Annotated in this window: 70 protein-coding genes (1 of these 70 cut by a window edge); 56 read left to right on the forward strand and 14 right to left on the reverse strand. The window is 47.4% G+C overall.

Annotation, left to right across the window (positions count from 1 at the left end; all coding sequences use genetic code 11):
• A partial coding sequence (rfaD, locus tag KDD36_01705) for an ADP-glyceromanno-heptose 6-epimerase (protein MCB0395336.1) occupies positions 1-768 on the forward strand: 768 nt, incomplete at its 5' end.
• An 18-nt stretch (positions 769-786) separates the two neighbouring features.
• Here rfaD and KDD36_01710 read toward each other — a convergent pair.
• Together KDD36_01710 and KDD36_01715 are read right to left on the reverse strand one after the other, a co-directional pair.
• On the reverse strand, positions 787-1,122 hold the full coding sequence (locus KDD36_01710) for a MerR family transcriptional regulator (protein ID MCB0395337.1): 336 nt from the start codon (positions 1,120-1,122) through the stop codon (positions 787-789).
• A 17-nt stretch (positions 1,123-1,139) separates the two neighbouring features.
• A complete protein-coding gene (locus KDD36_01715; GenBank protein MCB0395338.1) occupies positions 1,140-2,108 on the reverse strand; it encodes a M23 family metallopeptidase in 969 nt (322 codons plus the stop codon).
• A 153-nt stretch (positions 2,109-2,261) separates the two neighbouring features.
• Between KDD36_01715 and alaS the strand changes: the two genes are divergently transcribed.
• The gene (gene alaS, locus KDD36_01720) at positions 2,262-4,991 is read left to right on the forward strand and encodes an alanine--tRNA ligase (protein ID MCB0395339.1); all 2,730 of its coding nucleotides are present in this window, start codon (positions 2,262-2,264) and stop codon (positions 4,989-4,991) included.
• A 35-nt stretch (positions 4,992-5,026) separates the two neighbouring features.
• Here the strand turns inward: alaS and KDD36_01725 are convergent, their stop codons facing one another.
• The 10 genes from KDD36_01725 to KDD36_01770 form a co-directional block, all read right to left on the reverse strand.
• The gene (locus KDD36_01725) at positions 5,027-5,641 is read right to left on the reverse strand and encodes a hypothetical protein (GenBank protein MCB0395340.1); all 615 of its coding nucleotides are present in this window, start codon (positions 5,639-5,641) and stop codon (positions 5,027-5,029) included.
• A 125-nt stretch (positions 5,642-5,766) separates the two neighbouring features.
• On the reverse strand, positions 5,767-6,939 hold the full coding sequence (locus KDD36_01730) for a sigma-54-dependent Fis family transcriptional regulator (GenBank protein MCB0395341.1): 1,173 nt from the start codon (positions 6,937-6,939) through the stop codon (positions 5,767-5,769).
• A 92-nt stretch (positions 6,940-7,031) separates the two neighbouring features.
• A complete protein-coding gene (locus KDD36_01735) occupies positions 7,032-8,363 on the reverse strand; it encodes an ABC transporter permease (GenBank protein MCB0395342.1) in 1,332 nt (443 codons plus the stop codon).
• Positions 8,356-9,324 carry an ATP-binding cassette domain-containing protein gene (locus tag KDD36_01740; protein ID MCB0395343.1) on the reverse strand — a complete coding sequence of 323 codons (969 nt, stop codon included), beginning with the start codon at positions 9,322-9,324 and terminating at the stop codon, positions 8,356-8,358. Before KDD36_01740 ends, KDD36_01735 begins: the two co-directional genes overlap by 8 nt.
• A 50-nt stretch (positions 9,325-9,374) precedes the next feature.
• Positions 9,375-10,529 carry a molecular chaperone DnaJ gene (gene dnaJ / locus KDD36_01745; protein MCB0395344.1) on the reverse strand — a complete coding sequence of 385 codons (1,155 nt, stop codon included), beginning with the start codon at positions 10,527-10,529 and terminating at the stop codon, positions 9,375-9,377.
• Positions 10,530-10,537: 8 nt separating this feature from the next.
• On the reverse strand, positions 10,538-11,122 hold the full coding sequence (locus KDD36_01750; GenBank protein MCB0395345.1) for a nucleotide exchange factor GrpE: 585 nt from the start codon (positions 11,120-11,122) through the stop codon (positions 10,538-10,540).
• 159 nt (positions 11,123-11,281) lie between these two features.
• Entirely contained in the window at positions 11,282-11,860 is a 579-nt protein-coding gene (locus tag KDD36_01755; protein ID MCB0395346.1) for a redoxin domain-containing protein, read from the reverse strand.
• A 33-nt stretch (positions 11,861-11,893) separates the two neighbouring features.
• Positions 11,894-13,204: a UDP-N-acetylglucosamine 1-carboxyvinyltransferase gene (murA, locus tag KDD36_01760; GenBank protein ID MCB0395347.1), complete on the reverse strand. Its 1,311-nt coding sequence runs from the start codon at positions 13,202-13,204 to the stop codon at positions 11,894-11,896.
• A 9-nt stretch (positions 13,205-13,213) separates the two neighbouring features.
• A complete protein-coding gene (locus KDD36_01765) occupies positions 13,214-13,861 on the reverse strand; it encodes a DUF4290 domain-containing protein (protein MCB0395348.1) in 648 nt (215 codons plus the stop codon).
• 119 nt (positions 13,862-13,980) lie between these two features.
• A complete protein-coding gene (locus KDD36_01770) occupies positions 13,981-16,272 on the reverse strand; it encodes a UvrD-helicase domain-containing protein (GenBank protein ID MCB0395349.1) in 2,292 nt (763 codons plus the stop codon).
• A gap of 264 nt (positions 16,273-16,536) precedes the next feature.
• Here KDD36_01770 and rpsL point away from each other — a divergent pair, with 264 nt between their 5' ends.
• The 33 genes from rpsL to rplQ are packed head-to-tail and all read left to right on the forward strand — an operon-like array spanning position 16,537 to position 34,645.
• Entirely contained in the window at positions 16,537-16,917 is a 381-nt protein-coding gene (rpsL, locus tag KDD36_01775) for a 30S ribosomal protein S12 (protein MCB0395350.1), read from the forward strand.
• A gap of 20 nt (positions 16,918-16,937) precedes the next feature.
• The gene (gene rpsG, locus KDD36_01780) at positions 16,938-17,405 is read left to right on the forward strand and encodes a 30S ribosomal protein S7 (GenBank protein ID MCB0395351.1); all 468 of its coding nucleotides are present in this window, start codon (positions 16,938-16,940) and stop codon (positions 17,403-17,405) included.
• Positions 17,406-17,426: 21 nt separating this feature from the next.
• Positions 17,427-19,541, forward strand: coding sequence for an elongation factor G (fusA, locus tag KDD36_01785; GenBank protein ID MCB0395352.1), 2,115 nt, complete (start codon positions 17,427-17,429; stop codon positions 19,539-19,541).
• An 8-nt stretch (positions 19,542-19,549) separates the two neighbouring features.
• The gene (gene rpsJ, locus KDD36_01790) at positions 19,550-19,855 is read left to right on the forward strand and encodes a 30S ribosomal protein S10 (GenBank protein ID MCB0395353.1); all 306 of its coding nucleotides are present in this window, start codon (positions 19,550-19,552) and stop codon (positions 19,853-19,855) included.
• Between the two features lie 22 nt (positions 19,856-19,877).
• Positions 19,878-20,495 carry a 50S ribosomal protein L3 gene (gene rplC / locus KDD36_01795; GenBank protein MCB0395354.1) on the forward strand — a complete coding sequence of 206 codons (618 nt, stop codon included), beginning with the start codon at positions 19,878-19,880 and terminating at the stop codon, positions 20,493-20,495.
• 16 nt (positions 20,496-20,511) lie between these two features.
• Positions 20,512-21,141 (forward strand): 50S ribosomal protein L4, encoded by a 630-nt coding sequence (gene rplD, locus KDD36_01800; protein ID MCB0395355.1) that lies wholly within the window; start codon positions 20,512-20,514, stop codon positions 21,139-21,141.
• A 2-nt stretch (positions 21,142-21,143) separates the two neighbouring features.
• Entirely contained in the window at positions 21,144-21,434 is a 291-nt protein-coding gene (gene rplW, locus KDD36_01805) for a 50S ribosomal protein L23 (GenBank protein MCB0395356.1), read from the forward strand.
• Between the two features lie 17 nt (positions 21,435-21,451).
• Entirely contained in the window at positions 21,452-22,276 is an 825-nt protein-coding gene (gene rplB, locus KDD36_01810) for a 50S ribosomal protein L2 (GenBank protein ID MCB0395357.1), read from the forward strand.
• A gap of 3 nt (positions 22,277-22,279) precedes the next feature.
• On the forward strand, positions 22,280-22,555 hold the full coding sequence (gene rpsS, locus KDD36_01815) for a 30S ribosomal protein S19 (GenBank protein MCB0395358.1): 276 nt from the start codon (positions 22,280-22,282) through the stop codon (positions 22,553-22,555).
• Between the two features lie 13 nt (positions 22,556-22,568).
• Positions 22,569-22,988, forward strand: a complete 420-nt coding sequence (gene rplV / locus KDD36_01820) for a 50S ribosomal protein L22 (GenBank protein MCB0395359.1) — start codon at positions 22,569-22,571, stop codon at positions 22,986-22,988.
• Positions 22,989-22,991: 3 nt separating this feature from the next.
• Positions 22,992-23,696: a 30S ribosomal protein S3 gene (gene rpsC, locus KDD36_01825; GenBank protein ID MCB0395360.1), complete on the forward strand. Its 705-nt coding sequence runs from the start codon at positions 22,992-22,994 to the stop codon at positions 23,694-23,696.
• 30 nt (positions 23,697-23,726) lie between these two features.
• Positions 23,727-24,152 (forward strand): 50S ribosomal protein L16, encoded by a 426-nt coding sequence (gene rplP, locus KDD36_01830; protein ID MCB0395361.1) that lies wholly within the window; start codon positions 23,727-23,729, stop codon positions 24,150-24,152.
• 30 nt (positions 24,153-24,182) lie between these two features.
• A complete protein-coding gene (gene rpmC / locus KDD36_01835; protein MCB0395362.1) occupies positions 24,183-24,401 on the forward strand; it encodes a 50S ribosomal protein L29 in 219 nt (72 codons plus the stop codon).
• Between the two features lie 26 nt (positions 24,402-24,427).
• Positions 24,428-24,685 (forward strand): 30S ribosomal protein S17, encoded by a 258-nt coding sequence (gene rpsQ / locus KDD36_01840; GenBank protein ID MCB0395363.1) that lies wholly within the window; start codon positions 24,428-24,430, stop codon positions 24,683-24,685.
• 26 nt (positions 24,686-24,711) lie between these two features.
• The gene (gene rplN, locus KDD36_01845; protein ID MCB0395364.1) at positions 24,712-25,080 is read left to right on the forward strand and encodes a 50S ribosomal protein L14; all 369 of its coding nucleotides are present in this window, start codon (positions 24,712-24,714) and stop codon (positions 25,078-25,080) included.
• 12 nt (positions 25,081-25,092) lie between these two features.
• Entirely contained in the window at positions 25,093-25,413 is a 321-nt protein-coding gene (gene rplX / locus KDD36_01850; protein MCB0395365.1) for a 50S ribosomal protein L24, read from the forward strand.
• Entirely contained in the window at positions 25,410-25,961 is a 552-nt protein-coding gene (rplE, locus tag KDD36_01855; GenBank protein ID MCB0395366.1) for a 50S ribosomal protein L5, read from the forward strand. Before rplX ends, rplE begins: the two co-directional genes overlap by 4 nt.
• Before the next feature lies 1 nt (position 25,962).
• Positions 25,963-26,232, forward strand: a complete 270-nt coding sequence (gene rpsN / locus KDD36_01860) for a 30S ribosomal protein S14 (protein MCB0395367.1) — start codon at positions 25,963-25,965, stop codon at positions 26,230-26,232.
• A gap of 22 nt (positions 26,233-26,254) precedes the next feature.
• Positions 26,255-26,653, forward strand: a complete 399-nt coding sequence (gene rpsH / locus KDD36_01865) for a 30S ribosomal protein S8 (protein MCB0395368.1) — start codon at positions 26,255-26,257, stop codon at positions 26,651-26,653.
• Positions 26,654-26,682: 29 nt separating this feature from the next.
• Positions 26,683-27,237, forward strand: coding sequence for a 50S ribosomal protein L6 (gene rplF, locus KDD36_01870; GenBank protein MCB0395369.1), 555 nt, complete (start codon positions 26,683-26,685; stop codon positions 27,235-27,237).
• A gap of 14 nt (positions 27,238-27,251) precedes the next feature.
• Positions 27,252-27,605, forward strand: a complete 354-nt coding sequence (locus tag KDD36_01875; protein MCB0395370.1) for a 50S ribosomal protein L18 — start codon at positions 27,252-27,254, stop codon at positions 27,603-27,605.
• Positions 27,606-27,611: 6 nt separating this feature from the next.
• Positions 27,612-28,130 carry a 30S ribosomal protein S5 gene (rpsE, locus tag KDD36_01880; protein MCB0395371.1) on the forward strand — a complete coding sequence of 173 codons (519 nt, stop codon included), beginning with the start codon at positions 27,612-27,614 and terminating at the stop codon, positions 28,128-28,130.
• A gap of 4 nt (positions 28,131-28,134) precedes the next feature.
• Positions 28,135-28,314 carry a 50S ribosomal protein L30 gene (gene rpmD / locus KDD36_01885; GenBank protein MCB0395372.1) on the forward strand — a complete coding sequence of 60 codons (180 nt, stop codon included), beginning with the start codon at positions 28,135-28,137 and terminating at the stop codon, positions 28,312-28,314.
• 17 nt (positions 28,315-28,331) lie between these two features.
• Positions 28,332-28,925: a 50S ribosomal protein L15 gene (gene rplO / locus KDD36_01890; protein ID MCB0395373.1), complete on the forward strand. Its 594-nt coding sequence runs from the start codon at positions 28,332-28,334 to the stop codon at positions 28,923-28,925.
• Complete coding sequence (secY, locus tag KDD36_01895; protein MCB0395374.1) at positions 28,922-30,268, forward strand: preprotein translocase subunit SecY; 1,347 nt, start codon at positions 28,922-28,924, stop codon at positions 30,266-30,268. The genes rplO and secY overlap by 4 nt, the downstream gene beginning before the upstream one ends.
• Before the next feature lie 16 nt (positions 30,269-30,284).
• Positions 30,285-31,073: a type I methionyl aminopeptidase gene (gene map, locus KDD36_01900; GenBank protein MCB0395375.1), complete on the forward strand. Its 789-nt coding sequence runs from the start codon at positions 30,285-30,287 to the stop codon at positions 31,071-31,073.
• 1 nt (position 31,074) lies between these two features.
• The gene (infA, locus tag KDD36_01905) at positions 31,075-31,290 is read left to right on the forward strand and encodes a translation initiation factor IF-1 (protein MCB0395376.1); all 216 of its coding nucleotides are present in this window, start codon (positions 31,075-31,077) and stop codon (positions 31,288-31,290) included.
• A 12-nt stretch (positions 31,291-31,302) separates the two neighbouring features.
• On the forward strand, positions 31,303-31,419 hold the full coding sequence (gene ykgO, locus KDD36_01910; protein MCB0395377.1) for a type B 50S ribosomal protein L36: 117 nt from the start codon (positions 31,303-31,305) through the stop codon (positions 31,417-31,419).
• A 57-nt stretch (positions 31,420-31,476) separates the two neighbouring features.
• On the forward strand, positions 31,477-31,854 hold the full coding sequence (gene rpsM, locus KDD36_01915) for a 30S ribosomal protein S13 (GenBank protein MCB0395378.1): 378 nt from the start codon (positions 31,477-31,479) through the stop codon (positions 31,852-31,854).
• Positions 31,855-31,875: 21 nt separating this feature from the next.
• The gene (gene rpsK, locus KDD36_01920; protein ID MCB0395379.1) at positions 31,876-32,265 is read left to right on the forward strand and encodes a 30S ribosomal protein S11; all 390 of its coding nucleotides are present in this window, start codon (positions 31,876-31,878) and stop codon (positions 32,263-32,265) included.
• Between the two features lie 39 nt (positions 32,266-32,304).
• The gene (gene rpsD, locus KDD36_01925) at positions 32,305-32,910 is read left to right on the forward strand and encodes a 30S ribosomal protein S4 (GenBank protein ID MCB0395380.1); all 606 of its coding nucleotides are present in this window, start codon (positions 32,305-32,307) and stop codon (positions 32,908-32,910) included.
• A 48-nt stretch (positions 32,911-32,958) separates the two neighbouring features.
• The gene (locus KDD36_01930; protein ID MCB0395381.1) at positions 32,959-33,951 is read left to right on the forward strand and encodes a DNA-directed RNA polymerase subunit alpha; all 993 of its coding nucleotides are present in this window, start codon (positions 32,959-32,961) and stop codon (positions 33,949-33,951) included.
• Between the two features lie 37 nt (positions 33,952-33,988).
• Positions 33,989-34,645 carry a 50S ribosomal protein L17 gene (rplQ, locus tag KDD36_01935; GenBank protein ID MCB0395382.1) on the forward strand — a complete coding sequence of 219 codons (657 nt, stop codon included), beginning with the start codon at positions 33,989-33,991 and terminating at the stop codon, positions 34,643-34,645.
• A 48-nt stretch (positions 34,646-34,693) separates the two neighbouring features.
• Here rplQ and KDD36_01940 read toward each other — a convergent pair whose 3' ends face one another.
• Complete coding sequence (locus KDD36_01940; protein ID MCB0395383.1) at positions 34,694-35,290, reverse strand: DinB family protein; 597 nt, start codon at positions 35,288-35,290, stop codon at positions 34,694-34,696.
• 118 nt (positions 35,291-35,408) lie between these two features.
• Here KDD36_01940 and carA point away from each other — a divergent pair, with 118 nt between their 5' ends.
• From carA to KDD36_02040, 20 genes are all read left to right on the forward strand, one after another.
• Positions 35,409-36,527 carry a glutamine-hydrolyzing carbamoyl-phosphate synthase small subunit gene (carA, locus tag KDD36_01945; protein ID MCB0395384.1) on the forward strand — a complete coding sequence of 373 codons (1,119 nt, stop codon included), beginning with the start codon at positions 35,409-35,411 and terminating at the stop codon, positions 36,525-36,527.
• 6 nt (positions 36,528-36,533) lie between these two features.
• The gene (gene eno, locus KDD36_01950) at positions 36,534-37,823 is read left to right on the forward strand and encodes a phosphopyruvate hydratase (GenBank protein MCB0395385.1); all 1,290 of its coding nucleotides are present in this window, start codon (positions 36,534-36,536) and stop codon (positions 37,821-37,823) included.
• A gap of 266 nt (positions 37,824-38,089) precedes the next feature.
• On the forward strand, positions 38,090-39,901 hold the full coding sequence (locus KDD36_01955; protein MCB0395386.1) for a UbiD family decarboxylase: 1,812 nt from the start codon (positions 38,090-38,092) through the stop codon (positions 39,899-39,901).
• A gap of 128 nt (positions 39,902-40,029) precedes the next feature.
• On the forward strand, positions 40,030-40,560 hold the full coding sequence (locus tag KDD36_01960) for an ORF6N domain-containing protein (protein ID MCB0395387.1): 531 nt from the start codon (positions 40,030-40,032) through the stop codon (positions 40,558-40,560).
• 187 nt (positions 40,561-40,747) lie between these two features.
• Positions 40,748-41,023, forward strand: coding sequence for an ORF6N domain-containing protein (locus tag KDD36_01965; GenBank protein ID MCB0395388.1), 276 nt, complete (start codon positions 40,748-40,750; stop codon positions 41,021-41,023).
• A 40-nt stretch (positions 41,024-41,063) separates the two neighbouring features.
• On the forward strand, positions 41,064-41,549 hold the full coding sequence (locus KDD36_01970; GenBank protein ID MCB0395389.1) for an ORF6N domain-containing protein: 486 nt from the start codon (positions 41,064-41,066) through the stop codon (positions 41,547-41,549).
• 108 nt (positions 41,550-41,657) lie between these two features.
• Complete coding sequence (locus KDD36_01975) at positions 41,658-42,389, forward strand: membrane metalloprotease (protein MCB0395390.1); 732 nt, start codon at positions 41,658-41,660, stop codon at positions 42,387-42,389.
• 61 nt (positions 42,390-42,450) lie between these two features.
• On the forward strand, positions 42,451-42,951 hold the full coding sequence (locus tag KDD36_01980; GenBank protein ID MCB0395391.1) for a VOC family protein: 501 nt from the start codon (positions 42,451-42,453) through the stop codon (positions 42,949-42,951).
• Positions 42,952-43,049: 98 nt separating this feature from the next.
• A complete protein-coding gene (locus KDD36_01985) occupies positions 43,050-43,598 on the forward strand; it encodes a hypothetical protein (protein MCB0395392.1) in 549 nt (182 codons plus the stop codon).
• 425 nt (positions 43,599-44,023) lie between these two features.
• The gene (locus KDD36_01990; GenBank protein MCB0395393.1) at positions 44,024-44,737 is read left to right on the forward strand and encodes a tetratricopeptide repeat protein; all 714 of its coding nucleotides are present in this window, start codon (positions 44,024-44,026) and stop codon (positions 44,735-44,737) included.
• Between the two features lie 234 nt (positions 44,738-44,971).
• Complete coding sequence (locus KDD36_01995; GenBank protein ID MCB0395394.1) at positions 44,972-45,625, forward strand: YdcF family protein; 654 nt, start codon at positions 44,972-44,974, stop codon at positions 45,623-45,625.
• Between the two features lie 630 nt (positions 45,626-46,255).
• Positions 46,256-46,711: a VOC family protein gene (locus KDD36_02000; GenBank protein MCB0395395.1), complete on the forward strand. Its 456-nt coding sequence runs from the start codon at positions 46,256-46,258 to the stop codon at positions 46,709-46,711.
• A 12-nt stretch (positions 46,712-46,723) separates the two neighbouring features.
• Positions 46,724-47,065 (forward strand): hypothetical protein, encoded by a 342-nt coding sequence (locus KDD36_02005; GenBank protein MCB0395396.1) that lies wholly within the window; start codon positions 46,724-46,726, stop codon positions 47,063-47,065.
• 110 nt (positions 47,066-47,175) lie between these two features.
• Positions 47,176-47,850 carry a hypothetical protein gene (locus KDD36_02010; protein MCB0395397.1) on the forward strand — a complete coding sequence of 225 codons (675 nt, stop codon included), beginning with the start codon at positions 47,176-47,178 and terminating at the stop codon, positions 47,848-47,850.
• Between the two features lie 35 nt (positions 47,851-47,885).
• Entirely contained in the window at positions 47,886-48,179 is a 294-nt protein-coding gene (locus KDD36_02015) for a DUF1272 domain-containing protein (protein ID MCB0395398.1), read from the forward strand.
• A 51-nt stretch (positions 48,180-48,230) separates the two neighbouring features.
• Complete coding sequence (locus tag KDD36_02020) at positions 48,231-48,500, forward strand: zinc ribbon domain-containing protein (protein MCB0395399.1); 270 nt, start codon at positions 48,231-48,233, stop codon at positions 48,498-48,500.
• Between the two features lie 80 nt (positions 48,501-48,580).
• The gene (locus tag KDD36_02025) at positions 48,581-49,282 is read left to right on the forward strand and encodes a sulfite exporter TauE/SafE family protein (protein MCB0395400.1); all 702 of its coding nucleotides are present in this window, start codon (positions 48,581-48,583) and stop codon (positions 49,280-49,282) included.
• A 165-nt stretch (positions 49,283-49,447) separates the two neighbouring features.
• Entirely contained in the window at positions 49,448-50,722 is a 1,275-nt protein-coding gene (locus tag KDD36_02030; GenBank protein MCB0395401.1) for a deoxyribodipyrimidine photo-lyase, read from the forward strand.
• 376 nt (positions 50,723-51,098) lie between these two features.
• Positions 51,099-51,461, forward strand: coding sequence for a DUF1801 domain-containing protein (locus KDD36_02035; GenBank protein ID MCB0395402.1), 363 nt, complete (start codon positions 51,099-51,101; stop codon positions 51,459-51,461).
• Position 51,462: 1 nt separating this feature from the next.
• On the forward strand, positions 51,463-52,002 hold the full coding sequence (locus KDD36_02040; GenBank protein ID MCB0395403.1) for a GNAT family N-acetyltransferase: 540 nt from the start codon (positions 51,463-51,465) through the stop codon (positions 52,000-52,002).
• Positions 52,003-52,021: 19 nt separating this feature from the next.
• Here KDD36_02040 and KDD36_02045 read toward each other — a convergent pair whose 3' ends face one another.
• Positions 52,022-53,932, reverse strand: coding sequence for a CocE/NonD family hydrolase (locus tag KDD36_02045; protein MCB0395404.1), 1,911 nt, complete (start codon positions 53,930-53,932; stop codon positions 52,022-52,024).
• 55 nt (positions 53,933-53,987) lie between these two features.
• Between KDD36_02045 and ggt the strand changes: the two genes are divergently transcribed.
• On the forward strand, positions 53,988-54,823 hold the 5' portion of the coding sequence (gene ggt / locus KDD36_02050) for a gamma-glutamyltransferase (GenBank protein MCB0395405.1). It continues 859 nt past the right edge of the window; 836 of the gene's 1,695 nt are visible here — the first part of the coding sequence; it begins with the start codon at positions 53,988-53,990; its stop codon lies off the right edge, out of view.

Genomic DNA, 54,823 nt, shown 5'->3' on the forward strand with positions numbered 1-54,823 from the left:
GTACAGTTTATTTTTCACATCGGTGCACGTACGGATACCACGGAGTTTGATAAGGCTATCTTCGATCGCCTGAATGTAGATTATTCCAAAATGGTCTGGGAGAAGTGTGTAGCATATGGTCTTCCTTTGGTGTATGCATCCTCCGCAGCAACCTACGGCCTTGGCGAGCATGGCTACCGTGATGATCACGAAATTGTCAACAAGCTTGCTCCGTTGAATCCATACGGGGTCTCTAAAAATGAGTTTGACAAATGGGCGTTGGCTTCTGAAAAGCAACCTTATTTCTGGGCAGGCCTGAAATTTTTTAATGTCTACGGACCCAATGAATATCATAAAGGCAGAATGGCTTCAGTCATTTATCATGCATTTTATCAAATCCGGGATACCGGAAGCATGAGGCTGTTCAGAAGCCATAATCCGGATTACAGGGATGGCATGCAGCTTAGGGACTTTGTATACGTGAAGGATGTCGTGAAGGTGTGTCTCTTTCTGATGGAATTGCGTAAGCATTCCGGCTTGTACAATCTGGGTACCGGCAAGGCCCGCACCTTTATGGACCTGGTAAAATCGACTTTTACTGCAATGAATGCACCGGAGCAGATCGCTTTCATAGATACGCCTGAAGATATCCGTGACAAGTACCAGTATTTCACCGAAGCGGATATGAGCAAACTTCGCTCCATTGGGTATGACCAGCCATTTGTATCACTGGAAGATGGGGTGACTGACTACGTGAAGAATTACCTGATGCAGGGAAATTACATGTGATCCGGAACGCTTGTCAGGCTACAAGGACTCGCGCAGATCAACCAGAAAATCCCGGATGTTTTTTAAGGCCTTGACGATCTCACCCTGGTCGATGGTGTCTGATTTATTCTCCTTCAGTTTCTGCTTGGCACCGCTCAGGGTATAACCGCGTTCCTTCACCAGATGAAAGATGAGCCGGAAATGATCCACATCTTCCTGGGTGAATAAACGATTTCCCTTCTTGTTCTTTTTGGGTTTGATGATATCAAACTCCTTTTCCCAGAACCGGATCAGTGAGGTGTTTACATCAAACATCTGAGCTACCTCACCGATGGAGTAATAAAGCTTAACAGTGTCGGTCTCCTTGTAAGGCATGATGTGAAAGGGAAATCTTAGTCGAACGACTGATTTGAACGGGATGCCAGTTCAATCATCTTGTCGTATTCCTCAGGCGAAAGGTCGTTGTAGTAATAGTTGATCGGGTTCACCTTTGTGCCGTTCTTGATGATCTCATAGTGGCAGTGCGGGCCGATGGACACACCGGTGCTTCCCACATAACCGATCACCTGACCGCGCTTGACTTTCTCACCGACCTTCACCAGCATGCGTGACATGTGGCCGTAGAGGGATTGATAGTCATAGCCATGATTGATCACAACATGAATTCCATAACCTCTTCCGTTCTCAGCCACCTCAACGGTTCCGTCACCGGTTGCGTAAATCTCAGTTCCCTGGGTTGCGGTGAAGTCCATGCCGGTATGCATTTTTGTCGTCTTGTAAATAGGGTGGATTCTGTATCCGAAACCCGAGGCCATCCTTTCAAGGTCTTTGTTGGCGATGGGCTGAATGGCAGGAATGGAAGCCAGCATTTCGGCTTTGTTCTTGGCCATGTGAAATACGTCATCAAAGGAACGTGATTGCACATACAGTTGCTTGCTTAGCTTGTCTACCTTCTTGGTCGTTTCTATGATGAGTTGGGAATTGGCATACCCCTCAAGGTCTTTGTATCTGTTCACACCACCAAATCCCGCTTTCCGAACACTTTCCGGAACAGGCTCTGCTTCAAAGATGATGCGGTAGATATCGTCATCGCGACGTTGAAGATCCCCAAGTACCTCAGACAGGTTACCCAGGCGCTTGTTGATGATCTCCATCTGAAGAACAAGGTTCTCGTTCTCACGCTCCAGCAAACGTTCCGTCGGTGAAGGGAACCATTGGTGAACAACAAATACAAGTGCAGCGGCAATCACAAAAACAATGGAAGCAAGGGAAAGCACACGAAGCACATATTGCTTCCATGTGCGTTTCACGATATCGTAATCGAGTGTCTTAGGGTTGTATTTGAACTGTACCTTTGCCATGTTTCGTATTACGGATTTGGCTAACTTTGACCTTTTTTCAGGCCGGCTTACATTTGCAGCCGGGCAAATATAGCAATCTTACATCAAGTATTCAAACAGCAATCCTGTTGACTGTCAGAGAATTATTAACATATGAGTGATAAGGCCCCTCTTGTGAATGTGAATAAAATCCGTAGCCGGTTCCTGGAATTCTTTCAATCCAAAGGCCACAATATTGTTCCCTCCGCGCCCATGGTGGTTACCAACGACCCCACCCTGATGTTTACCAATGCTGGGATGAACCAGTTTAAGGACTATTTCCTCGGCAATAAAACCCCTGATGTAAAACGTGTAGCCGATACCCAAAAATGCCTGCGTGTTTCCGGCAAACACAATGACCTGGAAGAGGTGGGTGTCGACACCTATCATCACACCATGTTTGAGATGTTGGGCAACTGGTCTTTCGGAGACTATTTCAAGGAGGAAGCCATCCGGTGGGCGTGGGAGTTGCTGATGGACTATGGGCTGGAAAAAGAGCGGATTTACGTGACCGTGTTTGGGGGTGATGAGAATGATGGTCTGCCCGTCGATGATGACGCCCGCGGTTTTTGGTCGGCTTTTGTTCCTGAAGACCGGATTCTGCCGTTTGGAAAAAAAGATAACTTCTGGGAGATGGGAGATACCGGGCCTTGTGGTCCCTGCTCGGAAATTCATGTGGATATCCGGACAGATGAGGAACGGTCCAAAGTAGAAGGCCGGTCATTGGTTAATGCAGGACACCCCCAGGTCATTGAGATCTGGAACCTTGTTTTTATGGAATTCAACCGGAAGAAAGATGGTAGCCTTGAAAAACTTCCCCAACAACATGTGGATACCGGCATGGGTCTGGAAAGGTTGTGCATGGTCCTTCAAGGTAAACGTTCCAACTATGATACGGATGTGTTCACGCCTCTGATTGGCGTACTTGAACGCATGACAGGGAAACCTTACGGTAAAGAAGAACAAATAGATATTGCCATGAGGGTGATCTCAGATCATGTTCGTGCCGTTGCTTTTTCCATTGCCGATGGACAGTTGCCTACGAACAATGGTGCAGGATATGTGATCAAACGTATTCTGAGAAGAGCGATTCGTTATGGGTATAGCTTTCTTGACATCCGTGAATCCTTTATACACCAATTGGTGCCTGTTCTGGTGGAGCAGATGGGGACCTCCTTTCCGGAACTGAAATCACAACAAGGCCTCATAACAGAAGTGATCAGGGAAGAAGAGAACAACTTTTTACACACGCTGGAAAAAGGGATTGTACGGTTTGAAAAAGCCTGTGAACAATTAGATTCTAAGGGTGGAAAAGGGTTTCCCGGAGAAATTGCTTTCGAGCTTTTTGATACCTACGGATTCCCGGTGGATTTGACCTCCCTGATGGCCCGTGAGAAAGGATTTCCCGGAATAGATGAACAAGTATATGAGCGTTGTCTACAAGAACAAAAGGATAGATCAAGGAAGGCCGGTAAGCTGGAAACGGGCGACTGGATTAGTGTCGTGGAAAACGGAGAAACAACATTCCTCGGTTACGATAGTCTGAAAGAGGAAGTTCACATCCTGCGTTATCGTACATATGCTGCCAAAGGTAAAAGTGGTTTTCAATTGGTGCTCGACAAGACACCGTTTTATCCGGAAGGTGGCGGGCAGGTTGGTGACACCGGATGGTTGGAGAATGGCTCGGAAAAGATTGAAGTCATTACTACCCGCAAGGAGAACGATCTGATCCTGCATTTCACGGAGAAACTACCTGCGGACCCGTCTGTTGCTTTCCAGGCTGAAGTCAATGTGGAAAACAGAAAAGCAACGGCAAAGAACCACTCTGCCACACATCTGTTGCACGCGGCACTCCGGCATCACCTGGGTAAGCACGTGGAACAGAAAGGTTCGCTGGTTGATGCGGAACACCTGCGATTTGATTTTTCTCATTTTCAAAAAGTATCCCCGGATGAATTGAAGGTGATCGAGCAATCGGTTCTGCATGAAATAAAAGCGGCGCATAAGCTGGATGAGCGAAGGGCCGTGCCTATGCAGGAAGCAAAGAATATGGGCGCCATGGCGCTGTTTGGAGAAAAGTATGGGGATAAGGTCCGTGTGATCCGGTTCGGTGACTCCGTTGAATTGTGTGGAGGAATACACGTAAGCAACACAGAAGATATTCAGGCTTTCCATATCGTGAAAGAGGCATCTGTGGCAGCTGGTATACGAAGAATCGAGGCGCTGACCGGAGAGGCAGCCTTAACGTTTCTGGCAGAACAGAGCCGAATCCAGAACCAACGTTTAATGGAATTGGAAACGCTGGTGAATCAATTGAAGACGGCAGATCCTGAAAAGGGTGATCTGGTACATGCCCATGAGCTTGTTACCGCAGTGCAGCAAAAAATCGCTGCTGCTGAAAAGGACGGCCTGGCAGTGGTTGAGCCGGAGAAATTCAGTTCCTGGAAAGAGGTTGCGAAATCGGTCATGGCATCGATCGAGATCGCCAGAAGGAAAGAAGCACAACAAGCCGGTGCGGATCTGGAAAACCAGATCCGTGAGCATGGAGATATCAGGGTGCTCATCACCCGCTATGATGCGGATAATGCCAGCATCAAGGATATTGCTTTTACCATGCGTGAGAAATACAATAACCTGGCACTGGTCATAGGAAGTGTATTCAATGATAAACCATCGCTAAATGTAATGATCAGTGATGATCTGGTCAAAGACAAATCCTGGGATGCCGGCACGTGGGTCCGTGAACTGGCAAAAGAAATTCAAGGCGGCGGCGGCGGACAACCATTTTTTGCCACAGCGGGTGGTAAAAACGCTGAAGGCCTTACCGCTGCACTTGCGAAAGCAGAAACGCTGGTAAGTCAATAACCAGGCTTCACCAGGAAATTACTTGCAATTAACTTTTACTTACGGGTCTTGCGTGGCCTGCCAACCTTTGCAACGGTTTTCCTTGTTGTGGCCTTTGTGGCTTTTGCCTTCGTTACAGGTGCACTGGCTTTTGCTTTTCTGGTTTTTTTGCCCGGTACGTTTATCTTTTCAGCGTACTCCGGATTGATCTTACCGATCCCGTTGAACCAGCTTTTGAGCGCAATGTATTTCTGTCTGCGGCCCATTGAGAAGGTGTCGATCTTATGATCCCGGTTGCGAAGCCTGAAAGTGACGCTAATCACTGCCTGTCTGGTGCTTCTTAATTTTTCTTTAGGGATTTTGTGGTAGACCATCAGCTCGTCGGTCAGCTCGTCATATGTCAAAGGCCTATCGACCTGACGGAGGCGTTTCAGGATCATTTGTTCCCATACGGATTTGCGACCCGGGCGCTGACGCACCTTTTTTTCACCAACATTCGGCGTGCGGATGCCTGTTGTTGAAGAAAGGGTTTCCAGTGCAGGGACGTTTGCGCCCAATCTGCCCAACACATTTTGAATGTGCTGAACCCTTCTGATGGCGCGATCCAATTCCTCCTCGTAAAAGGTTCTCATTTCAAAAACCTCTGTATCATCTAAGTTTAATTTGCTCATTTCAATTGGTTTTGGATTAGGATTTATATAATAGGCAATGTCAAAGGTAAATATTACAATACCGGAAGTCAAGTCCACGGCGCAGCCTGCCGTAGCCGGGTTATTCCGGATATTCTCAGTGTAAACTATCCCTGGGCGCTCAAGGGCTGTGCAAAGTTTTTCACATCCTTATCGGTGATCTTGTCGCCGCAAAGTATAATGAGTCTTTCGATCACATTCCTGAATTCACGAATATTACCTGTCCACCTGATGCCTTGTAATTCTTTAATGGCCTCTTTGGTGAAGACTTTTTCTTTGGTTCCGCTTTCAGCGCAGATGATTTTACTGAAATGTTCGGCCAGCAGCGGAATGTCATCAAGACGTTCATTCAGGGAAGGTACCTTGATCACAATGACACCGAGGCGGTGATAAAGATCCTCACGAAAACGTCCGGCCTCTATCTCTTTCAGGAGATCTTTGTTTGTGGCGGCAATCACGCGAACATCCACCTTGATCTCCTTTTCACCACCTACCCGTGTAATCTTGTTCTCCTGAAGGGCGCGAAGCACTTTGGCCTGAGCGGATAAACTCATGTCACCTATCTCGTCAAGAAAAAGGGTGCCTCCCGTCGCCTGTTCAAATTTTCCGATGCGCTGTTTCACCGCAGAAGTGAAGGAACCTTTTTCATGACCGAACAATTCACTTTCGATCAGTTCCGATGGTATGGCTGCGCAGTTCACTTCGATCAATGTGGCATCGGAGCGGTTGCTTTTGGCGTGGATCCAACGGGCAACCAATTCCTTTCCGGTTCCGTTCTCCCCATTGATCAGTACCCGGGCATCGGTTTCTGCTACTTTATCGATCATCTGTTTTACCTGCTCCATGCTTTTGGACTCGCCGATCATGTCATGAGTTTTCGCAATCTTCTTTTTAAGAACACGCGTTTCCTGGATCAGACTTTTTCGGTCAAGGGCATTTCTTACCGTCACCAGGAGCCGGTTCAGGTCAAGGGGTTTTGATATATAATCGTAAGCCCCCTTTTTTAATGCATCAACCGCCGTTTCCACATTGCCATGGCCGGAGATCATGACTACCGGAGATTCGGGTGCCAGATCATTCAGCTTCTCCAGCACCTCGATGCCGTCCATTTTTGGCATCTTTATATCACAAAGAATTACATCAAACTTGGTCTTGGCGGCCAGGTCAAGCGCCTCTTTTCCATCTGCAGCTTCCGTGACTTCGAATTTTTCATATTCGAGAATATCTCTCAGCGTGTTCCGGATACTCTTTTCATCATCAATTACAAGGATCTTGGCCATGTTCAATGTTGTTAATTGGAGTATTAAGCATAAAGCTAAGTGACGTCGAATCTACAAAAACGTTGCCACATGTTTATGCAGCCCACCGGCCATCATTGTTTCATCCGGATCCATTTGAAGATCTGCCCCCACGATACTTTGCTGCCATACCGGAGTATGCCGATGCGATAGATGCGCCCCGACAACCATACACCTCCCAGGAAGGTGGCGATCAGCAAAACGGCGGAAATGACAATCTGGCTCCAGTGTACACCGAAAGGAATGCGCACCATCATGACTACCGGAGAGGTGAGAGGGAACAGGGAGAACCAATAGGCCACACTGCCATGGGGATCCTGAAGACCGGATATCATTGCAACCATGATCCCTATGATCAATGGTATGGATACGGGAAGCATGAATTGTTGGGTGTCGGTGTCATTGTCCACCGCGGAACCGATGGCTGCAAAAAAGGAACCATAAAGGAGATAGCCTCCGATGAAGTAAAATATAAAGAGGCCGATCATCAAAGGCCAGTTGATCATGTTAAACCGCTCTATGACCTCATTCATTTTCTCAGGAATCTCCACCTGATCCTGTTCTTGCTGACCATCCATGCTTTCCTGCTCTGCGAAATTCTGAACAACGGTCCCGGCTGAATAATCCTTGGCAAAGGCTATCTGCAGACCGCCCACCACGGTGAATGATAATACGATCCAGAGCAGGAATTGCGTCAGGCCAACCAGGGAAACACCGATGATCTTTCCCATCATCAGGTGGAATGGTTTAACAGAAGCTATGATCACTTCCACAATACGGTTGCTCTTTTCTTCCATCACACCGCGCATGATCTGGGCGCCATACAGGAATATGAACATATATATGATAAAAGATGCGACAAATCCGACCTGTATCTGAACGCCCACAATCGATTCTTCATCGCCGATATTGCTGACCACCTGTATCTTTCTTCGCAAACGCCTGATCACATCTTCGCTCACATCGTTCTTGATCATCCAGTATTCTTCAATGACTTTCTGGACATCCTTTTGAACATAGGTGACCGTATTCAGCCCCGGTTCTTTGTTTGAATTAAGGGTTACTACGCCCCCTTTCAGGATGTTTTCCGGAATGAAAAGGACCGATACGTCATCCGAATCTTTAAATAATCGTTGTACTTCCACGAACTGTTTATCGATGTATTTCCAGTTATAGATCACATTCTCATTGCTGGGCATGGATCTTACCGGAAAAAGAAAGGAATTGTCCACCACCACCACGCGCCTTTGCTCTTTGGTGATGTTACTCAGCCACAACGGCACCAGCACCATGCCCGCAGTAAGTAACGGACCCAGGATGGTCATGATGATAAACGACTTCTTGCGCACCCTGGTGAGGTACTCCCGACGAATGATCAGTGGAATTTTATGTCTGCCTTCACTCATCGTTATTGGCTGTATTCATGAGGTCAGGATTTGCATCCGGGCCATGTATTTCTTCAACCTTTGATATGAATATCTCGTTCATGCGAGGAATCTCCTCGCGGAACCCGATCACCTCCACATAAGGGATCACTGCTTGCAGCAGATCATTTGGTTTATGTTCGTTTCTGAGACGAACCGAGACCTCATTGCGGCCATCCTTTTCCATGGTCTTCAAAACTTCCGCACCACCCCAAAGACTGTTGGTGAAGGCCAGAAGGTTTCCGGTAAATGTGACCGTGTAAGTGTTTTTATGATAGGATCGCCGCACTTCATCAACGGAGCCATCCAGAATTTTCCTGGAATGATTAATCAGCGCGATGTGATCGCATAACTCCTCTACGGATTCCATGCGGTGGGTAGAGAAAAGTATGGTGCTGCCTTCGTCTCTCAGTTGAAGAATCTCTTTTTTGATCAGGTTGGCATTGATGGGATCAAAGCCGCTGAACGGCTCATCGAATATGAGAAGCTCTGGTTTATGCAGCACGGTGGTGATGAACTGGATCTTTTGCTGCATGCCTTTGGATAGTTCTTCTACTTTCTTCCGCCACCATCCTTCGATGCCGAATTTCTCAAACCAATACCTCAGTCGCTTGATCGCTTCTTTTCTATCCATCCCCTTCAGCCTTGCCAGGTAAAGCGCCTGTTCGCCCACTTCCATTTTCCGGTACAATCCACGTTCTTCGGGAAGGTAACCGATGTTTTCCACGTGATGGGGGCGTAGCGGTTCGCCGTTGATATAAACCTGTCCGTTATCGGGGATAATGATCTGGTTGATGATTCGGATCAACGTTGTTTTACCCGCGCCATTGGGTCCGAGCAAACCGAAAATGCTTCCGGGCGGAACCTCCAGACTAACGTCGTTGAGGGCTTGGTGTCCGGTGAACGATTTGCTTACATTCCGAACACTTAACAATGAATCCATCATTGGATAAAGGTAAACAATCGTCTGAAAACAAAGAGGCGCTCAGGATTTCAGAATTTCTCCTTCATGCGATCAAAAAAACTCTTGTGATCGGATCCCTTGCCGGGTTTGAAATTTTTCGAATCTCTGAGCTTTTCCAGAATGCTCTTTTCTTCTGAAGACAGGCTTTCCGGTGTGTAGATATTTATTTCCACGAGCTGATCGCCTTTGCCATAACCATTCAATGACGGGATGCCTTTTCCTTTCAAGCGAAGTATTTTACCACTTTGGGTGCCGGCAGCAACTTTGATCTTGGCTTTTCCGGTAATGGTTGGAACTTCAATGGATGTTCCGAGGGCAGCGTCTATAAAACTTATAAAAGCATGGTGAATCACATTTTCTCCATCCCGTATCAGTTGCGGATCCTCTTTTTCTTCAATCAGGACGATAAGATCACCCGGAACACCATTCCTTGGGCCGGCATTTCCTTTGCCACCCAGATTCAGTTGCATACCTTGTTCTACACCTGCTGGTATTTTGATGGTGATGACCTCCTCGCCTTTGACGATGCCATCGCCGAAGCAGGTATTGCATTTGTTGGCAATCGTACGTCCTTCTCCTCCGCAATTGGGGCAGGTAGAACTGGTCTGCATCTGCCCAAGGATGGTATTGGCAATGCGGGTAACCTGGCCACTACCTCTGCATGTTGAACAGGTTTCGAAACCACTGTTGCCATCTGCTCCTGATCCGTTGCAGGATATGCAGGACACATACTTACCCACTTTGATCTTTTTCTCCACACCTTCAGCCACCTCCTGAAGCGTAAGGGTGACCTTGATGCGCAGATTGCTGCCGCGATTGACCCTTGTACGTCCGCGTCCGCCACCGCCACCACCGAAAAATGACTCAAACGGATTATGGCCGCCAAAGATGTCACCGAACTGACTGAATATATCATCCATGGACATGCCTCCGCCAAAGCCTCCGCCACCAGCTGCACCTCCCATGCCGGCATGTCCGAACTGATCATATCGCTGCCGCTTTTCTTTGTTACTTAGTACTTCATATGCTTCGGCCGCTTCTTTGAACATTTCTTCCGCTTCCTTGTCTCCCGGATTCTTATCCGGGTGGTATTTCAAGGCCAACTTGCGGTAGGCTTTCTTGATGTCAGCTTCCGATGCACTGCGTTCCACCCCCAGTATGTCGTAATAATCGCGTTTTGACATGTCTATTTTTATTGACCTATAATGACTTTGGCGTAACGAATTACCTTGTCATGCAAGGTGTATCCCTTTTCTACCTCCTCAATCACCTTTCCTTTCAGTTTCTTTTCGGGTGCCGGAAGTTGTGAAATAGCTTCATGTTTCTCCACATCAAAAGATTCACCTTTTGATTCCAGCGCTCGCAATCCACGGCTTTCAAGGGTGTTCTTAAGTTTGTGGTGTATCAATTCCACGCCTTCCTTCAAAGACTTTACGTCTTCTGCATTCATCATAGATTGGAGTGCGCGTTCAAAATCATCCAGTACAGGAAGAAGTGCTGTAAAGATGTCTTCCCCTGCGGTGCGAATCAGATCGGCGCGTTCCTTCTGGGTGCGTTTGCGGAAATTCTCAAATTCCGAATACAACCTGAGGTATTTATCATTCAATGCCTGGATCTCATCTGCATGTTTGGATACTAGGTTGTCCGTATCCTCCCGGCCTTCTGCAATCCCTGCATCTCCCTTTTCTTGTTGATCAACAGCATCGGTGCCGGTTGATTCACCGGATTGTCCGTCCATATCGTTCATAGGTTCTTTTTCTTCCATAATACCTCTCATTGATAATTAATGCTTGACTCCTGAGAGTCAAAAATATTGCCACACCCGCTTCTCAGTCAAATTGGCAGACAGGTTGTGGCATTCGCTGACATCCTGATGATTTCAATCAGGATGCAATGATAACACAAACAAAGCGCAATTGGAAAGGACTCGGGGGGCTTATCGTTTTACAAGTTTATCTAATTCTACGTGCAGGTCAATTCCACGCACGTTTTTAGAGATCACGACACCGTTCTGGTCGATCAGGAAACCGGCTGGTATTGAGTTTACATTATAGATATTTGCCGCTTCCGATTTCCATCCGCCCAGGTCACTCACGTGGTAATCCCACAAAAGGTTATCCTGTTTTATGGCGTTTACCCATCGATTGCGATCTGTGTCAAGAGAAACGCTGAAGACTTCAAAGCCTTTGGCATTCTTGAATTTCAAGAGACTATATTTTCTGTATGCTTCCACAAGATTTGGATTCTCCCTGCGGCAGGGCAGGCACCATGAAGCCCAGAAATCGATCAGGACGATCCTGCCTTTCAGGGAAGAAAGGGCAATCTTTTTACCCTCCGGATTTTCAAATTCCAGCTCCGGTGCTTTGTCTCCAACGTTAACTGCTGTTGCAGTAATCCTGGTAACAGATTCGGCAGGATATTTATTAACGGAAGATTTGTGAGCGATACCAAATGCAACGAATACAACAGCCATAACGCCGATGACAATGAGCAATGGATGTTTTTGCTTGGACATGCTACGAAATTAAGGAATTTTTGAAAAAGAATGTCAGGAAGGGATGCGTTTGATTTCAGCACCAAGAGCGTTCAGTCTTTCATCAATGCGTTGGTAACCGCGGTCAATCTGTTCAATGTTGTGGATGATGCTCTTGCCTTCAGCGGACATTGCAGCGATCAGAAGGGCGACCCCGGCACGGATGTCGGGTGAGGTCATCTCGATTCCGCGTAGCGGGTGCATCCGGTTCAGTCCGATGACAGTAGCCCTGTGTGGGTCACAAAGGATGATCTGAGCCCGCATGTCAATCAGTTTGTCAACAAAGAATAAGCGGCTCTCAAACATCTTCTGATGGATAAGTACGCTGCCTTTTGCCTGGGTAGCTACCACCAGAACAATACTTAACAAGTCCGGCGTGAATCCCGGCCACGGTGCATCAGCGATGGTCATGATGGAGCCATCCATGAATGCCTGAATTTCATAATGATCCTGTGCAGGAATATGAATATCATCACCCTTTTGATCCAATTGGATGCCCAGGTTCCGGAATACATTGGGGATCAACCCGAGGTGTTCCATGCCGCATCCTTTGATGGTAATTTCGGATTGGGTCATGGCGGCAAGACCTATGAAGCTGCCAACCTCGATCATATCGGGTAAGAGGGTATGCGTGGTGCCACCCAGGCTATCCACTCCTTCAATGGACAGCAGGTTTGAGCCCACGCCACGGATTTTGGCGCCCATGGCGTTCAGCATGGCGCAAAGTTGTTGGATATAGGGCTCGCATGCGGCATTGTAAATGGTGGTGATTCCTTTGGCTAATACAGCAGCCATAACAATGTTGGCGGTACCGGTCACCGATGCTTCATCAAGCAACATGTGGCAACCGGTAAGGCGATCGGCACTTACGGTGTAGAAGTTGGAGCCTGAGTGGTAGTCGAAGTTGGCACCCAGTTGTTGAAAGCCCAGGAAATGGGTATCCAGACGCCGTCTGCCAATTTTATCTCCTCCGGGTTTTGGGATGTATGCTTTTCCGAAACGCGCCAGGAGCGGCCCGAGAATCATAACCGAACCCCTGATGCGGCTGCTTTTTTTGCGAAACTCATCCGTACTCAGGTAGTCAAGGTCTATATTATTTGCTTCGAATGTGCAGGTAGAACGGTCGCTCCGGTCGATGCCCACACCCATATCTCCCAAAAGATCGATCAGGATGTTGATATCTATAATGTCGGGAAGATTTCTCAGCGTTACCTTATCAGAGGTAAGCAGGGTGGCACTGATCACTTGCAATGCCTCGTTCTTGGCACCCTGAGGATGCAGGTCGCCGCTTAACTTCTTTCCTCCTGTAATTTCAAAAGTCGCCATGGAAGCGGATCAAAATCGTTTCCTTGAACGGTTCTTCTGATGGGAAGATTTCTTCTTGCCCTTTTTACCGTGATTATCATTGCGGCTGCTGGGAGGATTTACCTGTGCAAGTAAATCATTGGTGTTGGCCAAACGGCTTGGGTCCTTCATTTTAAGCTTGCCATGTGACAATTGGTCCAGGTGATCCAGGATGTCCTGATCGTTTACGGAATCTTTGTTCCAACTCAGGTAAGCCTTCTTCATCATGTTGGCCACAATCGTTACTAGGGCATCTTTTTTCTCCCCATCTTCCATCTCACACGCTTTACGGATCATTTCTTCGATGGTGAAGCCGTAATGTTTGTAACGCATATGATGGTGGGGATATACCATCGCATCGGGTTTGGAGACCAGGATATCGGGCTTTGGCATTTCATATGGACTATCCACATCCAGATTGAATTCGGAAATGATGAACAGGTGATCCCATAGTTTATGTTTGAAGTCGTTGATATCCCTCAGATGCGGATTCAATTGCCCCATGACATTAATAATGGACTTGGCCACCTTGTTCCGTTCTTCACGATTACTAACAGCGCAGGCATAGTTCACCATCTTCTGGATGTTTCTGCCGTATTCCGGAATGACCAGACGTCCTCTTTCGGTATTGTATTCCATGAATAATTATTAAAGTTTGTTGGATGATCAGGCCGGATCGGCCTTATATAACATCGCGGTTATCTTGTAACGCACAAATATAGGAAAATAATACTTCGCAGAGGTGGACCAGGCAGGACTCAGGATAAAATCTTCAACCTTGCATATTTCAGCAATAACTGTTTTTGTCCGGCATCTTTGAAGAGAACGGTAGCTTTCAGGTTATCACCGGGTCCTTCAATTTTAAGAATCTTTCCTGTTCCGAAACGTTGATGTTCCACCTCCATGCCTGGTTGCAGATTTGCCACATCATCCGCTTCGAATGGCTTATCAGTCTTGTTTTTATTGATGCGAACCAGTTTTCGGTTCAGGGTGTTGATGGCTTCCTTTTTTCTGGCCTGATATTGCCGGTCCGGTTGAACCGTTATCTGCTTTTTCGGTTCCTGTCGGCTTAAATCAGGCATCAGCAGGTATCTTGGATCTATTTCTTCCAGAAAGCGACTCGGTTCACAATACATCAGGTTGCCCCATCTGAAGCGTGTGGTTGCGAACGAAAGGCAGGCAGCTTGTTTCGCGCGGGTGAGGGCCACGTAAAACAGACGTCGTTCTTCCTCGAGATCCGCCCGTGACTGCATGGACATTTGAGATGGGAAAAGGTTTTCCTCCATACCAACTATGAATACATATGGAAACTCCAGACCCTTGGCCGCATGAATGGTCATCAGGGAAACCCGGTCATCATCATCCGCTTCCTGGTTACGGTCTGCATCAGTAAGCAATGCCACGTCCTGAATGAATTCTGCCAGGGTTTTTGTGCGTATCTCCCCGGTGACCGGATCTGCTTCTTCCTGTTCACAAAATGCTTTGATACCACTCAGAAGCTCCTGAATATTCTCATAACGACTGATTCCTTCCGGGGTTTTGTCGTCGTAGAGGTTTCTGAGCAATCCTGAATGTGTGGCGATCTCGGTGGCCAGTTCAAAGGCATCCTTGGTCGACTGTTGTGCAGCAAAGCCTTTGATCATGATGGCGAACGCTTCGATCTTGGAGCGTGTTCCGGCATTCAAGGCAGCGCCTGCTTTCCCCGGGTTTTCAACAACCTGCCATAGGCCCGATGTGCCGGCGTTTGCGGCGACGACCAGTTTATCAACGGTGGTTTGACCGATTCCTCTCGCCGGGTAATTGATGATCCGTTTAATAGCTTCTTCGTCGTTAGGGTTCACGGTTACCCGGAAATATGCCAGAAGATCTTTGATCTCCTTTCGCTGATAGAAGGAAGTTCCGCCATAGATGCGGTATGGGATATTCATTCGGCGAAGCGCTTCCTCCATGGCCCTGGATTGTGCGTTTGTGCGGTATAAAATCGCAAAATCGCTGTTCGGAAGCCGCCACTCCATTTTCGTCTGAAACATCATTTGCGCAATAAGCTTGCCTTCTTCGTTGTCCGAAGCGGCTTTCATAACGCGTATCTTTTCACCTTCCTCATTTTCGGTCCAGACTTCTTTGCGCAACCGCTCGGTGTTGTGCTCGATCAGGCTGTTGGCTGCGTTGACAATGGTTTGGGTGGAACGGTAATTCTGTTCAAGACGGAAGATCTGTACGCCCGGGTAGTCCCGTTCAAAGTTGAGGATGTTTTGAATGTTGGCTCCCCGGAATGCATAAATGCTTTGTGCGTCATCCCCCACCACACAAACATTTTCGTGAACGCTCGCCAACTTCTTTATAATGGTATACTGAGCGTGATTGGTATCCTGATACTCATCCACCATCACATATTTGAATTTGTGCTGATAGCGGTGCAACACCTCAGGAAAATGGTGCAGGAGTTTATAAGTGTTTACGAGGATATCATCAAAATCCATGGCACCTGCCTTGAAGCACCGTTCATTATATATCTGGAAGATGGTGGCCAGTTCGCTTCGTCCGGAAGCCTGGTCGTCAGACTGGATGTTGGCATCTTTCTTATAAGCTTCAGCGCTGATCAGGCTGTTTTTTGCTGATGAGATCCGATGGAGCACATAACCCGGCTGATATACCTTGTCGTCCAGGTTTCTTTCCTTAATAATACCCCTTAAAAGACTTTTGGCATCATCTGTATCGTAAATGGTGAAGTTGGGCGGATAGCCGAGTTTCTCACCTTCAATCCTGAGAATACGTGCAAAAACGGAGTGGAATGTCCCCATCCACAGATTTCGGGCTTCCTGGTCCCCGACAATCTCGATTACCCGGTTTTTCATCTCCCTGGCCGCCTTATTGGTGAATGTGAGCGCAAGGATGTGAAAAGCATCCACCCCTTTCCTCAGCAGATGGGCAATTCGGTAGGTAAGCACACGGGTCTTTCCTGAACCGGCACCTGCAATAATCATGACCGGCCCTTCCGTGCATTCGATTGCCCTTCGCTGGGCCTCGTTCATTTTTTCCAGATACGACATGGCTGGCAAAATTACGACCCTTGAAATCGATACCCAATAAAACTTATCAACGCTGGCTGTGCTGATTGGCCTTAGATACATCGTTTATAGAATCCGGTGCCTGAAACGCTCAAATACCCGAAAAAAAGGGGGCATCAAAAACCATGAGAAAATCTTGAATGTTCATGTTGGATTATTAAAATAATCTTGTACCTTTGCAGCCCCTAAATTGGGAGAAAACTTGACAAAGAGGCACTGAAATATTGACAATCAAATAATAAGAGAATGCCCACAATTCAGCAATTGGTAAGGAAAGGACGGAAAAGCTTGGTTTCCAAAAGTAAGTCTCCGGCCTTGGATTCATGTCCGCAAAGACGAGGTGTTTGCGTGCGGGTTTACACAACAACCCCTAAAAAACCTAACTCTGCTATGAGAAAAGTAGCAAGGGTACGTCTGACCAATGCCAAGGAAGTGAATGCATATATCCCGGGAGAAGGCCATAACTTGCAGGAACACAGTATTGTATTGGTGCGTGGCGGCAGGGTGAAGGATTTACCGGGGGTGCGTTACCATATTGTGAGGGGTACATTGGATACCTCTGGTGTAGATGGCCGGAAGCAAAGAAGGTCAAAATACGGAGCCAAGAAACCTAAAGCTGCCAAATAGTCCTTAGACTTATATAGATCATGAGAAAAGGAAGAGCAAAAAAGAATTATCTGTTACCGGATCCCAGATTCAAGGATACCTTGGTAACCCGCTTTGTTAACGACCTGATGCAGGACGGTAAAAAAAGTATTGCATACGATATTTTCTATGGTGCCATTGATCGTGTAAGCGAGCGTACCAAGGAAGATGGCCTGGAAGTTTGGAAGAAAGCATTGAACAATGTGATTCCACAGGTCGAAGTGAGAAGCCGCCGTGTAGGAGGATCCACCTTTCAGATTCCACAGGAGGTCAGACCTAGCCGGAAGACATCCCTCGGAATCAAATGGTTAATTAAGTACTCCCGCGAAAGAAAGGGAAAAACAATGAGTGAAAAACTGGCGGAGGAGATTATTTCCGCGTCGAAGGAAGAAGGTGCTGCATTTAAAAAGAAAGAGGATACACACCGCATGGCTGAAGCTAACAAGGCGTTTTCACATTTTAGATTCTAAGCATAACAGGGAACCGAAACAATGAGTAATTTAAAAAATACGCGGAACATTGGTATCATGGCCCACATTGATGCCGGTAAGACAACAACGTCTGAGCGTATATTGTTCTACACGGGTGTGAATTATAAGATCGGTGAGGTGCATGACGGTGCCGCAACGATGGACTGGATGGTGCAGGAGCAGGAGCGTGGTATCACCATCACTTCTGCTGCAACAACCTGCTTCTGGACTTACCGTGACCAAAAATTTAAGATCAACCTGATCGATACTCCCGGACACGTTGACTTCACCGTTGAGGTTGAACGCTCCCTCCGGGTATTGGATGGTGCTGTTGCCCTCTTTTGTGCCGTTGGCGGTGTGGAGCCTCAATCCGAAACCGTATGGCGTCAGGCTAATAAATATCATGTCCCCAGGATCGGTTTTGTGAATAAGATGGACCGCTCAGGTGCTGACTTCTTTTCAGTGGTTGATCAAGTGAAAAATCGCCTGAAAGCCAAGCCGGTGCCCCTTCAGGTTCCAATCGGTGCTGAAGAGACCTTCAAAGGTGTGGTGGATTTGATCCGTAACCAGGCCATCGTATGGGATGATTCAAGCCTTGGTGCAAAGTATGATGTTATCGACATTCCCGAAGATCTGAAAGATACCGTTACACAGTGGAGGGAATACCTGATCGAATCAGTGGCTGAATACGACGACACACTGATGGAGAAATTCTTCGACAATCCTGATTCCATCTCTGAAGAAGAGATCATGGCTGCCATCCGCAAAGCCACCATCGACATGACTATCGTGCCGATGATGTGTGGTTCAGCGTTTAAGAACAAGGGTGTTCAAACCATGCTGGATGCAGTCACTACCTTCCTGCCAAGCCCTGTGGATGTACCCAATATCAAAGGTACCAATCCCGATACAGGAGCGGAAGAAGAAAGAAAATCAGACCCTTCTGAAAAAATGGCGGCCCTCGCGTTTAAGATCGCAACCGATCCTTACGTAGGCCGTCTTGCTTTTTTCCGGATGTACTCCGGAACACTCGCTGCCGGTTCATATGTTTTGAATACCCGGACTGGTAACAAGGAACGTATTTCCCGCATTTTCCAAATGCACTCCAACAAACAGAATGCGATTGAAAAGATCGAAGCTGGTGATATTGGTGCAGCTGTTGGGTTTAAAGACATCCGTACAGGCGATACACTTTGTGAAGAGAAGAACCCCATCGTGCTGGAAAGCATGTCCTTCCCCGAGCCGGTGATCGGTTTGGCCATTGAGCCGAAAACCCAGGCAGATGTCGATAAGCTGGGTGTAGCCCTTAATAAACTTTCTGAAGAAGATCCTACTTTCCGTGTTCATACAGATGAAGATACCGGTCAAACGGTTATCAGCGGAATGGGAGAGCTTCACCTTGAGATCATCGTGGATCGTCTGAAGCGTGAGTTTAAGGTTGAATGTAACCAGGGCGCTCCTCAGGTAGCATACAAAGAAACCATTACCAAAGCCGTTGATCACCGTGAGGTGTATAAGAAACAAACGGGTGGCCGTGGTAAGTTTGCCGATATGGTGGTGAACGTTGGTCCTCGTGAATTGAAGGAAGAAGATACGCCCGGCCTTGAATTCGTTAACAATATCAAGGGCGGTAATATCCCCAGTGAATATATTCCAGCCATAGAGAAAGGTTTCAAAACCGCCATGGACAATGGTGTATTGGCCGGATATCCGGTGGAAAACCTTCGGGTGGTGCTGAGCGATGGTTCATATCACGATGTGGATTCCGATTCACTGTCATTTGAAATTTGTGCCCGCTCTGCATTCAGGGAAGCTTGCAGGAAAGCGAGTCCGGTGCTGCTGGAGCCCATCATGAAAGTGGAAGTTGTGACCCCTGATGAATACATGGGGGATGTGGTTGGCGACCTGAACAGACGCCGAGGCATGATGGAAGGGATGGATTCAAGAGGTGGAGACCAGATCGTGCGCGCAAAAGTCCCTCTTTCTGAAATGTTCGGTTATGTGACCACCCTGCGTACCCTGTCTTCAGGCCGTGCAGCATCTACCATGGAGTTCTCACATTATGCTGAGGTTCCTAGGAATATCGCAGATGAGGTGGTAGCCAAAGTCAAAGGAAAAAAAGCTGAAGAAGTTTAATTCATATCATGAGCCAGAGAATCAGAATAAAACTAAAATCGTACGATCATAACCTGGTTGACAAGTCGGCCGAAAAGATCGTCAAGACCGTAAAGTCCACCGGTGCGGTGGTGAGTGGTCCCATCCCACTGCCTACACACAAAAGGATCTTCACCGTGTTGAAGTCTCCTCACGTGAACAAGAAGGCAAGGAACCAGTTCCAGTTGTGTGCATACAAGCGCCTGATGGATATTTACAGCACCACATCCAAAACGGTTGATGCACTTATGAAACTGGAATTGCCCAGCGGTGTGGAAGTAGAAATTAAAGTTTGATCAGTACGAATAACAGATAGCCATGGCAGGTATCATTGGAAAGAAGCTGGGAATGACCAGCACGTTTTTAGAAAACGGTAAGAATATCGCGTGTACGGTGATCCAGGCAGGACCATGCGTGATCACGCAACTCAAGACCGTTGAAAAGGATGGCTACGAAGCTGTTCAGCTCGCCTTTGGTGAGCGTAAAGAGAAGAATACGCCTAAATCATTGGCGGGACATTTCGGGAAAACGAAAACCACTCCGAAACAAGAAGTGGTTGAATTTCGGGACTTCCCAAATCCCGGCAAAGAAGGAGATGCCGTGACCGTGGAAATTTTCAGCGAAGGGGATTGGATCGATGTTGTGGGAACTTCAAAAGGTAAAGGTTTTCAAGGCGTTGTAAAGAGACATGGTTTTAGCGGAGTAGGTGATCGCACACACGGTCAGCATGACCGTCAGCGTGCACCCGGTTCCGTTGGTGCTTCTTCCTTCCCTTCAAGGGTATTCAAAGGAATGCGCATGGCCGGACAAACCGGTAACAAGCGTGTGAAGGTGCAAAACCTGCAGGTGATCAAGGTGATCCCCGAAGACAATGTATTGATTGTAAACGGCGCAGTTCCGGGTCCCAAAGGATCTTTTGTGCTGGTTGAGAAATAATTAATTGAACGGTCACATGGAATTGACGGTAACAAATATTCAAGGCAAGAAGACGAGCAAGAAGGTAAAGCTCAATGATGCCATCTTTGGTATAGAGCCAAGCGATCATGCGATCTACCTGGATGTAAAGTACATCCTTGCCAACCGCAGACAGGGCACAAGCAAGGCCAAGGAAAGAGCGGAAATCAAAGGAAGTACCCGCAAGCTGAGGAAGCAAAAAGGTGGTGGTGGAGCCCGTGTCGGTAGCATCAACAACCCGTTGTTCAAAGGAGGTGGCCGCGTTTTCGGACCTCGCCCCAGAACATACGACAGCAAGTTGAACAAGAAGGTTCGTAAGCTTGCCCGTAAATCAGCCCTGGCCTATAAGGCGAAGGAGAACGGACTGACCGTGCTTGAGGATTTTACCTTTGATAAGATCAAGACCAAACAGTATTTGGAAATACTGAAAAATCTGAATGCGGAAAACAGCAAATCACTTTTGGTATTGGCCGGTGCCGATGAGAAAGTACTGCTCTCCGCACGGAATATCAAAAATGCAAAGGTGATCCAGGCGAAGGACATCAATACTTACGACATCCTGAATGCAAAAGGATTGATGGTCACCGAAAGTTCACTGAAAGAGATCGATAACCTGTTAAGCGAATAAAAATGAGCGTGATTTATAAACCGTTGATCACCGAAAAGCAAACCGCCGCGACGGAGAAGCTGAACCAATACGGGTTCCTGGTGGATACCAAAGCGAATAAGGTGGAGATCAAGAAAGCCGTTGAAACGCTTTACAATGTTAAGGTGGAATCGGTCAACACAATGAAGTTCAACGGAAAATTAAAGACCCGCTATACGAAGAAAGGTTTCTTCTCAGGCCGGACCAATGCGGTGAAAAAAGCCGTCGTTTCTCTGGCACAAGGTGAAACCATCGACTTCTACAGTAGCATTTAAGTGAATACGATAGAACCATGGCATTAAGAAAACTAAAACCGGTTACACCAGGACAGCGCTTTAAGATCATCAGCGCCTTCGATAGCCTTACGGCCGATCGCCCGGAGAAATCACTGCTGGCCAAGAAGAAAAGGACAGGCGGTAGAAATCAGACGGGTAAGATGACCGTACGCAATGTGGGTGGTGGACACAAGCAGAGATACCGTATCATCGATTTCAAAAGAGATAAGTTCGGGATACCTGCAAAGGTGAAAACAGTGGAGTATGATCCAAACCGCAGTGCGCGCATCGCCCTGTTGTTTTATGCCGATGGTGAAAAGAGATATATCATTGCACCTACCGGACTGGAAGTAGGACAGGAAATTGTCTCCGGAAAAGGAGCAGCACCGAAAACCGGGAACGCCCTTTTTCTTAGTGAGATTCCGATGGGTACAACCATCAGTTGTATTGAATTGAAGCCAGGTGGTGGTGCAACCCTCGCCAGAAGTGCTGGTACCAGTGCACAACTTGTTGCACGCGAAGGCAAATATGCAACCGTGAAACTTCCTTCGGGAGAAACAAGAATGGTTCTGACAAGTTGCCTCGCTACGATAGGTGCTGCATCCAACTCGGATAAGTCCCTTGAGATCTCCGGTAAGGCCGGAAGACGCAGATGGTTGGGCAGAAGACCACGTACACGCGGTGTAGCGATGAACCCTGTAGATCACCCAATGGGTGGTGGTGAAGGTAAATCTTCAGGTGGTCACCCAAGATCCAGAAATGGTATCCCGGCGAAAGGTTATAAGACCCGCAAAAAGAATAAGGCTTCGAATCGTTTTATTGTAGAAAAAAGGAAAAAGTAAGACATGGCACGTTCTCTTAAAAAAGGACCTTTCGTAGAATATAAACTGGAAAAGCGGGCAATGGACCAGCAATCCAGTGGAAATAAGAAGGTCATCAAAACCTGGTCAAGGAGATCCATGATCATTCCTGAGTTCGTAGGGTTGACCTTTGCCGTGCACAACGGAAATAAATTCATACCTGTGTATGTAACGGAGAATATGGTGGGACATAAATTCGGTGAGTTTGCACCCACCCGCACTTTCCGCGGTCATGCCGGTCACAAGAAAGATAAATCATAGAAGACACCTGGTCATGGGAGTTAGAAAAAGAAATAAAGCGGAAGAAGTAAAGGAGCAAAAGAAAAGCCTTTACTACGCAAAACTCAATAACTGTCCGACATCGCCCAGAAAAATGAGGTTGGTGGCAGACATGGTGAGAGGAAAAGATGTTTATCAGGCACTGAGCCTTTTGGAATTCAGTTCAAAGGATGCAGCCGTTAGGGTTGAAAAACTGCTGAAATCCGCAATCGCCAATTATGAATCCAAAACGGACCAAAGGGCGGACGAAAATCTGTTCGTAAAGGAAATTTGGGTAGACGGTGGCCGTGTCCTGAAACGGATCAGCCCCGCGCCTCAAGGCCGTGCACATAGGATCAGAAAGCGTTCTAACCACGTTACCCTGGTTCTTGATATCCGAAAGACAGAAGAAAAAACCGAAGAAAAACCGAATTAATACATGGGACAGAAGTCACATCCTATCAGTCTTAGACTTGGCATTATCCGCGGTTGGGATTCCAACTGGTACGGTGGCAGAAACTACACCGAGAAGTTGGTGGAAGACTACAAAATCAGACAGTACCTGAACGCCCGTCTGTCTAAAGCCAGCATTGCAAAGATCGTCATCGAACGTACCCTGAAACTGGTTACCGTTACCATCCATACAGCCCGCCCCGGAATCATCATCGGAAAAGGTGGTAAGGAAGTGGATAAGTTGAAGGAAGAGCTCAAGAAGATCACACGTAAGGAAATCCAGATCAACATCTTTGAGGTGAAACGCCCTGAACTGGATGCCAGACTCGTGGCTGAAAGTATTGCCAAGCAGATCGAAGGTCGTATCTCATTCCGTCGTGCCATGAAAATGGCAGTCGCTTCTACCATGCGCATGGGTGCCGAAGGTATCCGCGTGGCAGCGGCAGGTCGTCTCGGTGGTGCTGAGATCGCCCGGACTGAAAAGTACAGAGAAGGTCGTGTACCTTTGCATACTTTCCGTGCAGACGTAGATTATGCGCTGTGTGAAGCACATACCACCTACGGAAGAATCGGTATTAAAGTCTGGATTTGCAAAGGTGAGGTTTATGGAAAAAGAGACCTCTCTCCCAATACAGCAACACAACAGAAGAGCGGTCCTGGTGGAAAATCCAGACCTCCCCGCTCTAAGTAATTGAATGGATAGAATTAACGATCAATAGTCATGTTACAGCCTAAGAGGACAAAATACAGGAGACAGCAGAAGCTGAAGGGATCACTGGACGGCAATGCCGGACGCGGACACCAGATCGCTTTTGGTTCCTTTGCCATCAAAGCCCTTGAGCCAGGGTGGATCACCGGTCGCCAGATCGAAGCAGCGCGGATCGCCGTGACCCGTTATATGAAACGGGAAGGCCAGTTGTGGATCAGGATTTTTCCGGATAAGCCGATCACCAAAAAACCGGCTGAGGTACGTATGGGTAAAGGAAAAGGAAGCCCGGAGTATTTCGTGGCTGTTGTGAAACCAGGAAGGATCATGTTCGAGGCGGAAGGTGTTTCAATGGAAACAGCAAAAGAAGCGATGAGATTGGCCGCTCAGAAGCTGCCAATCAAAACGAAATTCATGATCAGAAGAGATTATCAGGAATAATAACAGGCAGGTCCTGTAACCAGAATAACGATGAAACAAGCCGTCATAAAAGAACTTGCAACTCCGGAACTGATCGAAAAGATCGATGAGCAGGAGGATTTGCTTACCAAAATGGTGATGAATCACGCCGTTGCGGATGTTGAGAATCCAATGAAGATCCGATACACAAGAAGGACCGTTGCCAGGCTCAAAACAGAATTGAACAAGCGCAACAGGGAAACGAATCAAACCGCTGAAGCTGCCAAATAATAATGACCATGACAGAGCAAGTACAAGTGCAAAAGCGCAACCTGAGAAAGGAACGTACCGGTGTGGTAACCAGCAACAAGATGAATAAAACCATCGTGGTGTCGGTTGAGAGAAAAATGAAACACCCGATTTACGGTAAGTTCATCAAGAAGACCAACAAGTTCATGGCCCATGACGAAAAAGAGGAATGCGCCATCGGTGATACCGTGCGGATCATGGAAACCAGACCCCTGAGTAAAAGCAAGCGTTGGAGACTGGTGGAAGTTTTGGAAAAAGCCAAGTAAGGACAATTTTATATAGCGATTAAGCAATGATACAACAGGAAAGCAGAATGGCCGTAGCCGATAACAGTGGAGCGAAAGAAGTGCTCTGCATACGTGTACTCGGCGGCACCGGAAGACGCTATGCCTCTATCGGTGATAAGGTGGTCGTATCGGTAAAGCATGCGATCCCCTCCGGAAATATTAAGAAAGGCACCGTGTCTCAGGCCGTTGTCGTACGCACACGCAAAGAGGTGCGCAGAGAAGACGGATCTTATATCCGCTTTGATGACAATGCCGTGGTGTTGCTTAATAATGCAGGTGAGATGCGTGGTACACGTATCTTCGGCCCTGTAGCCCGCGAGTTGCGCGAAAAGAAGTTTATGAAGATTGTTTCTCTGGCACCTGAGGTGCTTTAAAGATAACCAATGATGGGAGCCAAGATCAAAATAAAAAAGGGTGATACCGTAAAGGTGATTTCCGGTACGGCCCGCGGACAGCAAGGAAGGGTACTTTCCGTGCTGATCGAAAAGAACAGGGTACTGGTTGAAGGAGTCAACATGATCTCCAAACATACCAAACCCAATGCTGCCAACCCTCAGGGTGGTATTGTAAAACAAGAAGCAGCCGTGCACATTTCGAATGTGATGCTGGTGGAAGGTAGCAAGGAACCCACACGTGTGGGACGGCGTCTTGAAAAGGACAAATTAGTTAGGTATTCGAAAAAAACAGGAGAGACCATTAAGTCATGAATTATTCACCAAGATTAAAAGATCAGTACCGCAACGAGATTGCCCCTGCGCTCATGCAGCAGTTTGGCTACAAGTCGGTGATGCAGGTTCCTCAGCTGAAAAAGATCAACCTCAACCAGGGGGTCGGTGCAGCCGTGGCCGATAAGAAAATGATTGAGGCCGCCCTTCAGGAAATGACCATGATCGCTGGCCAAAAGGCGGTGGCGACCAAATCCAGAAAGGATATCTCCAACTTTAAGTTGAGAAAAGGTATGCCTATCGGTGCAAGGGTGACCCTTCGTGGTGATAAGATGTATGAATTCCTGGACAGGCTCATCGCTGTGGCCCTGCCCCGGATCCGTGACTTCAGAGGGATCAGCCGGAAAGGTTTTGATGGAAATGGGAATTATACCATGGGCATCACTGAACAAATCATCTTCCCGGAGATTGATATCGACAAAGTTCCCAAGATCACCGGTATGGACATTACCTTTGTAACTTCCTCCGGTAATGATGAAGAAGCATTCGCCCTGTTAAAAGAATTTGGTTTACCCTTTAGAAACGCATAAGATGGCCAAAGAATCGATCAAAGCAAGAGAAAGAAAACGCCAACGCATGGTGGAGAAGTATGCCGATAAAAGAGCGGCGCTCAAAGAAGCCGGTGATTATATCGGTCTGAGCCGCCTCCCAAGGAACTCTTCCAGTGTAAGGCTGCACAATAGATGTAATATTTCAGGTCGCCCGAAAGGATACATGAGACAGTTCGGTATCTCCAGGGTCCTGTTCAGGGAGTTGGCCGCCGAAGGCAAGATCCCGGGGATCACAAAATCCAGTTGGTAATAACAGTATAGCAAAGAAAGCCATGACCGATACAATATCAGACTACCTGACCCGGATCAGAAACGCCATGAAGGCCCGCAAGAGGGTGGTGGATATCCCTGCTTCGAACATTAAGAAGGAAATGACCAAGATTCTTAAGGATAAAGGTTATATCCTCGATTATAAATTCGAAGAAGGCCCGACAGCACAAGGTACCATCAGGATCGCCCTGAAGTACAACGCTGTGAACAAGCAACCTGCGATCAAGAAATTGCAGCGTATCAGCAAGCCCGGCTTGAGAAAATATACCGGTACAGATACACTTCCAAGGGTATTGAACGGTTTGGGCATCGCCATACTATCTACCTCCAGAGGTGTGATGACCGATAAGGAGGCCAGAAAGGAAAATGTGGGCGGAGAAGTGCTTTGTTACATTTATTAATGACAAGAGGAATTTAAGAATTTAGTGTTATGTCACGAATAGGAAATGCGCCGATCAGTTTGCCCAAGGGTGTGGAACTTCAGGTTTCCGATAAAAACCTGGTGACGGCCAAAGGACCCAAAGGGGAACTACATCAGGAAATTAACCCGGCCATAAAAGTGGCCGTCCAGGAGGGACAGGTGCTGCTGACCCGCAGCACAGAGCAGAAACAACACCGTGCGCTACACGGACTTTACCGTGCACTGATTAACAATATGGTGAAGGGTGTTTCCGAAGGATATAACATCGAACTCGAGTTGGTGGGTGTCGGTTATCGTGCTACCGCCAAAGGCCAGTTGCTGGAACTCTCCCTGGGGTATTCACACAACGTGGCATTTGAATTGCCGAAGGAAGTGAAGTTTGAGACGAAGGCAGAAAGAGGACAAACTCCGAGGATTCTTTTGGCAAGCCACGATAAACAGTTGCTCGGACAGGTGGTGGCCAAGATCACCTCACTGAGAAAACCAGAGCCTTACAAAGGAAAAGGTATCAAGGTAATAGGAAGACAATATCGCAGAAAGGCCGGTAAAACCGCCAGTAAATAAGTAAGACCAAGGCAATGAAAACCAAGGATAGCAGAAGACTAAAAATCAAGAAGAGGATCCGCAGGGTTGTGGAAGGCACAGCCACCCGCCCTCGTCTGTCCGTTTTTCGCAGCAACAACGAGATATATGCTCAGTTGGTGGATGACAACAGCGGAAAAACACTCATGGCAGCATCTTCACGCCAAAAGAGCATTGCAGATCAAAAGACAACCAAATCCGAGCAGGCTCGCCTGGTAGGTCAGGCCATCGCAGCCGCTGCGGGTACTGCCGGTATCGAATCTGTAGTGTTTGACAGGAATGGTTATTTGTATCATGGAAGGGTGAAATCCCTTGCCGAAGGTGCACGCGAAGGCGGCCTTAAATTTTAACAGCGAATGGCACAAGCAAACGTAAAAAGAGTTAAATCAAGCGAGATCGAGCTGAAAGACAAGCTCGTGAGTATTCAACGGGTGACCAAAGTGACCAAGGGCGGACGTACCTTCACCTTCTCTGCCATCGTAGTTGTTGGTAATGAAAGGGGAGTCGTAGGTTACGGTCTGGGCAAAGCCAAAGAGGTGACCGAGGCCATCGCGAAAGGAATTGACGATGCCAAGAAGAACCTGATTCAGGTTCCGATCATCAAAGGATCTGTTCCGCACGAACAACTTGGTAAATATGGTGGTGCCTTCGTTTTGCTGAAACCCGCTTCCAATGGTACGGGTGTTATCGCCGGAGGTGCTATGCGCGCCGTGCTTGAAAGCGTAGGTGTGAAGAACGTACTGGCAAAGTCTAAAGGCTCATCCAATCCGCATAACGTGGTAAAAGCCACCATTGATGCGTTGCTGAACCTGCGCGATGCGTATGCAGTTGCACAGCAAAGGGGCCTTGAACTCGAACAGGTATTTAATGGATAATCAGATGGCAAAGGTTAAAATAACACAGGTTAAGAGCGTGATCGATCGCACAGAAAGACAAAAGCGCACCATGCGTGCCCTGGGTCTTAAGAAAGTGAATCAATCCGTGGAAGTGGAAGTGACCCCGCAAACCCAGGGAATGATCGATGCCGTGAAGCATTTGTTGGAAGTCGTAGAACTATAATATAGAAGGAAAGCATCATGAATTTACATAATCTAAAACCAGCTAAAGGTTCTCTTAAGACCAAAAAGAGACTGGGCAGAGGACAGGGTTCCGGAAAAGGTGGTACGTCTGCACGTGGCCATAAAGGAGCAAAATCCCGTTCCGGCTATAGCACCAAAATTGGTTTTGAAGGCGGTCAGATGCCTCTCCAACGTCGCGTGCCAAAGTACGGCTTCAAGAACGTGAACCGTATTGAATATCGCAGCATTAACCTGGACGTTCTCCAGAAGCTGGCCGATGAGCACAAGACGACCAAAGTGGACAAAGCCGTTTTGATTGAGCACGGTCTTGCCTCTCGTAACGATATCATCAAGGTTCTCGGACGCGGTGAGTTGAGTGCGAAACTTGAAGTTAGCGCTGAGGCATTCTCTAAGTCTGCAACCGCAGCCATTGAGAAAGCCGGTGGTAAAGCCATTGTGGTAAACCAAAAGGCAACAAAGCGTATCGTTCTGGTGAAAGGCCAAAAGGCAGGAGCCGGTGATGCAGCTGTTTCTAATGGTAAGGCACCTGCGAAGGCAACCAAGAAAGAAAATAAGAAAGTAGAAAAAGAATTAGTTGAAAAATCAGAATGAAAGATCTGATCAATACCCTGCGTAATATTTTCAAGATTGAAGATCTCAGGATCAGGATTTTGAACACCTTGTTCTTTATTCTGATCTACCGGATCGGTTCTTTTGTGGTATTGCCCGGGATCGATCCTGCCGGATTGGGTGCACTTAAGAACCAAACCAAAGACGGTATCCTAGGTCTGTTGAATATGTTCTCCGGAGGTGCGTTCTCCAATGCATCCATTTTTGCATTGGGAATTATGCCCTATATCTCTGCATCCATTGTGATCCAGTTGCTCACAATTGCCATTCCGGCATTCCAGCGGATGCAGAAAGAAGGGGAGAGCGGACGTCGCAGGATGAATCAGATTACCCGTTACCTGACGGTGGCCATTACCATGGGACAGGCTCCCGGTTATCTGGCCAATGTGGTGAGCCAAATGGACCCGCGTTACATTTTGTTTGATTCAATGACATTCTTCTACATTTCCAGCACCATCATTCTGATTGCAGGTACCATGTTCGTGATGTGGCTCGGTGAGAAGATCACGGATAAAGGAATCGGAAACGGAATATCATTGCTGATCATGATCGGTATCATCGCAAGATTGCCCTTTGCCTTCATTGCGGAATTCAGCGCCCGGATGGATAAAGGAGGTCTCGTGATTCTCCTGGTGGAGTTGGTGGTTTTGCTGCTTGTGATCGTATTTTCCATCCTGCTCGTTCAAGGTACCCGTAAGATACCGGTGCAGGTGGCACGAAAGATCGTTGGCAACAGACAATACGGTGGCGCACGACAGTACATTCCGCTGAAGGTAAATGCTGCCGGTGTGATGCCTATAATCTTTGCACAAGCGATTATGTTCGTACCTATCACCTTTGCCGGTTTCTCGGAAAGTCTCAGTGGATTCGGTCGTGTTTTTGCAGATACATCCGGATTCTGGTACAATTTCGTTTTCGCTTTGCTGATCATCGTCTTTACATATTTCTACACCGCTATCATTGTCAACCCGACCCAAATGGCGGATGATCTGAAAAAGAACGGAGGCTTTATCCCAGGGGTGAAGCCAGGCAGGAAAACATCGGAATACCTCGATACGGTCCTTTCCAGGATCACTCTTCCGGGGTCCATTTTCCTTGCTGTTATTGCCATTTTGCCGGCATTTGCCATCATAGCCGGTATTAATAGTCAGTTTGCCAATTTCTACGGTGGAACCTCCCTGCTGATTATGGTAGGGGTGGTGCTGGATACCCTTCAGCAGATTGAAAGCCACCTGCTGATGAGGCATTATGATGGTCTGATGAAAAGTGGTAGAATCAAAGGAAGAGGTACGCCAACATCCATGACAACGGCTGTTCAGGCTTAAACCGAAAGGTCCTGATATGATTTATCACAAGACGAAAGAAGAGATAGAGTTCATCAGAAGCAGTTCTTTGCTTGTTTCAGGCGCCCTGGCCGAAGTAGCCAAGGTGATCCGACCGGGAGTTACATCCCTGGAGCTGGACCGGATAGCAGAAGCGTTTATCCGTGATCATGGTGGCGAGCCTGCTTTTAAAGGCTATCGGGGGTTTCCCAATACGCTGTGTGTTTCACCTAATGCACAGGTTGTACACGGAATACCCAATGATCAGCCACTTCAGGAGGGAGATATTGTTTCGGTGGATTGTGGCGTACTGAAAGACGGTTTTTATGGAGATTCCGCATTCACCTTTGCCATCGGAGAGATCGGTGAAGATGTGAAGAAACTCCTGAAGGTAACCAGGGAATGCCTGGATCTTGGTATCAAAATGGCTGTTGCAGGCCGCAGACTGGGAGATGTCAGTTTTGCCATCCAGTCGCATGCCGAAAAGCACGGTTACGGTGTTGTGAGAGAATTGGTCGGTCACGGTATCGGAAAGAACCTTCACGAGGAACCTGAAGTGCCAAATTTTGGCCGAAGGGGAAGTGGACCGATTCTGGCCGAAGGTATGGTGATCGCGATTGAACCGATGATCAACCTGGGAAAAAAGGGAATCAGGGAATTGAGTGATGGATGGACCATCACCACAGCTGATGGACTCCCCTCCGCACACTATGAACATACAGTTGCGGTGAGCAAGGAAGCAGCACAGGTGCTGTCGTCCTTTGAACCGATTGATGAAGTATTGAAAGAAAAAATAGGAATAGAATAGTATGGCGAAACAGCCCTCCATAGAACAAGACGGGGTGGTTAAGGAATCACTTTCCAACGCCATCTTTCGTGTAGAACTGGAAAATGGTCACATGATTACGGCCCATATTTCAGGGAAGATGAGAATGCATTACATTAAAATATTACCCGGAGATCGGGTCAAAGTGGAGATGTCTCCATACGATCTGACCAAAGGCAGAATTACATACAGGTACTAAACTGATGAAGTTATGAAGGTAAGAGCTTCTATAAAGAAACGCAGTGCAGACTGCAAGATCGTTAAGCGGAAAGGCCGCTTGTACGTTATCAACAAGAAGAACCCAAAGTTCAAACAAAGACAAGGATAAATAGTTGGGTTGCCCGGTTGCATGACCTGGCGTAACAACAGAATCTAAAGATCGCGTATGGCACGTATCGCAGGTATTGATTTACCGAAAGAAAAAAGAGGAGAGATTGGTCTCACCTACATTTTTGGCATTGGAAAACGCACTGCCCAGAACATTCTTGATGAAGCCGGTATTGACCGGAATCTTCGGGTGAAAGACTGGACAGATGAGCAATCCACCAATATCCGGAAGATCGTTCAGGATAGATTTAAGGTGGAAGGTGCGTTGCGCTCAGAAGTGCAGTTGAACATTAAGCGCCTGATGGATATCGGATGCTACAGAGGTATCCGTCATCGTAACGGACTGCCCGTTCGCGGACAAACAACCAAGAACAACGCACGTACCCGTAAAGGAAAAAGAAAGACCGTGGCGAATAAGAAAATGGCCACCAAGTAAACGGTTATAGCTGATTAAGACATGGCAAAATCATCCAAAACGACAAAAAAGAGATCGGTTCAGGTTGAGTCGACAGGAAAGGCAACCATTCATGCCACCTTTAACAATATCATTGTTTCCCTGAACAATAGTCAGGGTCAGGTGATCGCATGGTCTTCCGCAGGAAAGATGGGTTTCCGGGGTTCTAAAAAGAACACCCCGTACGCAGCCCAGCAAGCTGCTGCGGATGCATCCAAAGTCGCCTACGATCAGGGACTGAGAAAGGTGAAGGTATACGTGAAAGGTCCCGGATCCGGACGTGAGTCGGCCATCCGTACCATTCACAATTCCGGTATAGAAGTGACCGAAATCGTGGATGTAACACCTATGCCGCACAACGGTTGCCGCCCTCCAAAGAAGAGAAGGGTATAATAAAGATATTACGTAAACAACTGATAAAAGCAATAAGGAATGGCACGTTACAGAGGACCCAAGTCCAAAATAGCCAGAAAATTCGGAGAGCCCATATTCGGACCCGATAAGGTGCTGGATAAGAAAAACTATCCGCCGGGGATGCACGGACAGATGAAGAAGCGGATGAAACAATCCGAATATGCTGTCCAGCTGAAGGAGAAGCAAAAGGCGAAATACACCTATGGTATCCTGGAGAGACAATTCGAAAACCTTTTCAACAAGGCTTCCCGGAAAAAAGGGATTACCGGTGAAAACCTTCTGCAATTGTGCGAAACCAGATTGGATAACACTGTTTTCAGACTCGGTATGGCCAGAACCCGCAGAGCTGCACGTCAGTTTGTGAACCATGGTCATATTACCGTTAACGGCGGTGTGGTGTCCATCCCTTCGTATACCGTGAAGGTGGGAGACACCATCGGTATCCGTGAAAAATCAAAGACCATGCAGCCCATCAGAGAGTCTATCGCTGCAGGTAAAGCAGGTTTTCCTTGGCTTGAGTGGAACCCCGATACCCTCATCGGTACGGTGATCGCTATGCCGGAAAGAGAACAAATCCCCGAGAACATCAATGAACAGTTGATCGTGGAATTGTACTCCAAGTAATTCTTTGACCTTATACAATATCGTTTATCCTTTAACGCAACAGATAATATGGCCATTTTAGCATTTCAAAAGCCCGATAAGATCATCATGCTGAATTCCAATGAGCAGATGGGACAATTTGAATTCCGTCCGCTGGAGCCGGGTTACGGCATCACCATTGGAAACGCACTCAGGAGAATTCTCCTGTCATCCCTCGAAGGATTTGCTATTACTTCCGTTCACATCGACGGCGTGGATCACGAATTTTCCACGATCAAAGGTGTGGTGGAAGATATGACCGAGATCATCCTGAACATGAAGCAAGTTCGTTTCAAAAGGCAGATCGAGCAGACTGACGCTGAAAAGGTGAACGTTTCTGTGAGCGGCAAAAAGCAACTGACAGCAGGTGATATCGGCAAATTCACATCGGCATTTCAGGTGTTGAACCCGGATCTTGTGATCTGTAACATGGATCCTTCTGTGAAACTTAACTTCGAAGTGACCATTAATAAAGGACGTGGTTATGTTCCTGCCGAAGAAAACAAAGTTGAAAACCAACCCGTAGGTGTGGTTTCTCTGGATGCCATCTTCACACCCATTAAGAACGTGAAATACAGCATCGAGAACTTTCGTGTGGAGCAAAAGACCGACTATGAAAAATTGGTGATGGATATCACAACCGATGGTTCTATCCACCCAAAAAATGCATTGAAGGAAGCAGCCAAAATCCTCATCCATCACTTCATGCTTTTCTCTGATGAAAAGATCACCATTGATACAGAAGAGAAGGCTGAAACAGAAGAGTTCGATGAGTCTTCATTGCACATGCGCCAGCTTTTGAAAACCAAACTGGTGGATATGGACCTGTCCGTACGTGCACTGAATTGCCTCAAAGCTGCAGACGTAGAAACCCTGGGAGATCTTGTTTCTTTCAACAAGAACGACCTTTTGAAATTCAGGAATTTTGGTAAAAAATCCCTGACAGAACTGGAAGACCTCGTGCATTCCAAAGGACTGACCTTCGGAATGAACCTGGCCAAGTATAAATTGGACAAAGACTAAGTACCCGCTTTATTTATATTAAGAAGAGGACATCAAGATGAGACACGGAGATAAAATCAACAACCTTGGCCGCAAAAGTCAGCATAGGAAGGCTATGCTCGCCAACATGGCCAGCTCGCTGATCCTTCATAAAAGGATCAATACGACCCTGGCCAAGGCCAAAGCGCTGCGCACATACGTGGAGCCGCTGATCACCAAATCAAAAAGTGATAATACGCACTCCAGACGGGTGGTATTCAGCTACCTCGGTGATAAGAACGCGGTTGCGGAATTGTTCCGTGAGGTTGCTGCAAAGGTGGGCGAAAGACCAGGTGGCTATACCCGTATCCTTCGTACCGGTTTCCGCAAAGGTGATAATGCCGAAATGTGTTTCATCGAATTGGTAGACTTCAACGAAGCAATGCTTTCCGCATCTGACGACAAGAAAGCCAAGACCACCCGTCGTAGCAGAAGAAGTGGTGGTGCCAAGAAGAAGGCGGATGGTGAAGTTGCTGAAGCATCTGCTGAGACAACTGAAGCTCCTGCAAAAGAAGCCAAGATGAAGAAGCAGGAATCACCTGCACCGGCAGAGGCAAAGGAAGAAGCAGCACCTGAGGCCAAGGCCGCAGAGGCAGCTCCGGAAGCCAAAGCGGAAGAGACTGCCAAGGAAGAGAAGAAGGAAGAAGGTGGTGAGGAAGAAAAGAAGGCGGAATAATATCTTACTGACAGATATCTCAAGGCGGTTCAAACGGACCGCCTTTTTTTATTGCACTTCCTGGGTATGCTTGTTCAGAATGGTCATGTCCAGCACGGCCTTGGCCTGGTTGATATGACGCTGTTCGTGACCCAGTATGATTTCAAGGGCATCACCCAAAGTATAAGTAACAAGATTTGAAGCAGGTGATGTTACAATGGTTTGCAAAGGTGGGTTCATCCGCATCCTATCCGTCAGCTCCACCAGTTGTTCGTTCTCTTTTGCAAAAAGAGATACAATGTCATCAGGGACCGAGCTTCGTGTTGACCTGAACGCCGGAGGTGACTTGTATTTCTTTGTGACCGTTGGTCCTGTGGTCTCTATCAGCAACTTTCCGAAATAATGACTGAACGGACTGAATCGCTCCCAAAAGGACGGCCTTCGGTTGGCTTTGGATAGTGCCTGAAATGCGGGATAGTAGCTCCTGTTGGTGGTGATGAGGTGATCCAGGCATTCCCCGATGCTCCATCTTCCTGGCTCCGGTTTGGTATTCAGTTGCTCTCCCGTTAAATGCGAAAACAATAATTGTACCTGGTCGGTCAGGGAACCGATACGATCTCTGACCTCATCGTAGTAATTGTCATTGGGATATTGAATGACCTCCATTCTGAACGGATTTAGTCCAAAGGTAGCGGTTCGCCAATTGAGTTGCAATTGATTATGGGAAGGTCGGCATTAATGCTTATATTTGCTGCGCAAAAAGCAAAGCCAGCATCATATCAGAATGAAATATTTCGAAAAATCACCGGCGGTACTGCTCCTTGAGGACGGTACCGTTTTTTATGGCCGTTCGGCAGGGAAGATAGGAACCGCAACCGGAGAAATATGTTTCAATACGGGCATGACCGGATATCAGGAGGTATTTACCGATCCGTCTTACTTCGGACAGATCATGGTTACCACCAACGTGCATATTGGAAACTATGGCATTCACGCCGATGAAAGTGAATCTGACCGCATGAAGATTGCCGGTCTGGTCTGCCGCAATTTTACCAGTATGTTCTCGCGTATAGGCGCCCAGGGAGATATCCAGGAATACTTTCTGGAACAGAACATGGTCGCGATCACCGATGTGGATACGCGTGCACTCGTTCGCCACATCCGCAGCAAGGGTGCAATGAATGCCGTGATATCATCCGCCGAGCTGGACCTGGATAAACTGAAGGCCATTCTTTCAGAAACCCCATCCATGGAAGGCCTGGAACTGGCATCAAAAGTATCTGTCAAAGAACCATATGATCTTGGTGACAAAGATGCACAGGTGAAAGTAGCAGTGCTGGACCTCGGTGTAAAGCAGAATATCTTAAGATGTCTCCTGGATCAGGGATGCCAGCTACGGGTATTCCCATACAATACCTCCATTGAAGAAATGATGGAGTGGAATCCGGATGGATTCATGATCTCCAATGGCCCTGGTGATCCGGCTCCACTGACTGGTGTCGTGGAAACCATGAAGAAGATCATCGCCACGGATCTGCCGGTTTTCGGAATATGCCTGGGACATCAGATCATCGCACTCGCCAATGGTATTTCTACTTTTAAGATGCACCATGGTCACCGTGGCATCAACCATCCGGTAAAGAATCTTGATACCGGTAAATGTGAGATCACTTCGCAAAATCACGGGTTTGGTGTGACTGCCGAGGATGTGAAGAACAATGCGAATATCGAAGTGACCCACATCAATCTGAATGATGATACCATCGAAGGTTTTAAGTTGAAAGACCGCAAAGTATTCTCCGTACAATATCATCCGGAAGCAGCGCCCGGACCCAATGACGCAAGATATTTATTCGAACAGTTCATGGTCTTTATCCGTGAAACACAAAACGTAAACGCATAAAACATTATGGGACACATCTCAGTCATTCATGCCCGCCAGATACTCGATTCAAGAGGTAATCCCACTATTGAAGTGGAGGTGTACACCGATGCAGGAGGCCAGGGCCGTGCTGCGGTTCCGTCAGGAGCTTCCACCGGAAAACATGAAGCGGTAGAACTAAGAGATGGTGATAAGGGAAAGTACCTGGGTAAAGGTGTGACAAAAGCAGTGCAGAATGTTAATACCGTACTCGCTGAAGAATTACGTGGTGTTTACATCTTTGACCAGGATGGAATTGACCGTACCATGGTGGCTCTTGATGGAAGCGATAACAAAGGCAACCTCGGTGCCAACGCAATTCTTGGCGTTTCACTTGCCTGCGCAAGAGCAGCTGCAGACGAACTCGGTCAACCCCTGTATCGTTATGTAGGTGGTGTCAATGCCAACCTGTTGCCCGTTCCCATGATGAACATCCTTAACGGTGGCGCACATGCGGATAACAAAATTGATTTCCAGGAATTCATGATCATGCCTACTGGAGCGGAAACGTTTTCCGAATCCCTGCGCATGGGCACCGAAGTCTTTCATCAGCTGAAGCAGGTGTTGAAAGACAAGGGACATTCTACCAACGTTGGAGATGAGGGTGGTTTCGCACCCAACCTGAAGTCCAATGAAGAAGCCATCAAAGTGGTTATTCAGGCTATTGAAAAGGCAGGATACCGTCCGGGCGAGGATATCTTCATCGCCATGGATGCTGCGGCTTCAGAGATGTATGATGCCAAAAAGAAGAAATACCATTTCAAATGGTCAAGTGGTGAATACCTGACCTCTTCGGAGATGGTTACCTTCTGGGCAGACTGGGCAAATAAATATCCGATCATTTCCATTGAAGACGGCCTGGATGAGGATGACTGGAAAGGCTGGGTCGAACTCACCGAAGAGTTAGGCGATGAAGTGCAACTGGTGGGTGATGACCTGTTCGTAACCAATTCGGAGCGCCTGGCTGAAGGTATCTCTAAAAGAGCTGCGAACTCCATCCTGGTAAAGGTGAATCAGATCGGTACACTTACCGAAACGATCAATGCAGTGGAGATGGCACAACGCAACGGTTACTTCTCCGTGATGAGTCACCGTTCGGGTGAAACGGAAGATACCACCATTGCCGATCTGGCGATTGCGCTGAAGACCGGGCAGATCAAAACAGGATCTGCATCCCGTTCTGACAGGATCGCGAAGTACAACCAGCTCCTGCGAATCGAGGAAGCCATGGGCAACAGCGCCAGGTTCCTGGGCAAGAACTTCTTCTTCGCGAGATAGAGTCAAGGTTTAAAGGCCTGGTCGGTTCAGATTTCTGATTTTCGGAAGAAGGGGATAGGTGAATCCCCTCCCCGGTCTCAAGTTACAGCCGGGATCGCATTGCATGGCACGAATGTGCTGTGTTAACTTACCCATGTAAGAAGGTGTAGCGATTTTGCAGATGTACCTGTTTCTTAAAAAAAACGGTCCGTTATTTTATCTTAGTCACCGGAACCAGATAGGGTTCATGACAACAGAATAATTACGACAAAGCAGATTGGATCACCATGGCTTATTCTTCCCTTCGCGAATGTATCCTGGACCTGGAAAAACACGGACACCTTTTGCGTATCCGGGATGAGGTGGACCCTCATCTGGAAATGGCGGCCATTCACCGCCGGGTGTTTGCCGAAGACGGACCGGCCGTGTTTTTTGAGAAGGTAAAGGGCAGTCCGTTTCCAGCTGTTTCCAACCTGTTCGGTAATCTCGATCGGAGTCGGTTCATGTTTCGCGATACGCTCCCCAGGGTGAAGGAGTTGATTGCCGCCAAAGCCGATCCGGCATCTGTTCTCAAAAGACCTTTTGCTCATGCGGGCCTCGGTCTTTTTGCACGCTTTGCCCTCCCCAAGAAAGTAAGCAATGGTCCGGTCACTTTTAAGGAAACCACCCTCAGCGCCCTTCCCCAGATCAAGGCATGGCCCATGGACGGAGGGGCTTATATTTTTCTTCCGCAGGTATACACGGAGGACCCTGACCATCCCGGCGTGATGCAGTCCAACCTGGGTTGCTACCGGGTGCAGATGAGCGGGAATGATTTTGTTCCGGACAGGGAGATGGGGTTGCATTATCAGATTCACCGGGGCATTGGTGTGCATCAGTCAAAGGCGAACAAACTTGGGCAGCCACTCAAGGTGAGTATTTTCGTGGGTGGTCCGCCATCGCATAGTTTTGCCGCGGTGATGCCGCTGCCGGAGGGGATCTCCGAACTTACATTTGCGGGAGCGCTGGGAGGTCGGCGGTTCCGTTATATGATCAAAGAAGGACATGTGCTTTCTGCGGATGCCGATTTTGTGATCACCGGAGAGATACATCCTCATGAAACCAAACCGGAAGGCCCTTTTGGGGATCATTTGGGTTACTACAGCCTCACCCATCCGTTTCCCGTGATGCGGGTTCATAAGGTATACCACAGAGAGGATGCGATCTGGCCGTTTACCATCGTGGGCAGACCTCCCCAGGAAGATACAAGTTTCGGTGCATTGATTCACGAGTTGGTCGGGCCTGTGGTATCCAGTGAGATTCCCGGACTGAAAAGGGTGCATGCGATTGACGAGGCAGGGGTTCATCCGTTGCTGCTGGCCATCGGCAGTGAACGGTACACGCCGTATCTGAAGGAACGCAGACCACAGGAGATATTGACCCAGGCGCATGCCATCCTCGGCTTCGGACAGATGTCACTCACAAAATATCTGTGGATTGCCGCACATGAGGATGCCCCAGGTCTGGATGTGGAGAATGTCCCAGCGTTTTTTACGCATATGCTGGAAAGGGTAGACTGGACCCGCGATATACACTTTGATACCAAAACCACCATCGATACCCTGGACTATAGTGGTGACGGGTTGAATAGCGGTTCTAAAGCGGTTATTGCCGCGGCAGGAGAAAAGATTCGTTCCCTGTCTGCGGAGGTACCCCCGGAGTTACTTTTGCCTGATGGTTTTTCCGATCCGCGGATTGTTTTTCCAGGGGTCATGAGTATAACCGCCCGATCTTATAAGGACCGAAAAGAAGCGCTTTCCGATATCGCCCGACTGGAAGATCATCTTGCAGGGCCGATCATGAACGGAATACCATTGGTGGTCGTTTGCGACGACAGTGCATTCACGTCTGATACCCTCGGGAATTTTCTGTGGGTCACCTTTACACGGTCCAATCCTTCGCACGATATCGGAGGTGCCGGTGCATTCACCGAAAACAAGCACTGGGGATGCACCGGAAGCCTGATCATCGATGCACGCATCAAGCCGCATCATGCTCCGGTGATGGAAGGTGACGAGAAGATAGAGGAGAAGGTGAATGGTTTAAAGTTTGAGGTTTAAGGTTTCTGGTTTGTCGTTTCTGGTTTGTGGTTGTTCCACGGGACTTCAGATGCTCTGTGTTCCGGAAAATGTGTTGTAAAATCTTACGGATGTCCTGATTTTACAGATCGTGTGTGGATATTTGCGGTATGACAGAGTCCTCCCAAAATTCATTACAGGTTCCCGATGAAGTGTTGATGAACAAGATCTACCTGATCCGTGGAGAGAAGGTCATGCTGGACCGGGACCTTGCAGTATTGTTTGGCGTTAAACCTATCCGGCTCAGGGAGCAGGTAAAACGAAACAAGGGAAAGTTTCCCGGGCACTTCATGTTCAGGTTGAACGATGATGAAGTCGGTAAGCTGGTATCGCAAAATGCGATACCTTCCGTCAAACACCTGGGTGGTACTTTACCTTATGTATTTACAGAGTACGGCTTGTTGCAATTGGCAAACATCCTAAGAAGCGAACGCGCCACACTAATGAGTATACGGATTATTGAAGTATTTGTAGCGATGCGCAAAATGCTGCATACTCATCAGAACCTCCTTCTGAAAATGGAACAACTTGAAAAGCGCCTAACCGACCAGGATGGAAAGGTGAAACTGCTGTTTGACTATCTGCGGCAGTTTATCAAAGAGCGGGAAGAACCCCGGACGAGGGTGGGGTTTAAAGTTTAAGGTTTCTGGTTTGCTTAGCCCGCCGTAGCTTCAGCGTAGGAGGGTTGCCCGCATCGCCTTCGCGTAGTCGCTATGGCGGAGCAAGGCGGTATCCCGTACTTACGGGAGGAGGAGGGTGTTCCGGAAAATGTGCTGCACAAACTTACGGATGCCCTGATTTTACAGATCGTGTGCGGATATTTGCCACATGACTGATCCCATCCAAAGTTCGTTACAGGTTCCCGATGAAGTGCTGATGAATAAGATCTACCTGATCCGTGGTGAGAAGGTGATGCTGGATCGTGACCTTGCGGAATTATATGGTGTGGAAACCAAAGTCCTGAAGCGTCAGGTAAGAAGAAATGCAATCCGTTTCCCGGCGGATTTTATGTTCCAACTCAGTGTTGAAGAGGATGTGGCTTTAAGGAGCCATTTTGGCACCTTAACAAGAGGTAAGCATAGCAAGTATTTGCCATTTGACTGATCCGATCCAAAGTTCTTTACAGGTCCCCGATGAGGTGCTGATGAACAAGATCTACCTGATCCGTGGTGAGAAGGTGATGCTGGACCGGGACCTCGCGGCACTGTATGGTGTGGAAACCAAAGTGCTCAAACAGGCAGTCAGGCGGAATATCAAACGATTTCCGCAGGATTTTATGTTTGAGATGACCAAAGCTGAATTGGAAAATTGGAGGTCACAAATTGTGACCTCCAATTCTACCCGGATGGGGCTGAGGTATCTGCCGTTTTGTTTTACTGAACAAGGTGTAACCATGTTGTCCTGTGTTTTGAATAGCGATAGGGCTGTTGAGGTAAACATTCGGATCGTTAGGATATTTGTGGGCATGCGTAAAATGCTGCTTACCCATCAGGACCTCCTTCTGAAAATGGAACAATTCGAAAAACGCCTAACCGACCAGGATGCAAAGGTGAAACTGTTATTCGATTACCTGAGGCAGTTTATCAAGGAACAGGAAGAACCGAGAACGAGGGTGGGGTTTAAGGTTTAATGTTTAAGGTTGCCGAATTGGCATATCTTACTGCCTACTGCCTACTGCCAACTGTCTACTCCCCAACTCCTCAGGAATACCTATCTTTATTTAACACGAGACGATATTATGAAGAAAGGATTGATATTTACCCTCATGCTGGCTTTGCTGGCGACATTTGGTTGCAGGAAGGACAAGAACATCGAAAAGAACGTTTCGGCACAAAGCTTCTTATCGGGAGATGATTTTACAAAATTGAATGTGGAGGTGCAGTATGTTACCGGGTTTGCCCCGACTGCCGCAACAATTGCAAATCTGAAAAGTTTTCTGGAGAAGTACCTGAATAAACCGGGAGGGATCGCTATTGTGCAAACGGAGGTGTCTTCATCAGGAAAGTCGGTTTATACTATTGATGATGTGAAAGCCATTGAAACCGCACATCGCAGTCAGAAGACAGATGGCAGCACCCTCACCGCATATTTCTTATTCGCAGATGGAGACTATGCCGGAAATGCAGGAAGCTCTAAAGTATTGGGCATTGCCTATGGAAACAGCTCCATGGTGATCTTTGAAAAAACCATCCGTGATTTCTCCGGAGGTCTTACACAGCCCTCGGTTACAACCCTGGAGTCTGCGGTGGTTCATCATGAGTTCGGGCATATCCTGGGACTGGTGAATAATGGTACACCTATGCAGACGGCGCATCAGGATGCGGCCAATGGCAAACACTGTGACGATAAAAATTGTCTGATGTATTATGCCACGGAAACATCCGACGTCGTGGCAAACCTTGTCGGCGGTACCATTCCGGAACTGGATAGCCGCTGTGCGGCGGATTTGAAGGCTAATGGTGGGAAGTGATCGTCAATTTATTGATACGGATAACATGTGTTGCTATCTTTGGGACATATGAACAAGCGAAGTGACAGAAAATAACAACTACAAAATCCCCGCAGCTACCCGCATCGGCCACGTACACTTAAAGGTGTCGGATATCCAACGGTCTCTTGATTTTTACTGCGGACTACTAGGCTTTGAATTGATAACTACCTACGGTCCTGAGGCTGCGTTTATTTCTGCCGGCGGATACCATCATCATATCGGACTGAATACCTGGCAAAGCAAAAATGCACCGCCACCTCCTGCAAATACAACCGGACTTTTCCATGTTGCCATTCTTTATCCTACCAGGAAGGACCTCGCATATATCTTCACGAGATTACGTGAAGCAGACTATCCCCTGACCGGTGCTTCCGATCATGGGGTATCTGAAGCCCTTTACCTTAACGATCCTGATCAGAACGGCCTGGAGCTTTATTGGGACCGACCTGAAAACCAATGGCCGCGAAAACCCGATGATTCGCTGGATATGTTTACCAAATCCCTTGATATCGCTGGCTTGTTGAATGAGTTAAGCCGGTAGAGACCCGATCTAAGGTAATCAGGTAGCTGTTCTTTCTTGGTATCCCGTGGTTTTATGGCAAAGATGTCGTATATTTCCTTTTGCATAATACCAAGAGGATGGGGATTAAAAGAAGCTTTTTGATTGTGGTGGTGGCAATGTGCACGACGCCGGTGTTATTCGCGCAGGTCCGTATGGATGGCTTCGCATTCAGCCCCAAACTCGGGTGTTTTCACATGGCTAATCATTCAGACGGCGTTGGGTTAGGAGGGGAGTTCCAGGTTCGTGAGCGGAATAATCTTTTTTCGCTGGGTTATTATGAGGGATATGACATTTTTATGCGATACCCCAGTCAGGGACCAACGCACTCCGTTTGGTTGATGATCGGTAAGTATAGAGGTGAGCGCCTCTCCAGATTGTACTACCAGATTGGCATCTCACCGGTTTGGGGCAGAAAAAATTACTTGATTGGAAACTCGCAGGATATTATCACCCAGAATTTCTTCAGAATGGGCCTCGGTATGCAGGTAGGTTATGCGCTGTTGGTCTCCCGCTCCGTGGGCCTTGGCGTGGATATGCATGCCAATCTGAATACGGAAGGATGCATGTACATGCCCATGCTGAGTTTGAAAATCGGAAGACTGAGGAGATCACTTCAAAGAGAATAATCATTCTTGGAACGTCAATCACAACATTGTTTGCTGTGTGATCACAGAAATTCGTACCCCTTAACGGTTGGGACATTACCAATGTCAATGGTGCTGATAAACGTTCGTGTGAATATGAACATATATCCCACCGTTTAAATTTAAGGCAATATTTTATATAGACTTCTCATTAACTTCTTCATAACGGCCTGTGGATCTTCTGTAATCCCCGTATATTTATTCATTCAAAATAGCATGGCGTTATGTATAAATTTCACAAGATCCTTTTTGTTATTGCAACCCTATCCGCATGCAATGCCCCATCCCCGGATAGTACAATGGTCTCATCGTCGGCCGATGAAGAAAAAATGCTATCACAGCCAACGGCCGTTACCCCCGCACAGGAAGTCATTATGAGGGAACACCTGGACAGTGGAGCGCAGGGGATGAATTATTATGTTTATGGTAAGGAGTACCGGGAAGAGATCGACAAAGGACTGGCAAAGGATTCTACCATTGCCTACCTCTGGCAGCAAAGGGCCATGCCCTTGTTCAAACAAGGTAAGTATGAACTTGGAATGTCTTATATAGACAAGGCTGTAAAATATGACCCCTTCCATTGGATGCCGTATCGTGCCTTTATCAAATGCATTTTCGCGCAAACCTACCGTGATGCCATCGCAGATTTTGAGAAATGCAGGACGGTCCTGGGCAATGCGTATGTGATGGATCATACATACAACTTTTACATCGCACTTTGTAAACTGCAATTGAATGAGTTTGAAGACGCGGAAAGGATGTTGGAAACAGAAGTGGACAGTCAGGCAGTATTGTATGGTGACGGCCTTGTGCACCATCTGGATTTGTTTTACCTCGGCATGAGTAAATATGAGCTTGGAAAATATGAGGAGGCGGTTTCGGTGTTTGACCGTGCGCTGGAAAAATACCCGCAGTTCTCGGATGTTCAATACTACAAGAGTTATTGTTTGTTGCGACTGGGCAGAGTAGAAGAGGCCGAGGCGTTGTTTGCACTGGCAAAGGAAAACGGAAGAGCGGGCTATACGATCAATGAAGACAACGAAGTATATGAACGTTATCCTTACCAGGTGAGATGGAGTCATATTCGAAGGCCCCTGCAGTCAGGAGCACCCAGGACTTGAATCCGGCTGTTTTAAGTATTCGGTGTGCCTATTGGTAATCGGTAACCTTACCTTCTCTTTTTTAGTATAGCAATATCCCGGTGGAACCTCTGCGCCGGGTGATCATTTGCAGTCCAACTTGTGCATAAAACTTGGTGGTACAAGTTTTGAGCATATCATTAGCATTCAGTTGCCGGGAATGGTACCATATCATAACCTTGTACGGAATGCCGTTAATCCGATAGCGCACATCGAATGCAACTAAACAAACATATATTAAGCAAGCCGGGGCTATGGGCGCTGATCACCATTCTTTTGCCTGTGGTGTTTGTGTTTTGGGCAGATTGGCGTGTGACATCCAGCGCGGTGGGCAAGACCTTCACCGATTCGGAATCCTTACCGGAAAATAAGGTTGGGTTGCTGCTGGGGACCGGAAAGATCCTTGGCAATGGTCACATCAACTTGTACTATAAATACCGGATTGATGCTGCCGTTCAATTATATGAATCCGGAAAGATTCATTATGTGCTGATCAGTGGAGATAACAGCAAAAGTTATTACGATGAGCCTACCACCATGAAACGGGACCTGATCAAACGGGGTGTTCCTTCGGATAAGATCTACCTTGACTATGCAGGGTTTCGGACGCTGGACTCCGTGGTCCGGGCCCGGGAGATCTTCGGGCAGGAAAGCATCACCGTTATTTCACAGCGCTTTCATAATCAGCGCGCCATTTACATAGCGGATAGCAAGGGGATGCAGGCCGTTGGTTACAACGCGCAGGATGTTACGGCAGGTTATGGTTTCAAAGTGATGGTACGGGAAAAACTGGCCCGCGCCAAAATGTACCTCGATCTTATCTTCGGTATAAAACCAAAATTCCTGGGGAAGAAGATTGTGATTAAATAGAGGTTTAAAGTTTCTGGTTTGTAGTTTCTTGTTTCTGGTTGGGGGACATTCGTTGTTGCGAATGACATAGAAGGGTTAATGGTTTAAAGAGTAAGGTTTAAGGTTGCCGCACAGAAAACCCCTTTTCAAATTGTCATATCACCACATCACCAAATAGTTTTTAGTTTTTAGTTTCTGGTTGGGGGACATTCGGATCTGACTTATGATTGTCTGGTGTCAAATGGTTACCAGTTGTTGCCCATTTTCAAACGAGCCTGCTATCACAATGGCTGGCGCTTCGGCTGGCAGGTCACCACATCACCAAATCACCAAATCACCAAATAGCTTCTTGTTTCTGGTTGGGGACATTCGGATCTGACTTATGATTGTCTGATATCACATGGTTACCAGTTGTTGCCCATCTTTAAATCACCACATCATCACATCATCACATCACCGCATCACCACATCACCACATCACCAAATAAATCCCCACGCAACATCCCATCCAAACGTTCGTCTATCATTCGAATAACCTTGTCTTTGAAAAGCGAGAATTTATCTCAAAATTTAACCTTGAATTTATTTACCTCCCTGTTTAAAATTTATAACTTGTTCGTTATTACTTGTATAACCAAACCCGAATAAACTATGGCCACAGTAAATGTTTATCTCACTTTCGATGGAAATTGCAAGGAAGCCTTCGATTTCTATAAATCTGTATTTGGAGGAGATTTTCAATCTGTAAACACCTTTGGTGAAATGCCTCCGCAAGAAGGGCGACCACCGCTTCCGGAAGAGATGAAGAAGCGGTTGATGCATATTTCACTTCCCATCAGCAAGGAAACGTCCATCATGGGTAGCGACATCATGCCCGGTATGGGACCTGATCTGAATGTAGGGAATAACTTCAGCTTGTCTGTACACCCTTCCAGCAAAGGTGAAGCGGATAAGATCTTCCAGGCGCTTGCCCAGGGTGGACAAGTGAACATGCCGATGGAAGAAACATTCTGGAATGCCTATTTCGGAATGCTCACCGATAAATTCGGGATCAACTGGATGGTCAATTACGAATTGCAAAAGGAAACAGTAACCTCTAATAACTAATCTAAAACAATCATGAAAAAGTATCTTGTAACTTATCATGCACCTGTGAGTGCGCAGGAACAAATGCAAAATAATTCACCTGAAGATGCTCAAAAGGGCATGGAAGCCTGGATGAACTGGGCTAAAAAATGCGGTGAGCATATGGTAGACCTCGGAACCCCGCTCATGGGTGGTCAAAAACTGGATACCAACGGTGGCAGCACAGCCAGCAAAAATGAAGTGTGTGGTTATTCCATCCTGCAGGCTGAAAGCATGGAGCATGCCAAACAGCTTCTTCAGGGACACCCGCATCTGGGATATGATAACACCTGTCAGATTGAAGTGCACGAAGCACTGCCAATTCCAGGGATGTAATCCATTGGTATTACCTGAAAATTCATCGTGCCGGTTTATTTCAAGCCGGCACTTTTTTTGTCCGATTCATTTACATTTGCATCAGCTCTCTATCTCCTGAAAAGGATTCCATGACCGAATTGCCATTCTATATTTCTCTATTGTTCGGAATTACAGTGTTGATCTCCATCGCCTGGTTTTATATGGCCTGTCGTTCACGGGAATTCCTGATCATAGCCCTTTTGTGGACCATTATCCAATCGGTTCTGGGTATAACAGGAGTATATGAGGATGCGCAAACCATGCCGCCACGTATCATGGCATTCGGTGTCTTTCCTGCCATACTATTGATTGTCGTGCTATTGTTAAGCAGGCGTGGAAAAAAATGGATGGATAGGCTATCCCTGAAAACGCTTACGACATTTCATACGATCCGCATACCGGTGGAAGTAGTGTTGGCACTGTTATATCATCATGGAATGGTATCTGTATACATGACTTTTGAAGGAACCAACTTGGATATTATTTCGGGAATCTCAGCACTGCCTGTGGCCATACTTGCATTCCGTGCACAAACGTTCAACGGGAAATTGTTTCTCGCATGGAACGTTCTTTGTCTTATACTCCTTCTCAATGTCGTCATCACAGCAGCCTTTGCGATTCCAACCCCATTTCAACGCCTGGCATTTGATCAGCCCAATATCGCAGTTTTGTATTTCCCGTTTAACCTGTTACCAACCGTGGTAGTGCCACTGGTATTGTTGGGTCACATTGTCGCATTGAAGCGGTGGAACAAAAAGTTGTAACCGGTTAAAAACTTGAGTAATTAAAAGCGTCAAATATGATGGAACTTCGCCTTACCTGTGAACACTGTGATTGTGCCTTGCCCAACGATAGCGACCGGGCCATGATCTGTACGTATGATTGCACCTTTTGTAAAACTTGCGTGGAGGAAGTGTTATTCAATGTTTGCCCCAACTGTGGAGGTGGATTTGAAAAGCGCCCGACCCGGCCCGCAGGTCAATTGGAGAAATATCCTCCGCGACAGGAAAAGGTGTTCAAACCCATTGATCCGGATACGTTTGCGCCCCTACTGAAAAAGTACAGGGATGTTGATCCGCGAAAAAGGATCTGACTTTATAGAAGTCTGACATTCTCGTACCTTTAGTGTTTAACACACATTGCCATGAGCAAAACTTATAAGATCTGCCAAAGCTGTAGCATGCCGCTTAAGAAGGACGCACAAGGCGGCGGTACGAATGCCGATGGGTGCAAAAGCAACATGTATTGCTCCCTTTGTAATCAGAACGGGACATTTCTGAATCCTGAGATCAATTCCGCAGAAAAGATGCAGGCATTCGTGAAAGATAAGTTGAGGTCCATGGGATTTCCGGGGTTTCTGAGCGGTTTATTTACCAAAGGAATTCCACGCCTGGAGCGGTGGAAGATGAAATGATAAGGTGCGAAAACCTTAAATTCTCGTCGTAAAACAGAACGGATTACGTGGAAGAACTCATCTATTTTTTCCTCCTTGCTTTGTTGGCGGAGATACTAGGCACCGTGGGAGGGTTTGGTTCTTCCATGCTCTTTGTCCCAATTGCCGGATTGTTCATGGACTTTCATTCCGTTCTTGGTATAACCGCCCTGTTTCATGTGGCCAGTAATATCACCAAGATCGCTTTCTTTCGTAAAGGGTTTGACAAGAAACTGGTTCTGTCCATGGGTATTCCAGCGGTATTGCTGGTCATTGTCGGGGCATATTTCAGTAGCTTGTTCAGATCGGATGTGCTGGAGTTTCTGTTGGCCATTTTCCTGATATTGTTAAGTGCGGCATTGCTCCTGTTTCCTCAGTTGAAGTTAAAGGCCACACAGGGTAATGCGATTGGAAGTGGAATGCTCTCAGGTATCATCGCAGGTATGCTGGGAACCGGAGGTGCCATCAGGGGCATAGCCTTGACTGTATTTCATCTCAAAACGGAAGTGTTCATCGCCACCTCAGCCATGATCGATCTTGGGGTGGACTTGAGTCGGAGTGTGGTTTACGTATTGGAAGGTTATGTGCATAGAAAGGAAATGCTTCTGATCCCAATGCTTCTGGTTGCCAGTGTTGTCGGTACCTATACCGGTAAACGTATTCTCGAAAAACTATCGGAAGAGCAATTCAGAAAGATCGTTCTTGTGCTGGTTTTATTTACAGGCCTCTTTACTTTGGGAAGGTGGGTGGCGGTGAATGTGTAGGCACCTAAACTGCGTTTCCGAACACTTTTACATCATCAATTGTTATCTATGAAAGGATGATTCTGATATGTCGTTATCGGAGAAGTTTTGTGTATGGTTAATTCTTCACTTGCATCGCATGGCCGCTTCGCATGACGTTATTTTTTACTTCAATGATTCAGCACCATGAAGGTCACTGTCCATTGGTTCAGGAGGGATCTGCGGTTGGATGATAACACCGCGCTCACCCATGCCCTTCGGTCAGGTTATCCTGTACAGGCTGTTTTTATATTCGATGACAGGATACTGGAAGGACTGCCTGATGATGATCCGAGGGTGTCATTCATATACGGGTGTTTGGAAGATATCCACCGACAGCTCCATAAACATGGTGGTGCATTGCACGTGGTTCGCGGAAGGCCTGAGGAAGTGTGGGCAGCGCTATTGAATACATACGAAATTGCAGGGGTATATTTTAATAAGGACTATGAACCTTACGCATTGCAGAGAGACCGCCAGGTTACTGACATCTTGAAGCAAAGAGGAATCGGTGTTCACACATTCAAGGACCAGGTGATCTTCGAGGAGAACGAGGTGATAAAAAGCGACGGTTCACCCTATAAAATTTTTACTGCTTATAAGAACAAATGGTTGGAACAGTTCATGCATCATGACATTGGATGTGATAGCGCTCCTCCAAACTATAACAGATTGCAATTGAACTTTCCCGGTCGTGAGGAGGTCGGACTGAAGAAAAGTAACGTTCACGTGGCTGCCTGTGATATCGACGGTCTTTTGGATTACGCGGCGCTCAGGGATTTTCCTTCACGTCATGTGACAAGTAGGTTGGGCCCGCATCTGCGTTTTGGTACGGTTAGTATACGCTGGCTTGTAGCAAGGGTCAGGAACATATCCGAGGTGTTTCTCAGCGAATTGATATGGCGTGAATTTTTTATGCAGATACTGTTTCATTTTCCACATGTGGTGCATTCCTGCTTTAACGCCCAATACGATCGGGTTAAATGGAGAAACAATGAAACGGAATTTGAAAAGTGGTGCGAAGGTAAAACCGGTTATCCTTTGGTAGACGCTGGTATGCGTGAGCTGAATGAAACGGGATACATGCATAACCGTGTGCGCATGGTGACGGCCGGATTCCTCTGCAAACACTTGCTGGTAGACTGGCGGTGGGGTGAGGCTTACTTTGCACGTAAATTACTGGATTATGAGCTGGCATCGAACAATGGCAACTGGCAGTGGGCAGCGGGAACCGGTTGTGATGCGGCACCGTATTTTCGTGTTTTTAATCCGGAAACCCAACAGAAAAAGTTCGATAAAGACTTACTGTATATCAAACGCTGGTTGCCTGAATTTGAAACACCGGAATATCCGAAGCCAATCGTTGAGCACACATCTGCAAGAGCGAGGGTGATGGATGCATTTGCCTTGACACGACAATAGGCGGGACTGGGGTTTGTTGATATTATTGGGTGTTCGGGGCGCACGAATTCCCCTCCCCGGTTCAAGTTCGTCAATCCTTCGATATGCGTGGGGAAATACCTTTGGCTCTTCTTACATAGGTAAGAAGGATTGACCTTTTGGTTGAGACGGTAAATCTATCTTCCGATAAAAATTACATATGAAAGAAAATGTATCGATCTCGGCCCACGCTATGATCTCATCTTTGTAACTTGTTCCGGGGAGGGAAATTGATGTACCCCTGCTTAAAAAGTTACGTTGCCAGTTTGTGTCTCTCAATACTTCAACACCCATCATACATTTTCACTATCAACCCATTCCCTCATCCCGTATATTTGAATAACAAATAACCCTTGCCATGAAGAAAAATCCAGCCGTGGATGAATACCTGAAAAAGAAGGACCATCCGATGACCGATGAGATCAACCAGGTCAGGGAGATCATTCTGACCACCGACGACCGCATCGAGGAGACCATCAAATGGAGCAGTCCCACCTTTATCTATAAAGGCAACATGGCATCCTATTTTATGAATGCCAAAACCTTTGTAAGCTTGATGTTTCACAAAGGAGCGACCATCAAAGATCCACACAACCTTTTGGAAGGCGACGGCAAGGAAGCCCGGGTGGCCCGTTTTGAAGATGCAAAGGATATTACCAAAAAGAAGAAGGCGCTCCAGGCCGTGGTAAAGGAATGGATCAAAACGCAAGATGCAATCTGAGATGGCCGAACAACTAGGTATACATGAAATCACACCACAGGATGTGGATCTGATCACCAGCTACTGGGCAGAATCAGATGACCGTTATCTTGAAGGCATGGGGGTGGATCTGGGCAAGATGCCCGACCCGGAAGTTTTCAGGGAAATGTTGAATGCACAGATCTCAAAACCCATCCGTGAAAAGCAGGCCTATGCCTTGATCTGGACATGCAACGATTTACCCATAGGGCATAATAACATCAATCAGATCACCTTTGGTAAGCAGGCAAATATGCATCTTCACATATGGAAACAGGAACACAGAAAGAAGGGCTGGGGAGTGGGTCTTGTAAGACTTGCAATTCCGGTCTTCTTTGAGAAATATCAACTGGAGAGAATCCTTTGTGAACCCTATGCTTTGAATCCGGCGCCCCATAAATTACTTGAAAAAATAGGCTTCGAGTTTGTTAAAACATATACCACCATCCCCGGCTCCATCAACTTTGAACAGGAAGTGCACCAGTGGGTGATGACAAGAGAACATTGGAATCTGATACAATAGCAAGCCCCATCCCCATCATTTACCGGACTACAAGCTTACGGGTGTAGGATTTACCGGAACCTTCCATGCGAATAAGATAAATGCCAGGTGTGAATTCTTCTGTTGAGAATTTAAGATGCTGCTGATCCACACTCGTAGTAACTACCATATTTCCTATCAAATCATAGCATGTGATTTTTACAACTTCTCCCAACGGTATTGTGTAAGGCCACCGGACTGTGGTATGATGATGTGCGGGGTTAGGGAAGAGTTCCGGCAGCACTGAAGGTTCGGATATATCGTTCATGCCTATGGTTGCATCCGATACAGGTAGAATCACCCGGGCAGGACGGTTGGTTTCATGATAAAAAGTGTTGGTGGCGATCAGCGTGTCGCCAGCCACATACATGGCCCCGCCGTTGTTCAGGTTGGCATCAAACCTGGGATAATTGGAAGAGGTGATGTCTAACCGGATGCGATGTCCCGCCGGAAAAGTAATGGCCGTATGATCGAATGTCAGCTCTACCTCATACACCTGGCCGGGAACCATGACAGCGGTATCCGATGCGGTATAGCCATCCCGGAACCGCATGCGTAAGACCTGGTCGCTTACCAGCATGGACCGGTTGTCAGGGTAAACGTCCGTCAACCGCAAACAAATGTCGGTGTCCTTCCGGTCGCTCGACATGTAAAGATGAACGCGAACTTCTCCCTGAACTTTTACGTCCTGTTGCAACGGCGGCGTGGTGAAAGTGAGTATGTCGTTGCGGCTTTCCACTATAGGAGCCTGGTCGTAAGGTCCCTGGTCCAGATCCTGATGAAGGGTAGGGCCTCCAATGGTTGGCGACGGATCGCGCGGGTCATACTGCAATGAAGTGGAAGAGGATGAAACCGCAGGCGATGATTCCCGCAATGTGTCATCTTCATGAAGATAAAGTGTGAGGTCCTGTGTAACCGGTGGCCAGGATGAAAACGTTTCCCACACGTTATCTCCCATCTGAAAACCCGTAACATTGGCGTTGGATGGCCAGTTGTTTGCAATACCCCGCAGGTGGTAGTCCAGAAATGCAAGTGCCAGGGAATCACTCCAGCCGGATGCTTCGGGGTAGAACAATTCACCCTGTTGACCTGAACCCACCTGAGCTTGTCCAAATCCGCCATGCGCCCAGGGACCCATCACCAACCGATGCTGATCTTTGACGGCAGGGTCACCGGAACTTTTCAACAGGTTAAATAAGGAGGTCATGACATCCACATTATGGTCATACCAGCCACCGATCATCAACATGGGTACTTTGATCTGATCGGGATAAAGATTGGCACCCTCTGCGATCTGCCATGTGAGATTATGTACCGGATTGGCCAGCAGGAAGGGCGATAAGCCATAGCCCAATGCATCCAGCTGGTCGGCATATTCTTTACGGTAACATCCGCCGGGAAAGTATTCTTCATAGTTGAATTGTGAACCCGCCACCAACGGTACACTGCATACCAACGCTGCAGGTTGTTCCCTGGCAGTCTGAAACTGGATCTTACCAAGGGCGGACGGCCCCCATGTACCAACTTTGCCATTGCTCCATGATTGTGCTGCGATCCAATCTACCACATCCTTCCCATCCTGCCCCCGGTTGGGTTGGGCAATACACGCACCCTGGGATCCATAAAAACAGCGCCAGTCAACAATCACAAAAATGTAAGGACTGCTGTCCAGATTCTTTTGAAAGCCAAGTGGAAGTCCCAGCCGGTAATATAACCGGTTGTATGGTGTCTGGATGAGGATCACCGGGAAGGTGCCTCCTCCCTGGGGGATGTATATGTCCGCTGCGAGCTTCTTGCCATCCCGCATGGGAATGGAATCTACCTGTGGTGTCAGAACCTGGGCGTTACAAATTCCCGGAATAAATAAGGAAATGAAGAGGACGAAAATGAGGAGACTGTTGAAAACACGCATGTTCGAACGCTTTTGTTATTCATAAAGATGCGTTAAATTGGCCAAAAATCATACCATGAGAACCCTCCATCTCATTATAGTGTTGTTTTGTGTGGCTTGCGGATCGGGTTCAGAACCACCGCAGGAATACGTTGAACAGGGTCGCGGTATCATCGCTGACCATGCCATGGTGGTATGTGCACATCCCGCAGCTGCAAAGATCGGGCAGCAAATCCTGAAGAAAAAAGGGAATGCCGTGGATGCTGCTGTTGCTACCCAGTTGGCACTTGCGGTCTGCTATCCCAACGCTGGTAACCTCGGTGGAGGGGGATTTATGATTGTTCGTTTGAAGGATGGAAGTACCGATGCGCTTGATTTCCGGGAAGTGGCGCCATCAGGGGCAACAAGGGATATGTTCCTTGATAAGGATGGTGAGGTACGGGAAGGCGTGAGTCTTGAAACGGGCCTGGCGGTTGGCATACCGGGTACTGTTGATGGAATATTCAAGGCTCATGCAAAATACGGACACCTACCGTTTGCTGAGCTGATCCAACCCGCCATAGATTTGGCCAGGAACGGATTTGAAGTAACGGCACTGCAGGCGGAAGAATTGAATGACCTCGATAGCCTATTCCGTGTCAGAAATCCCGGATACCATTATTTTGAAAAGGAAACACCCTGGCAGTATGGCGATATTCTGAAGCAGGAACATCTCGCCAGAACCCTGGAACATATCAGGGACCTGGGACGGGACGGATTCTATAAAGGTGAAACCGCCGAAGCCATTGTGAAAGCCTCCGCACGCACGGGTGGCATCATTACAGCCGAGGATCTTAGCGCATACAATGCCACATGGCGCAAACCAGTTGAAGACACTTACCGGAAGTACCGCATCATCTCTATGCCTCCGCC

This window comes from Flavobacteriales bacterium, from assembly GCA_020435415.1.
Lineage (GTDB): Bacteria > Bacteroidota > Bacteroidia > JACJYZ01 > JACJYZ01 > JACJYZ01.

What these genes read in the sequence shown, in the direction of transcription:
- KDD36_01710 (MCB0395337.1), bottom strand. Translation starts at nt 1,122, where the DNA reads ATGCCTTACAAGGAGACCGACACTGTTAAGCTTTATTACTCCATCGGT.
- KDD36_01715 (MCB0395338.1), bottom strand. Translation starts at nt 2,108, where the DNA reads ATGGCAAAGGTACAGTTCAAATACAACCCTAAGACACTCGATTACGAT.
- KDD36_01725 (MCB0395340.1), bottom strand. Translation starts at nt 5,641, where the DNA reads ATGAGCAAATTAAACTTAGATGATACAGAGGTTTTTGAAATGAGAACC.
- KDD36_01730 (MCB0395341.1), bottom strand. Translation starts at nt 6,939, where the DNA reads ATGGCCAAGATCCTTGTAATTGATGATGAAAAGAGTATCCGGAACACG.
- KDD36_01735 (MCB0395342.1), bottom strand. Translation starts at nt 8,363, where the DNA reads ATGAGTGAAGGCAGACATAAAATTCCACTGATCATTCGTCGGGAGTAC.
- KDD36_01740 (MCB0395343.1), bottom strand. Translation starts at nt 9,324, where the DNA reads ATGGATTCATTGTTAAGTGTTCGGAATGTAAGCAAATCGTTCACCGGA.
- dnaJ (MCB0395344.1), bottom strand. Translation starts at nt 10,529, where the DNA reads ATGTCAAAACGCGATTATTACGACATACTGGGGGTGGAACGCAGTGCA.
- KDD36_01750 (MCB0395345.1), bottom strand. Translation starts at nt 11,122, where the DNA reads ATGAGAGGTATTATGGAAGAAAAAGAACCTATGAACGATATGGACGGA.
- KDD36_01755 (MCB0395346.1), bottom strand. Translation starts at nt 11,860, where the DNA reads ATGTCCAAGCAAAAACATCCATTGCTCATTGTCATCGGCGTTATGGCT.
- murA (MCB0395347.1), bottom strand. Translation starts at nt 13,204, where the DNA reads ATGGCGACTTTTGAAATTACAGGAGGAAAGAAGTTAAGCGGCGACCTG.
- KDD36_01765 (MCB0395348.1), bottom strand. Translation starts at nt 13,861, where the DNA reads ATGGAATACAATACCGAAAGAGGACGTCTGGTCATTCCGGAATACGGC.
- KDD36_01770 (MCB0395349.1), bottom strand. Translation starts at nt 16,272, where the DNA reads ATGTCGTATCTGGAAAAAATGAACGAGGCCCAGCGAAGGGCAATCGAA.
- rpsL (MCB0395350.1), top strand. Translation starts at nt 16,537, where the DNA reads ATGCCCACAATTCAGCAATTGGTAAGGAAAGGACGGAAAAGCTTGGTT.
- rpsG (MCB0395351.1), top strand. Translation starts at nt 16,938, where the DNA reads ATGAGAAAAGGAAGAGCAAAAAAGAATTATCTGTTACCGGATCCCAGA.
- fusA (MCB0395352.1), top strand. Translation starts at nt 17,427, where the DNA reads ATGAGTAATTTAAAAAATACGCGGAACATTGGTATCATGGCCCACATT.
- rpsJ (MCB0395353.1), top strand. Translation starts at nt 19,550, where the DNA reads ATGAGCCAGAGAATCAGAATAAAACTAAAATCGTACGATCATAACCTG.
- rplC (MCB0395354.1), top strand. Translation starts at nt 19,878, where the DNA reads ATGGCAGGTATCATTGGAAAGAAGCTGGGAATGACCAGCACGTTTTTA.
- rplD (MCB0395355.1), top strand. Translation starts at nt 20,512, where the DNA reads ATGGAATTGACGGTAACAAATATTCAAGGCAAGAAGACGAGCAAGAAG.
- rplW (MCB0395356.1), top strand. Translation starts at nt 21,144, where the DNA reads ATGAGCGTGATTTATAAACCGTTGATCACCGAAAAGCAAACCGCCGCG.
- rplB (MCB0395357.1), top strand. Translation starts at nt 21,452, where the DNA reads ATGGCATTAAGAAAACTAAAACCGGTTACACCAGGACAGCGCTTTAAG.
- rpsS (MCB0395358.1), top strand. Translation starts at nt 22,280, where the DNA reads ATGGCACGTTCTCTTAAAAAAGGACCTTTCGTAGAATATAAACTGGAA.
- rplV (MCB0395359.1), top strand. Translation starts at nt 22,569, where the DNA reads ATGGGAGTTAGAAAAAGAAATAAAGCGGAAGAAGTAAAGGAGCAAAAG.
- rpsC (MCB0395360.1), top strand. Translation starts at nt 22,992, where the DNA reads ATGGGACAGAAGTCACATCCTATCAGTCTTAGACTTGGCATTATCCGC.
- rplP (MCB0395361.1), top strand. Translation starts at nt 23,727, where the DNA reads ATGTTACAGCCTAAGAGGACAAAATACAGGAGACAGCAGAAGCTGAAG.
- rpmC (MCB0395362.1), top strand. Translation starts at nt 24,183, where the DNA reads ATGAAACAAGCCGTCATAAAAGAACTTGCAACTCCGGAACTGATCGAA.
- rplN (MCB0395364.1), top strand. Translation starts at nt 24,712, where the DNA reads ATGATACAACAGGAAAGCAGAATGGCCGTAGCCGATAACAGTGGAGCG.
- rplX (MCB0395365.1), top strand. Translation starts at nt 25,093, where the DNA reads ATGGGAGCCAAGATCAAAATAAAAAAGGGTGATACCGTAAAGGTGATT.
- rplE (MCB0395366.1), top strand. Translation starts at nt 25,410, where the DNA reads ATGAATTATTCACCAAGATTAAAAGATCAGTACCGCAACGAGATTGCC.
- rpsN (MCB0395367.1), top strand. Translation starts at nt 25,963, where the DNA reads ATGGCCAAAGAATCGATCAAAGCAAGAGAAAGAAAACGCCAACGCATG.
- rpsH (MCB0395368.1), top strand. Translation starts at nt 26,255, where the DNA reads ATGACCGATACAATATCAGACTACCTGACCCGGATCAGAAACGCCATG.
- rplF (MCB0395369.1), top strand. Translation starts at nt 26,683, where the DNA reads ATGTCACGAATAGGAAATGCGCCGATCAGTTTGCCCAAGGGTGTGGAA.
- KDD36_01875 (MCB0395370.1), top strand. Translation starts at nt 27,252, where the DNA reads ATGAAAACCAAGGATAGCAGAAGACTAAAAATCAAGAAGAGGATCCGC.
- rpsE (MCB0395371.1), top strand. Translation starts at nt 27,612, where the DNA reads ATGGCACAAGCAAACGTAAAAAGAGTTAAATCAAGCGAGATCGAGCTG.
- rpmD (MCB0395372.1), top strand. Translation starts at nt 28,135, where the DNA reads ATGGCAAAGGTTAAAATAACACAGGTTAAGAGCGTGATCGATCGCACA.
- rplO (MCB0395373.1), top strand. Translation starts at nt 28,332, where the DNA reads ATGAATTTACATAATCTAAAACCAGCTAAAGGTTCTCTTAAGACCAAA.
- secY (MCB0395374.1), top strand. Translation starts at nt 28,922, where the DNA reads ATGAAAGATCTGATCAATACCCTGCGTAATATTTTCAAGATTGAAGAT.
- map (MCB0395375.1), top strand. Translation starts at nt 30,285, where the DNA reads ATGATTTATCACAAGACGAAAGAAGAGATAGAGTTCATCAGAAGCAGT.
- infA (MCB0395376.1), top strand. Translation starts at nt 31,075, where the DNA reads ATGGCGAAACAGCCCTCCATAGAACAAGACGGGGTGGTTAAGGAATCA.
- ykgO (MCB0395377.1), top strand. Translation starts at nt 31,303, where the DNA reads ATGAAGGTAAGAGCTTCTATAAAGAAACGCAGTGCAGACTGCAAGATC.
- rpsM (MCB0395378.1), top strand. Translation starts at nt 31,477, where the DNA reads ATGGCACGTATCGCAGGTATTGATTTACCGAAAGAAAAAAGAGGAGAG.
- rpsK (MCB0395379.1), top strand. Translation starts at nt 31,876, where the DNA reads ATGGCAAAATCATCCAAAACGACAAAAAAGAGATCGGTTCAGGTTGAG.
- rpsD (MCB0395380.1), top strand. Translation starts at nt 32,305, where the DNA reads ATGGCACGTTACAGAGGACCCAAGTCCAAAATAGCCAGAAAATTCGGA.
- KDD36_01930 (MCB0395381.1), top strand. Translation starts at nt 32,959, where the DNA reads ATGGCCATTTTAGCATTTCAAAAGCCCGATAAGATCATCATGCTGAAT.
- rplQ (MCB0395382.1), top strand. Translation starts at nt 33,989, where the DNA reads ATGAGACACGGAGATAAAATCAACAACCTTGGCCGCAAAAGTCAGCAT.
- KDD36_01940 (MCB0395383.1), bottom strand. Translation starts at nt 35,290, where the DNA reads ATGGAGGTCATTCAATATCCCAATGACAATTACTACGATGAGGTCAGA.
- carA (MCB0395384.1), top strand. Translation starts at nt 35,409, where the DNA reads ATGAAATATTTCGAAAAATCACCGGCGGTACTGCTCCTTGAGGACGGT.
- eno (MCB0395385.1), top strand. Translation starts at nt 36,534, where the DNA reads ATGGGACACATCTCAGTCATTCATGCCCGCCAGATACTCGATTCAAGA.
- KDD36_01955 (MCB0395386.1), top strand. Translation starts at nt 38,090, where the DNA reads ATGGCTTATTCTTCCCTTCGCGAATGTATCCTGGACCTGGAAAAACAC.
- KDD36_01960 (MCB0395387.1), top strand. Translation starts at nt 40,030, where the DNA reads ATGACAGAGTCCTCCCAAAATTCATTACAGGTTCCCGATGAAGTGTTG.
- KDD36_01965 (MCB0395388.1), top strand. Translation starts at nt 40,748, where the DNA reads ATGACTGATCCCATCCAAAGTTCGTTACAGGTTCCCGATGAAGTGCTG.
- KDD36_01970 (MCB0395389.1), top strand. Translation starts at nt 41,064, where the DNA reads ATGAACAAGATCTACCTGATCCGTGGTGAGAAGGTGATGCTGGACCGG.
- KDD36_01975 (MCB0395390.1), top strand. Translation starts at nt 41,658, where the DNA reads ATGAAGAAAGGATTGATATTTACCCTCATGCTGGCTTTGCTGGCGACA.
- KDD36_01985 (MCB0395392.1), top strand. Translation starts at nt 43,050, where the DNA reads ATGGGGATTAAAAGAAGCTTTTTGATTGTGGTGGTGGCAATGTGCACG.
- KDD36_01990 (MCB0395393.1), top strand. Translation starts at nt 44,024, where the DNA reads ATGAATTATTATGTTTATGGTAAGGAGTACCGGGAAGAGATCGACAAA.
- KDD36_01995 (MCB0395394.1), top strand. Translation starts at nt 44,972, where the DNA reads ATGCAACTAAACAAACATATATTAAGCAAGCCGGGGCTATGGGCGCTG.
- KDD36_02000 (MCB0395395.1), top strand. Translation starts at nt 46,256, where the DNA reads ATGGCCACAGTAAATGTTTATCTCACTTTCGATGGAAATTGCAAGGAA.
- KDD36_02005 (MCB0395396.1), top strand. Translation starts at nt 46,724, where the DNA reads ATGAAAAAGTATCTTGTAACTTATCATGCACCTGTGAGTGCGCAGGAA.
- KDD36_02010 (MCB0395397.1), top strand. Translation starts at nt 47,176, where the DNA reads ATGACCGAATTGCCATTCTATATTTCTCTATTGTTCGGAATTACAGTG.
- KDD36_02015 (MCB0395398.1), top strand. Translation starts at nt 47,886, where the DNA reads ATGATGGAACTTCGCCTTACCTGTGAACACTGTGATTGTGCCTTGCCC.
- KDD36_02020 (MCB0395399.1), top strand. Translation starts at nt 48,231, where the DNA reads ATGAGCAAAACTTATAAGATCTGCCAAAGCTGTAGCATGCCGCTTAAG.
- KDD36_02030 (MCB0395401.1), top strand. Translation starts at nt 49,448, where the DNA reads ATGAAGGTCACTGTCCATTGGTTCAGGAGGGATCTGCGGTTGGATGAT.
- KDD36_02035 (MCB0395402.1), top strand. Translation starts at nt 51,099, where the DNA reads ATGAAGAAAAATCCAGCCGTGGATGAATACCTGAAAAAGAAGGACCAT.
- KDD36_02040 (MCB0395403.1), top strand. Translation starts at nt 51,463, where the DNA reads ATGGCCGAACAACTAGGTATACATGAAATCACACCACAGGATGTGGAT.
- KDD36_02045 (MCB0395404.1), bottom strand. Translation starts at nt 53,932, where the DNA reads ATGCGTGTTTTCAACAGTCTCCTCATTTTCGTCCTCTTCATTTCCTTA.